General features: G+C 73.0%; 50 protein-coding genes and 1 pseudogene. 19 read left to right on the forward strand and 32 right to left on the reverse strand.

Features of this window, described 5'->3' with window-relative positions; all coding sequences use genetic code 11:
* The coding region (locus tag ACWD6N_RS25675) for an NADH-quinone oxidoreductase subunit C (RefSeq protein WP_450005205.1) at window positions 1-603 on the reverse strand (603 nt) is incomplete at its 3' end.
* A 116-nt stretch (window positions 604-719) separates the two neighbouring features.
* On the opposite strand from ACWD6N_RS25675, the gene ACWD6N_RS25680 reads away from it, so the two are divergent.
* The gene (locus tag ACWD6N_RS25680; protein ID WP_354964828.1) at window positions 720-1,766 is read left to right on the forward strand and encodes a glucose 1-dehydrogenase; all 1,047 of its coding nucleotides are present in this window, start codon (window positions 720-722) and stop codon (window positions 1,764-1,766) included.
* A 16-nt stretch (window positions 1,767-1,782) separates the two neighbouring features.
* On the opposite strand, the gene ACWD6N_RS25685 is transcribed toward ACWD6N_RS25680, so the two are convergent.
* Both ACWD6N_RS25685 and ACWD6N_RS25690 read right to left on the reverse strand, forming a co-directional pair.
* Complete coding sequence (locus ACWD6N_RS25685; RefSeq protein WP_354964829.1) at window positions 1,783-3,099, reverse strand: DUF2252 domain-containing protein; 1,317 nt, start codon at window positions 3,097-3,099, stop codon at window positions 1,783-1,785.
* 87 nt (window positions 3,100-3,186) lie between these two features.
* Entirely contained in the window at window positions 3,187-3,768 is a 582-nt protein-coding gene (locus ACWD6N_RS25690; RefSeq protein ID WP_354964830.1) for an NADH-quinone oxidoreductase subunit B, read from the reverse strand.
* A gap of 231 nt (window positions 3,769-3,999) precedes the next feature.
* Here ACWD6N_RS25690 and ACWD6N_RS25695 point away from each other — a divergent pair, with 231 nt between their 5' ends.
* From ACWD6N_RS25695 to ACWD6N_RS25715, 5 genes are all read left to right on the forward strand, one after another.
* A complete protein-coding gene (locus ACWD6N_RS25695) occupies window positions 4,000-4,560 on the forward strand; it encodes an RNA polymerase sigma factor (RefSeq protein ID WP_354964831.1) in 561 nt (186 codons plus the stop codon).
* Entirely contained in the window at window positions 4,553-5,776 is a 1,224-nt protein-coding gene (locus ACWD6N_RS25700) for a hypothetical protein (RefSeq protein ID WP_387324537.1), read from the forward strand. The genes ACWD6N_RS25695 and ACWD6N_RS25700 overlap by 8 nt, the downstream gene beginning before the upstream one ends.
* Window positions 5,777-5,995: 219 nt before the next feature.
* Window positions 5,996-6,913 (forward strand): hypothetical protein, encoded by a 918-nt coding sequence (locus ACWD6N_RS25705; protein ID WP_354964833.1) that lies wholly within the window; start codon window positions 5,996-5,998, stop codon window positions 6,911-6,913.
* A gap of 110 nt (window positions 6,914-7,023) precedes the next feature.
* The gene (locus ACWD6N_RS25710) at window positions 7,024-7,569 is read left to right on the forward strand and encodes an RNA polymerase sigma factor (protein ID WP_387324534.1); all 546 of its coding nucleotides are present in this window, start codon (window positions 7,024-7,026) and stop codon (window positions 7,567-7,569) included.
* Window positions 7,570-8,415: a hypothetical protein gene (locus ACWD6N_RS25715; RefSeq protein WP_387324531.1), complete on the forward strand. Its 846-nt coding sequence runs from the start codon at window positions 7,570-7,572 to the stop codon at window positions 8,413-8,415.
* Between the two features lie 105 nt (window positions 8,416-8,520).
* Here the strand turns inward: ACWD6N_RS25715 and ACWD6N_RS25720 are convergent, their stop codons facing one another.
* The 3 genes from ACWD6N_RS25720 to ACWD6N_RS25730 are packed head-to-tail and all read right to left on the reverse strand — an operon-like array spanning window position 8,521 to window position 11,828.
* The gene (locus ACWD6N_RS25720) at window positions 8,521-10,044 is read right to left on the reverse strand and encodes a pyridoxal phosphate-dependent decarboxylase family protein (protein WP_387324529.1); all 1,524 of its coding nucleotides are present in this window, start codon (window positions 10,042-10,044) and stop codon (window positions 8,521-8,523) included.
* Window positions 10,045-10,071: 27 nt separating this feature from the next.
* On the reverse strand, window positions 10,072-11,481 hold the full coding sequence (locus ACWD6N_RS25725) for an MFS transporter (RefSeq protein ID WP_387324526.1): 1,410 nt from the start codon (window positions 11,479-11,481) through the stop codon (window positions 10,072-10,074).
* Between the two features lie 32 nt (window positions 11,482-11,513).
* Window positions 11,514-11,828 (reverse strand): MGMT family protein, encoded by a 315-nt coding sequence (locus ACWD6N_RS25730; RefSeq protein ID WP_354964838.1) that lies wholly within the window; start codon window positions 11,826-11,828, stop codon window positions 11,514-11,516.
* A gap of 13 nt (window positions 11,829-11,841) precedes the next feature.
* Here ACWD6N_RS25730 and proB point away from each other — a divergent pair, with 13 nt between their 5' ends.
* Complete coding sequence (gene proB / locus ACWD6N_RS25735) at window positions 11,842-12,999, forward strand: glutamate 5-kinase (RefSeq protein WP_354964839.1); 1,158 nt, start codon at window positions 11,842-11,844, stop codon at window positions 12,997-12,999.
* Between the two features lie 64 nt (window positions 13,000-13,063).
* Window positions 13,064-14,305, forward strand: a complete 1,242-nt coding sequence (locus tag ACWD6N_RS25740; protein WP_354964840.1) for a glutamate-5-semialdehyde dehydrogenase — start codon at window positions 13,064-13,066, stop codon at window positions 14,303-14,305.
* Between the two features lie 11 nt (window positions 14,306-14,316).
* Here ACWD6N_RS25740 and ACWD6N_RS25745 read toward each other — a convergent pair whose 3' ends face one another.
* The 6 genes and pseudogenes from ACWD6N_RS25745 to ACWD6N_RS25770 all read right to left on the reverse strand — a co-directional run.
* Window positions 14,317-15,201, reverse strand: coding sequence for a prenyltransferase/squalene oxidase repeat-containing protein (locus tag ACWD6N_RS25745; protein ID WP_387324647.1), 885 nt, complete (start codon window positions 15,199-15,201; stop codon window positions 14,317-14,319).
* A gap of 139 nt (window positions 15,202-15,340) precedes the next feature.
* Complete coding sequence (gene moeZ / locus ACWD6N_RS25750; RefSeq protein WP_387324521.1) at window positions 15,341-16,522, reverse strand: adenylyltransferase/sulfurtransferase MoeZ; 1,182 nt, start codon at window positions 16,520-16,522, stop codon at window positions 15,341-15,343.
* Between the two features lie 123 nt (window positions 16,523-16,645).
* On the reverse strand, window positions 16,646-17,488 hold the full coding sequence (locus ACWD6N_RS25755; RefSeq protein WP_387324518.1) for a DUF3152 domain-containing protein: 843 nt from the start codon (window positions 17,486-17,488) through the stop codon (window positions 16,646-16,648).
* 101 nt (window positions 17,489-17,589) lie between these two features.
* Entirely contained in the window at window positions 17,590-18,450 is an 861-nt protein-coding gene (locus ACWD6N_RS25760; RefSeq protein WP_354964842.1) for a DUF3152 domain-containing protein, read from the reverse strand.
* Window positions 18,451-18,455: 5 nt separating this feature from the next.
* Entirely contained in the window at window positions 18,456-19,430 is a 975-nt protein-coding gene (locus ACWD6N_RS25765) for an alpha/beta fold hydrolase (protein ID WP_354964843.1), read from the reverse strand.
* A gap of 23 nt (window positions 19,431-19,453) precedes the next feature.
* Window positions 19,454-21,163, reverse strand: a pseudogene (locus ACWD6N_RS25770) (hypothetical protein); the annotation flags it as partial.
* Between the two features lie 1,889 nt (window positions 21,164-23,052).
* Here ACWD6N_RS25770 and ACWD6N_RS25775 point away from each other — a divergent pair.
* Window positions 23,053-23,691 carry a TetR/AcrR family transcriptional regulator gene (locus ACWD6N_RS25775; protein ID WP_354964845.1) on the forward strand — a complete coding sequence of 213 codons (639 nt, stop codon included), beginning with the start codon at window positions 23,053-23,055 and terminating at the stop codon, window positions 23,689-23,691.
* 64 nt (window positions 23,692-23,755) lie between these two features.
* The gene (locus ACWD6N_RS25780; RefSeq protein ID WP_030329796.1) at window positions 23,756-23,983 is read left to right on the forward strand and encodes a DUF3107 domain-containing protein; all 228 of its coding nucleotides are present in this window, start codon (window positions 23,756-23,758) and stop codon (window positions 23,981-23,983) included.
* 122 nt (window positions 23,984-24,105) lie between these two features.
* On the opposite strand, the gene ACWD6N_RS25785 is transcribed toward ACWD6N_RS25780, so the two are convergent.
* Window positions 24,106-24,756, reverse strand: a complete 651-nt coding sequence (locus ACWD6N_RS25785) for a ferritin-like fold-containing protein (protein ID WP_354964846.1) — start codon at window positions 24,754-24,756, stop codon at window positions 24,106-24,108.
* 316 nt (window positions 24,757-25,072) lie between these two features.
* Between ACWD6N_RS25785 and ACWD6N_RS25790 the strand changes: the two genes are divergently transcribed.
* Both ACWD6N_RS25790 and ACWD6N_RS25795 read left to right on the forward strand, forming a co-directional pair.
* On the forward strand, window positions 25,073-26,761 hold the full coding sequence (locus ACWD6N_RS25790; RefSeq protein ID WP_354964847.1) for a DEAD/DEAH box helicase: 1,689 nt from the start codon (window positions 25,073-25,075) through the stop codon (window positions 26,759-26,761).
* Window positions 26,762-26,847: 86 nt separating this feature from the next.
* Window positions 26,848-28,011: a class I SAM-dependent methyltransferase gene (locus ACWD6N_RS25795; RefSeq protein WP_387324513.1), complete on the forward strand. Its 1,164-nt coding sequence runs from the start codon at window positions 26,848-26,850 to the stop codon at window positions 28,009-28,011.
* 21 nt (window positions 28,012-28,032) lie between these two features.
* On the opposite strand, the gene ACWD6N_RS25800 is transcribed toward ACWD6N_RS25795, so the two are convergent.
* Window positions 28,033-28,479 carry a hypothetical protein gene (locus ACWD6N_RS25800; protein ID WP_354964849.1) on the reverse strand — a complete coding sequence of 149 codons (447 nt, stop codon included), beginning with the start codon at window positions 28,477-28,479 and terminating at the stop codon, window positions 28,033-28,035.
* 250 nt (window positions 28,480-28,729) lie between these two features.
* Between ACWD6N_RS25800 and ACWD6N_RS25805 the strand changes: the two genes are divergently transcribed.
* Entirely contained in the window at window positions 28,730-29,146 is a 417-nt protein-coding gene (locus tag ACWD6N_RS25805) for a helix-turn-helix domain-containing protein (protein ID WP_354964850.1), read from the forward strand.
* Window positions 29,147-29,167: 21 nt separating this feature from the next.
* Here the strand turns inward: ACWD6N_RS25805 and ACWD6N_RS25810 are convergent, their stop codons facing one another.
* The 8 genes from ACWD6N_RS25810 to ACWD6N_RS25845 form a co-directional block, all read right to left on the reverse strand.
* The gene (locus tag ACWD6N_RS25810; RefSeq protein WP_354964851.1) at window positions 29,168-30,097 is read right to left on the reverse strand and encodes a hypothetical protein; all 930 of its coding nucleotides are present in this window, start codon (window positions 30,095-30,097) and stop codon (window positions 29,168-29,170) included.
* A 295-nt stretch (window positions 30,098-30,392) separates the two neighbouring features.
* Entirely contained in the window at window positions 30,393-32,525 is a 2,133-nt protein-coding gene (locus ACWD6N_RS25815; protein ID WP_387324509.1) for a DEAD/DEAH box helicase, read from the reverse strand.
* 108 nt (window positions 32,526-32,633) lie between these two features.
* Window positions 32,634-33,380 (reverse strand): SDR family NAD(P)-dependent oxidoreductase, encoded by a 747-nt coding sequence (locus ACWD6N_RS25820; RefSeq protein ID WP_354964853.1) that lies wholly within the window; start codon window positions 33,378-33,380, stop codon window positions 32,634-32,636.
* A 134-nt stretch (window positions 33,381-33,514) separates the two neighbouring features.
* Window positions 33,515-34,639, reverse strand: coding sequence for a branched-chain amino acid ABC transporter permease (locus ACWD6N_RS25825; protein ID WP_354964854.1), 1,125 nt, complete (start codon window positions 34,637-34,639; stop codon window positions 33,515-33,517).
* A complete protein-coding gene (locus tag ACWD6N_RS25830) occupies window positions 34,636-35,526 on the reverse strand; it encodes a branched-chain amino acid ABC transporter permease (RefSeq protein ID WP_354964855.1) in 891 nt (296 codons plus the stop codon). The genes ACWD6N_RS25825 and ACWD6N_RS25830 overlap by 4 nt, the downstream gene beginning before the upstream one ends.
* The gene (locus ACWD6N_RS25835; RefSeq protein WP_354964856.1) at window positions 35,526-36,296 is read right to left on the reverse strand and encodes an ABC transporter ATP-binding protein; all 771 of its coding nucleotides are present in this window, start codon (window positions 36,294-36,296) and stop codon (window positions 35,526-35,528) included. Before ACWD6N_RS25835 ends, ACWD6N_RS25830 begins: the two co-directional genes overlap by 1 nt.
* Window positions 36,293-37,036 carry an ABC transporter ATP-binding protein gene (locus ACWD6N_RS25840; RefSeq protein ID WP_354964857.1) on the reverse strand — a complete coding sequence of 248 codons (744 nt, stop codon included), beginning with the start codon at window positions 37,034-37,036 and terminating at the stop codon, window positions 36,293-36,295. The genes ACWD6N_RS25835 and ACWD6N_RS25840 overlap by 4 nt, the downstream gene beginning before the upstream one ends.
* 3 nt (window positions 37,037-37,039) lie before the next feature.
* Window positions 37,040-38,245, reverse strand: a complete 1,206-nt coding sequence (locus ACWD6N_RS25845; RefSeq protein ID WP_354964858.1) for a substrate-binding domain-containing protein — start codon at window positions 38,243-38,245, stop codon at window positions 37,040-37,042.
* Window positions 38,246-38,725: 480 nt separating this feature from the next.
* On the opposite strand from ACWD6N_RS25845, the gene ACWD6N_RS25850 reads away from it, so the two are divergent.
* Window positions 38,726-40,060 carry a TrkH family potassium uptake protein gene (locus ACWD6N_RS25850; RefSeq protein ID WP_354964859.1) on the forward strand — a complete coding sequence of 445 codons (1,335 nt, stop codon included), beginning with the start codon at window positions 38,726-38,728 and terminating at the stop codon, window positions 40,058-40,060.
* Between the two features lie 156 nt (window positions 40,061-40,216).
* Window positions 40,217-40,885 (forward strand): potassium channel family protein, encoded by a 669-nt coding sequence (locus tag ACWD6N_RS25855; protein WP_354964860.1) that lies wholly within the window; start codon window positions 40,217-40,219, stop codon window positions 40,883-40,885.
* A 47-nt stretch (window positions 40,886-40,932) separates the two neighbouring features.
* Here ACWD6N_RS25855 and ACWD6N_RS25860 read toward each other — a convergent pair whose 3' ends face one another.
* The 7 genes from ACWD6N_RS25860 to ACWD6N_RS25890 all read right to left on the reverse strand — a co-directional run bounded on the left by ACWD6N_RS25860 (window position 40,933) and on the right by ACWD6N_RS25890 (window position 49,664).
* On the reverse strand, window positions 40,933-42,570 hold the full coding sequence (locus ACWD6N_RS25860; RefSeq protein ID WP_387324503.1) for a protein kinase domain-containing protein: 1,638 nt from the start codon (window positions 42,568-42,570) through the stop codon (window positions 40,933-40,935).
* A 71-nt stretch (window positions 42,571-42,641) separates the two neighbouring features.
* Window positions 42,642-44,204: a fused MFS/spermidine synthase gene (locus tag ACWD6N_RS25865; RefSeq protein WP_354964862.1), complete on the reverse strand. Its 1,563-nt coding sequence runs from the start codon at window positions 44,202-44,204 to the stop codon at window positions 42,642-42,644.
* Between the two features lie 36 nt (window positions 44,205-44,240).
* A complete protein-coding gene (locus ACWD6N_RS25870; RefSeq protein WP_354964863.1) occupies window positions 44,241-45,257 on the reverse strand; it encodes a coiled-coil domain-containing protein in 1,017 nt (338 codons plus the stop codon).
* Window positions 45,258-45,450: 193 nt separating this feature from the next.
* Entirely contained in the window at window positions 45,451-46,260 is an 810-nt protein-coding gene (locus ACWD6N_RS25875) for an inositol monophosphatase family protein (RefSeq protein WP_354964864.1), read from the reverse strand.
* Complete coding sequence (locus ACWD6N_RS25880) at window positions 46,253-46,705, reverse strand: response regulator (protein ID WP_354964865.1); 453 nt, start codon at window positions 46,703-46,705, stop codon at window positions 46,253-46,255. Before ACWD6N_RS25880 ends, ACWD6N_RS25875 begins: the two co-directional genes overlap by 8 nt.
* Entirely contained in the window at window positions 46,702-48,450 is a 1,749-nt protein-coding gene (locus ACWD6N_RS25885) for a sensor histidine kinase (RefSeq protein WP_387324499.1), read from the reverse strand. The genes ACWD6N_RS25880 and ACWD6N_RS25885 overlap by 4 nt, the downstream gene beginning before the upstream one ends.
* Entirely contained in the window at window positions 48,447-49,664 is a 1,218-nt protein-coding gene (locus ACWD6N_RS25890) for a PP2C family protein-serine/threonine phosphatase (RefSeq protein ID WP_354964867.1), read from the reverse strand. The genes ACWD6N_RS25885 and ACWD6N_RS25890 overlap by 4 nt, the downstream gene beginning before the upstream one ends.
* Window positions 49,665-49,961: 297 nt before the next feature.
* Between ACWD6N_RS25890 and ACWD6N_RS25895 the strand changes: the two genes are divergently transcribed.
* Window positions 49,962-52,382, forward strand: coding sequence for a M28 family peptidase (locus ACWD6N_RS25895; RefSeq protein WP_387324496.1), 2,421 nt, complete (start codon window positions 49,962-49,964; stop codon window positions 52,380-52,382).
* Window positions 52,383-52,653: 271 nt separating this feature from the next.
* Here the strand turns inward: ACWD6N_RS25895 and ACWD6N_RS25900 are convergent, their stop codons facing one another.
* Window positions 52,654-53,136, reverse strand: coding sequence for an SRPBCC family protein (locus ACWD6N_RS25900; RefSeq protein WP_354964868.1), 483 nt, complete (start codon window positions 53,134-53,136; stop codon window positions 52,654-52,656).
* Window positions 53,133-53,453, reverse strand: a complete 321-nt coding sequence (locus tag ACWD6N_RS25905; RefSeq protein ID WP_354964869.1) for an ArsR/SmtB family transcription factor — start codon at window positions 53,451-53,453, stop codon at window positions 53,133-53,135. Before ACWD6N_RS25905 ends, ACWD6N_RS25900 begins: the two co-directional genes overlap by 4 nt.
* A 500-nt stretch (window positions 53,454-53,953) precedes the next feature.
* Here ACWD6N_RS25905 and ACWD6N_RS25910 point away from each other — a divergent pair, with 500 nt between their 5' ends.
* From ACWD6N_RS25910 to ACWD6N_RS25920, 3 genes are all read left to right on the forward strand, one after another.
* A complete protein-coding gene (locus ACWD6N_RS25910; protein ID WP_354964870.1) occupies window positions 53,954-54,208 on the forward strand; it encodes a hypothetical protein in 255 nt (84 codons plus the stop codon).
* A gap of 234 nt (window positions 54,209-54,442) precedes the next feature.
* The gene (locus ACWD6N_RS25915; protein ID WP_354964871.1) at window positions 54,443-54,823 is read left to right on the forward strand and encodes a hypothetical protein; all 381 of its coding nucleotides are present in this window, start codon (window positions 54,443-54,445) and stop codon (window positions 54,821-54,823) included.
* A 372-nt stretch (window positions 54,824-55,195) separates the two neighbouring features.
* Window positions 55,196-55,642, forward strand: coding sequence for a hypothetical protein (locus ACWD6N_RS25920; protein WP_354964872.1), 447 nt, complete (start codon window positions 55,196-55,198; stop codon window positions 55,640-55,642).
* 111 nt (window positions 55,643-55,753) lie between these two features.
* On the opposite strand, the gene ACWD6N_RS25925 is transcribed toward ACWD6N_RS25920, so the two are convergent.
* Window positions 55,754-55,994: hypothetical protein (locus ACWD6N_RS25925; protein ID WP_450005206.1), on the reverse strand; the 241-nt coding region annotated here is incomplete at its 5' end.

A 55,994-nucleotide genomic window follows, 5' to 3' on the forward strand; every position in this document is an offset into this window, starting at 1 on the left:
CCCCGCCCCGCCCGCCCCGGCCGGGGTGGGCGTGGTGCCCCACTCGCCCGGAGCGGGCACGCCCGGCGGGCGGATCGGTCGGCGGCCACCGCCGGCCTCGGACTCGCCCGGTTCCTTCGCACCCGGCCACGGCTTGGCCACCCGGGAGGCGAGCACGAACTCCTTGCGCAGCGGATGGCCCTCGAACTCCGGCGGCAGCAGCAGCGGTCGCAGCTCCCCGTGGCCGTCGAAGCCGATGCCGAACATCTCGTGCGTCTCCCGCTCGTGCCAGGCGGCACCCGGGTAGACATCGACCACCGACGCCACCGTGGCCGCGCCGCGGGGCAGCCGGGTACGCAGCAACACGCCGCGCCGCAGCCGGGTCGACCAGAGGTGCGCCACCACGTCGAAGCCCTCGGCCAGCTCGTCCACGGCGGAGAGCCAGTCGAAGAAGTCGCAGGCCAGCTCGGTGTCGTCGCGGGCGGCGCGCAGCGCGTCCGGCCAGCTCCCCGGCGGAACATCGACGGTGGCCCGCGCGTACCGCTGCCCGCCGGAGACCGACGGGGTCGCCTCGACCGGCGCGAGCAGCGCGACCAGCCGAGCGCCGACCTCTTCGGGAGTCATGCCGCTGATCCTAGGGCCTGTGTGGAAGTCGCCGTTCGGGCCGAGTGGAGCCGAGGTGCCCGACGATCTGCCGGCTTTGGGGGGCGGCCCGGTGCTGGGCGGGGAAAGATGAGGGCGTGCGCGCTGTCACCGTGAAACCCGGAACCGCCAACTCGCTGAGCCTCATCGAGGATCAGCCCGAGCCGGCGCCCGGGGAGGGCGCCGTCCTGGTCCAGGCGCTGGCGGTGGGGATCTGCGGCACCGACCACGAGATCATCGATGGGCAGTACGGCGAGGCGCCGCCCGGCTCGGACCGCCTGATCATCGGACACGAGTCGTTGGGCCGGGTGCTGGAAGACCCGAGCGGCGCCTTTCAACCCGGTGACCTGGTGGCCGGGATCGTCCGGCACCCCGACCCGGTGCCCTGCCCCAACTGCGCGGCCGGCGAGTGGGACATGTGCCGCAACGGGCAGTTCACCGAGCACGGCATCAAGGCGCTGCCGGGGTTCGCCCGCGACCGCTGGCGGATCGAGCCCCGGTTCGCGGTCCGGCTCGACCCGGCGCTGGCGCGGGTTGGCGTGCTGCTCGAGCCGACCAGCGTGGTGGCCAAGGCGTGGGACCACATCGAGCGGATCGGGCACCGGGCCGAGTGGCAGCCGCAGACGGTCCTGGTGACCGGGGCGGGGCCGATCGGGCTGCTGGCCGCGCTCCTCGCCACCCAGCGCGGGCTCACCGTGCACGTGCTGGACCGGGCGACCTCGGGGCCGAAGCCGGAGCTGGTCGCGGCGCTGGGCGCCACGTACCACACGGTGCCGGTCAACGACCTGCCCTTCGAGCCGGACGTGGTGGTCGAGTGCACCGGCGCCCCGACCGTGGTCCTCGACGTGATGTGCAAGGCGGGCCAGACCGGGATCGTCTGCCTGGCCGGGGTGTCCAGCGGCGGCCGGAGCATCGACTTCGACGCCGGCGCGCTCAACCGGGCGCTGGTCCTGGAGAACAACGTGGTCTTCGGCTCGGTCAACGCCAACCGCCGGCACTGGAGCATGGCCGCTCAGGCGCTCAGCCGCGCCGAGCAGCCCTGGTTGGAGTCGCTGCTCACCCGGCGCGTGCAGGTCGACCGGTACGCCGAGGCGTACACCGCAGAGCCGGACGACATCAAGGTGGTGCTGGAGTTCGGGGTCTGAGCGGCGGGCGGGCCGGTCAGATGCCGGGCAGCCGGCCGTTGCGGAACAGGTCCACGAAGAGCTGGTGGTCCTGCCGGGCGCGCACCCCGTACGCGTGCGCGAACTCCACCAGGTGGGTGACGAAGCCCCGCTCGTCGGTCTCCACGGCGGCCACGATCGCCTCCTCGGTGGAGTAGTCCACCAGGTCGTGGCTGGACTCGTCGTCGGCGACGGAGTGCATCCGCGCCACCGCCCGGCCGAGGTCGGCGAGCACCCCGGTCAGCTCCTCCGGCTCGTTGACGTCGGACCAGTCCAGGTCGGCGGCGTACGGGGAGACCTCGGCGACCAGCTGGCCGGCCCCGTCCAGCTCGGTGAAGCCGAGCCACGGGTCGGCGTGCGCCTGCAACGCCCGCTGCGACTCCGCGGTCCGGTGGCCCTGGTGCTGGAAGTAGCCGCGCACCGACTCGTCGGACACGTACCGGGTCACCGCCGGCACCTGCGCCTGCTTCATGTAGATGACGACGTCGTTCTCCAGTGCCTGGGTGTGGCCCTCCAGCAGCAGGTTGTACGACGGCAGCCCGGCCGAGCCGATGCCCACCCCCTTGCGCAGCACCACGTCCTTGATCCGCGTCGCCACCGGGCGCAGCCGAGCCGAGGCGGCGGGCAGCGTGCCCAAGTACTCCTCGAAGGCGGCGAGCACCTTGGCGCGGGTGTCCCCGTCGACCTCGAAGACCCCGTCGCCGACGGAGAAGCGCCGCTCGTAGTTGTCGACGGTGGTCTGCTCGGCGAGCAGGTCGACCCGGGTGTTCAGCCGGGCCTGCTGGAGCACCCGGCGCAGCACCCCGTCGGCGTTGTCCAGGGTGATCGAGCCGATGGCGTCGTCCCCGCCGGCGGCGATCGCCCGCAGCTCGGTCAGGTACGACCCGGCGAAGCCGGCCACCAGCTCGCCGATCACCGTGTCGGAGAGCGCCTTGCTGTAGCCGAGCAGCGCGACGCTGGCGGCGAACCGTCGCAGGTCCCAGGTGAACGGCCCGACGTACGCCTCGTCGAAGTCGTTGACGTTGAACACCAGCTGCCCGGACGCGTTCATGTAGGTGCCGAAGTTCTCGGCGTGCAGGTCACCGTGGATCCACACCCGGCTGGTCCGCTCGTCCAGGAACCGGTCGTCGGCGCAGTCGCCGCGCTGGTCGGCGTAGAACAGGGCGGCGCTGCCCCGGTAGAAGGCGAAGGGTGAGGCGGCCATCTTGCGGAACTTGCGGCGAAAGGCGGCCGGGTCGATCGCCATGGACGCGCCGAACTCCTCGGTCAGCACGTCGACGATGTGGGCTGACCGCTGGTCCACCGAGTTGCTCATGGTGCGCAGGCTAGCTCGCCCGGACCACCCGGGGCGTCGGACGACCGACTGGTCCGCTCGGCCGACGGGCCGATGCCGGTGCGGACGTCAGCCGGCGGCGGGTGGGCGGACCGGCGGGGCGGTGAGCGAGTCGACGGAGCGCGGGGCGGAGCCGTCGCGGGGCGGCGCGTCGACCGGCGGGGCGAGCAGATCCGGGCGGGACACCCCACCGACGCCGGACTGCTCGGCGGCGATCTTCTCCTGGAGGCGCAGGATGCCGTGCAGCAGCGCCTCCGGCCGGGGCGGGCAGCCGGGCACGTAGACGTCGACCGGGATGAGCTGGTCGACGCCCTTGGTCACCGAGTACGAGTCCCAGTAGGGGCCACCACAGTTGGAGCAGGCGCCGAACGAGATGACGTACTTCGGCTCCGGCATCTGGTCGTAGAGCCGCTTGATCGCCGGGGCCATCTTGTCGGTCACCGTGCCGGAGACCACCATCAGGTCGGCCTGCCGGGGGCCGTGGGCGAACGGGATCACGCCGAGCCGGATGAAGTCGTGCCGACCCATGCTGGTGGCGATGAACTCGATCGCGCAGCAGGCCAGGCCGAAGTTGAAGACCCAGAGCGAGTAGCGGCGGCCCCAGTTCAGCACGAACCGGATCGGCTCGCCGAGCACTGCCGGCAGCTGCACGAGCGTCCCCTTCCTGTCCCCCACCAGACAGTCAACCACAGCGACCGAACGCGACCGGGTGGCCGCTCGGCGCAGGCCATGGCCCTGCCCCGACACGTCGGGGGGTGGATCCGCCCCAATCGATGTGAGCCGTGGCACAGTCGGCTTCCCGGCAGTCGCAACCTTCCCCGGCGGCGCGGTGTGTCACCTCTGTCGGGGTGCCCGATGCCGGTACGCCACGGGGGAGAGCGAGTGAGTGTGACGAGAGACGTTCGGGCGGGTGAGCCCCCGCCGGACCACCTTCAGGACACCGGGCCCGATCAGGCCGAGATGAGCTTCGACGACTTCTACCACGCGCACTACCGGGGCCTCGTGGTCCAGCTCACCGCCTACACCGGGGACCGCGGCCACGCGCAGGACCTGGTTCAGGAGGCCTTCTGCAAGGCGTTCGCGCAGTGGAATCGGTTGGCCGGCTACGACGACCCGCTGGCCTGGGTCCGCAGGGTGGCCTGGAACCTCGGCCACAACCGGTGGCGACGGCTGCGCACCGCGCAGGCCTACCTGCTGCGGCAACGGGAGACGCACGTCGCGGGACCGACGCCGGACCGGGTGGCGCTCGACGTCGCGCTGGCGAAGTTGCCGCCGCGCCAGCGCCGGGCCGTGGTGCTGCACTATCTCGCCGACCTGACGGTGGCCGAGATCGCGGCTCAGGAACGGGTCGCCGAGGGCACCGTCAAGTCCTGGCTGCACCGGAGCCGGACGACGCTCGCCGGGTATCTGCGCGACACCACGGAGGGGGCGGAAAGTGCCTGAGCTGGAGAACGTCGACCTCGCCGGGGAGTTCAACCGGTACCGCAGCGTGCTGCTGGCCGAGATCGAGGTGCCGGGGCCCGCGGAGGTCCGTCGGACGGTTCGCCGCCGGCGGCGGCGTCACCGCGCCACGGCCGCATCGGTGGCGGTCGCGCTGCTGGGCGGCCCTGCAGTCGGGTACGCGGCCCTGAACCGCCCCGGCCCGGCACCCGGGCCGCTGCCGCCCACCCCGAGCGTGACCGCGAGCCCGACGTCGAGCCTGTCACCGAGCCCCGTCGGCACGCCCTCGACGACCAGTGCCAGCCCCACCCGGCCCACGGCTCCGGACGGGCGGCTCAGCCGGGCCCAACTGGTCGCCGCACCGGTGGACCTGCCGGCCTGGCGATCAGGGCCACCCGACTGCCCGGTGAACACGGTCCGGTTGGTCGGCGACCCGCGCATCGCCAAGGAGGGAACGAACGCCATCGAGGCGATCGACTACGCCGACGTCGACGGCGACGGTGCGACCGAGACGGTGGCCATGCTGCTGTGTTCGTTCGGCAGCGGTGGCCCGCAGCAGGTCGTCGCGTTCGATCGGGACGAGGCAGGCAGGATCGTCACGATCGGCCGGGTGGTGGCCACCAGCCGCGAGAAGCCGCAGTGGTTGACCGCGCTGGACGGCCGTTCCGACGGCACCGTCCGAGTGGAGGTGGCCGACCTGCACCCGGGCGGTGGCTGGCCGGGCGAGTGGTCCCAGCGGCAGTGGCGCGGGTACCGCTGGACGGGCGAGCGGTTCTCGCAGGTCGAGGGTCCTACTTCGTTCGGCCCGAACCCGTACTCCACCAACCTGACGGTGACCGCGAAGGACCTCGTCCTGGCCGACGACCCCACCGACGGGTCCCGGGTCGGCGCCGTCGAGGTGCGGATCCGCGCCGTCGGGGACCGGCGCGCCGACGAGGTTCTCCTCGAACTGGACCTGCCGGCCTCCCTCGCGCCGGACGGCCCCGCCTGGTCCGGCTGCGGGCCGAACGTCGGGGAGTACCGTCCCCCGCTGCTGTGCCGACTCGGTCCGATCGAGGCGAACGGCGAGCTGACGGTGCGCCTCGGCGTGCGGCTGCCCCCGGGCACCGAGCTGGCACCGGGCACGGCGACGGTGCGCGGCACGGCAGCCGGCCCCGGTGGGCACTACCTGATCGATCCCGACCTCGGGAACAACGAGGACACGATGGCGTACCGGTGAACGGTCGGCGGGGTGGCGGGCTGACCGCCACCCCACCGGTCACCAGGACGGGCGTTGCAGCAGGCCGACGGACCCGTGCTGGCGGCGATGAACTGTCGCGCTTCTGACAGCTCGGCGGTTGGCTCCCCCGCAACCGTCGCGGGGCTCTTCCGGTGTCTTGCTCGCATCACCGCCACCCGGTTAACGGGGGGCGGCACTACGGGGAACGGAGCAACGAAGATGACCAGAACCATCACCCGCGGGCTCGTGGCCGGCGCCCTGGGCACGGCGGTTGCGCTGACCAGTCTGCCCGGGACGGCCGTCGCCGCCCCACGCGACACGGCGATCTCCGTCGGGCGGCTGGTGCTCGAGCCGACCGACCGGGGGTACGCGGGCAGCCTTCCGGTGACCGTCACCTACCGCGGCAACGAGGCGTCCTACCTCGACCTGACGATCACCGAGCCGGTCCCCGGCACCTTCGCCGGACTCGACCCGGCCGCCCCCTGCTCCTACGGCGTGGCCCAGCCAGCGCGGACGATCTACTGCCAGGTGCCGGGTGGTGTGCTGCAACGGGACGAGCGACGGAGGTTCACCGTCGACTTCCGGGTGCTCACCACCACCCGGCCGTATCCGATGATCACCTCCGGTGGGCAGATCGGCGTCACGACCGGGGACCGGAACCCGAAGAACGACACGGCCACCTTCGCCGCGCTGTTCCGCGCGACGACCGGCTCGCTGCGCGCCCCTCGACCGTACGTGCGGGACACGAGCACGGACGCGGCGGTTGCCGCCGGCCCCGCAGCCCTGACGCGTCAGGAAGACGGGAGCTGGCTCGGCCGGGTGCCGGTGACCGTCCGGGTCGCCGGTGACGCGCCGCACGACGGGTACTGGCTCACCCCGACGCTGCCGAGCGGGGTCGGGATCGTCGGCATCGAACCCGTCGAGGCCTGCTCGGCGAGTTGCCTGGTGGCCGGCGGCGGGTTCATGCCGGGCGAGGAACGAGAGGTCTCGCTGCTGATCCAGGCACCCGCCGAGGTGTCCCCCGGGGACCTCGGCACCGGCTCGGTGCTGCTGGACGCCACCTTCGGCTGGGGCGACGTGCTGACCGACGTCGACCCGGCCGACAACACCGCCAGCTTCGACGTCACCGCCGGCTGACGGACATGTCATCGGCTGGGGCGCGGCCGCAGGTGTTCCTGCGGCCGCGCACGCCCACCTCGCCCGATGCGGCGCCGTCCCCCGCGCGTCTGCACATCGAGGTGAGCGGGATGGCCGCGCACGACGACGGCCCCACCTTCGACGAGGTCTACCGCCGACACTTCCAGCCGCTGGTGGTCCAGCTGTACGCGTTCGTCGCAGACATGAGCGAAGCGCAGGACCTGGTGCAGGAGGCGTTCAGTCGGGCCTGGCCCCGTTGGCACCGGATCTCCCGGTACGACGATCCGGTGGCCTGGGTCCGCCGGGTCGCCTGGAACATCGCGATCAGCCGGTGGCACCGCCTGCGCACCGCCCGGCTGTTCAGCCTTCGGCAGCGGGTGGAGGTGGTGAACGGGCCAGGTCCGGACCGGGTGGTGCTCGCCGCCGCCCTGGCCACCCTGCCGGTCAACCATCGGCGCGCGGTGGTCCTGCACTACCTGGCCGGTCTGACCGTCGGTGAGATCGCCGAGGACTGCGGGGTGGCCCCCGGCACGGTCAAGTCCTGGCTACACCGAGCCCGGGCAACACTGGCCGACTGCCTGGCAGAGCACGAACCCGAGCGCACCGGTCGCGAACCCGCGACGGTCGACGACCCGACCGAGAGGAGGGCGGACTAGATGGAACAGCGCAACGAGCGAGCGGATCGGTTGTCGGCCGCCTTCAACGAGCTGAACACCGTCAGCCTCCGGCAGGTCGCCGAACCGGATCCGGACGTGCCGCGTCGACGGGCGTACCGCCGGCTTCGGAACCGGGCGGTGGCCCCGGGGATCGCCGCTGCGGTGGTCGCCGCCGCAATCGGCGGGGTGAGCCTGGCCCGACCCTTGGCCGCTCCGCCGCCCACCGGTGTCATCGCCAGCCCGACAGCTACCGATCTCCCCTCGGTCCTGCCGAGCAGCCCGTCGGGTCCCACACCCAGCGAATCGCCGACGCTCCCGCCGAGCCGTTCGGCGACGCCGAGTGCGACGCGGTCCCCCACCCCCCATCCCACCGGCTCGACCAGCTCCCGCCCCACCCCCACACCGACCTCGACCCGATACATCGACCTGTCGATCAGCGCCCCCCGCATCCTCACCCTGCGGCCGTCCGACGCCGGCTACACCGGATCACTCACCATCACGATGGGCAACGCCGGCACCCGGGCATACGACGCTGGTGACCTGATCGTGGTGCTGCCCGTCGAGGCGACGATCGACCTGAATGGCACGAACATCGGCGGCTGCTTCAATCAGGGCCAGACCGACGACCTCAAGACGATGTTCTGCACCGGCGACGGGCCGATTCCCTCCGGCGGTACCCGGTCGTACCGGATCGGCGTCACGGTGAACATCGCCCCGGGCGGACCGGCACGGACCCTCACCGGCTGTGCGCTCACCGTGCGGGCCAACGTGAGCGGGAGCTTCCCGGCCGACCGCTCGTCCGACGACAACACGGCCCGTACCGACTTGAAGCTGCCCGCCAGCTGACTGGCCGCGCCGCCGGATGTCCTCCGGCGGCGCAGGCCGGCCGGAGCTTTCGCCGGGCTGCGCCTGATCGACCCTGGGGTGGCGGGCTGACCGCCACCCCACCGGTCACCAGGACGGGCGTTGCAGCAGGCCGACGAACTCCACCAGCAGCCGCTCGCGCAACGCCGCCGGAGCGGCGTCGAGCAGCGTGTTCACCACCGCCATCCGCTCCGGGAGCGGCGCGGCGCTCGATTCGCCGTCCGGGCCCGAGCCGTCGTCCGGTTCGGCGCCCAGCCCCAGTCCGGCGGCCAGACCCGCCACCAGCTCCGGGGTCAACGCGTCCGGGGTGAGGGCGCCGGCCAGGGCTGCCAACTCGGGGGGCAGCGCGACCGGCCCGGCCGCCCGCGCCGCCGCCACCGCCTCGCTCAGGTCCGGCCCGAACTCGGGCACCCGGGGCGCCACCGCGGCGGTCACCGTGAGGTGCACGCTCGCCGGCAGACCGGCGTACGACAGCTGGGGCTGGGTGTGCCAGCCGCGCGCCGTCAACTCGTCGACCAGGACGAACAGGTCGGGCCCGTCCTCGGTGGCGGTGAAGCAGACCACCGTGGACTCCGGCTCGGCCATCAGCCGCAGCCCGTCGACCCCGCGCACGGCGGCGGCCAGCCCGGCCACCGCGTCCCGGGTGCGCTCGGCCAACGCCAGGTATCCGGCGTCGCCGAGGTGCCGCAGGGTCGCGTACGCGGCGGCGATCGGCCCACCCGAGCGGGTGGACGCGATCACCGGATTGATCATGGTGTAGCCGGGCCAGTCCGCGTACGCGAAGTACTGCGGGGCGCGCAGGGCGGCGTCACGGTGCAGCAGCACCGACACGCCCTTCGGCGCGTACGCATACTTGTGCAGGTCCACCGAGATGGAGGTGACCCCCGGCACCGAGAAGTCGAACGGCGGCACCGGCTCGCCGAGGCGGCGCAGGTACGGCAGGGTCCAGCCGCCGAAGCAGGCGTCCACGTGGCAGCGCACCCCGGCGCGGGCCGCCGCCGCGGCGATCTCCTCGACCGGGTCCACCACACCGTGCGCGTACGACGGCGCGGAGCAGGCCACCAGCACCGTCTCCGGGCGGATCGCGGCGGCCATCGCGGCCGGGTCGGGGCGCAGCGTGTCCGGGGAGACCGGCACCACGTCCAGCGCCACCCGCAGGTAGTGCGCCGCCTTGGCGAACGCCGCGTGCGCGCTCGCCGGCACCACGATCCGGGGTGCGGCCTGCTCCGGGTGGGCGTCCCGGGCCGCCTTGACCGCGAGGATCAGCGACTCGGTGCCGCCGCTGGTGACGCTGCCGACGACGTCCGGGGCGGTCGTGCCCGGCCCACCGCCGAGCACCCAGCCGGCTGCGGCGACCAGCGCGTTCTCCATGGCCAGCAGGGACGGAAACGCGGTCGGGTCTAACCCGTTGACGTGCGCGCTCTCGCGGTGCGCGGCGGCCGCCAGCTCGTCCAGGCCGGGCACCGCGGGGTCGTACACGTAGGCGAACAACCGCCCACCGTGCGTAGGCCGGTCACCCGCGCGCAGCGCACGAACCTCGGCGAGAACGTCCTCCGCCGCCATCCCGTCGGCGGAAAGCGCCCCAGCCCCCACCCTGTTCTCGTCGATCATGGACTCGTGGTGCCCTTCTCGTGATGGTCAGCGGTTTTCGTCCCCCACCACAACTCCATGATCGACGCTCTGGTGGTGCGTGGCGGCGGCCAGGACGGCGGGAGTCAGGGTGTAGCGGCGGAGCAGGAGGACCGGCGGGCCCACCAGGAGGGCGGGCAGAACGGTGAAGCCGAGCAGGACGCCGAGGCGGGCGAGGTCGGACTGCGCGGCGGCGGTGCCGGTGTCGGAGGAGACGTAGCCGGAGAGCTGGAGCACCAGACCGTAGATGCCCGGGCCGAGGGCCAGGCCGAAGGTCTCCCCGGCGGTCCAGATCCCGGTGAACACGCCCGCCTGCCGCCGGCCGGTGCGCGCGGTGTCGTACGCGATGCAGTCCGGCAGCATGGCCAGTGCGAACACCTGCTGCCCGGCGTACCCGACGCCGATCACCGCGACCAGCAGGTAGACCGCGACCGCCGGCAGCACCGGCGCGGCGACCAGGGCGAGCGCACCGGCGGCGAGGATCAGCGCGGCGGCGGCCAGGGCGGCCCGTTTGCCCAGCCGGGCGCCGACCCGGGTCCAGACCGGCATCACCAGCAGCGCCGGTCCGACGAAGCAGACGAAGAGCAACGTCGGGCCGCTCTGCTCGTCGCGCAGGATCTGCCCGGCGAAGTAGTTGACCCCGGCCAGGATGGTCGCCACCCCGGCGGACTGCACCACGAAGCAGATCAGCAGCGCCCGGAACGGCCGGTTGGCACCGGCGACGGCGAGCTGGGCGCGGAGTGTGGGCTCGCTGCCGCCCACCGTGCCGGTCGGCGCGGACCGGGTGCCGAGGAACGCGCCGACGGCGCCGAGGGCGATCAGCACCGCCACGAACAACCCCATCCACCGGTGCCCGGGCACACCGTCGCCGCCGGCTGTCACCACCAGCGGGGCGACCGCGCCGGAGACCAGGATGGCCAGCGCCAGCACGGCGATCCGCCAAGTCATCAACCGCGTGCGCTCGGTGTAGTCGTCGGTCAACTCGGCCGGCATCGCCACGTACGGCACCTGGAAGAAGGCGAATGCGGTGGCGGTGGCGAGGAAGGCGAACGCCACGTACGCCGCCGCGGCGGGACCACCGTCGAAGGGCGCGGCGAAGATGGCCGCGAAGAGCACGGCGAGCGCGAGGCCGGCGATGAGCAGGTATGGGCGGCGGGCGCCCCAGCGGGACCGGGTGCGGTCGGAGATCCGCCCGGCGACCGGGTTGACCAGCACGTCCCATGCCTTGGGTAGCAGCACCAGCAGGGCGGCCACCCCGGCGGCCACCCCGAGTGTGTCGGTCAGATACGGCAGCAGCAGGAGCCCGGGGACGGTGCCGAACGCGCCGGTGGCCAGGGAGCCGAGCGCGTATCCGGCGTGCACCAGCCGGGGCAACGGGCCGGCGGCTGGTGAGCCGGCATCACCCGGCGGCGGGTTCATGGGGCCGAATGTTACTCACGTTATGGCGGAGGTCACATCCCCTCCTCCGGCGACCAAGCCGCCACCCGGATGTCCACTCCCGCACCGCGCAGTGGTGCCCCCTCGGCGCGCAGTCGGGCCCGCGCCTCCCGCTCGTGCCCCGGGGGCAGCCGGCCCGCGGAGGTGACCACCCGGTGCCAGGGCACCGAGCCGCCGTGTCGGGCCATGATGCTGCCCACCAGCCGGGCCGAGGTGCGGCCGGAGCGCTCGGCGAGCGCGTCGGCGACCCCGCCGTACGACATCACCCGGCCCTCCGGAATCCGCTCGACCAGGTCGAGGACCGCCTCGACGTACTCGTCAGGTGTCACAGTCCGCCACGATATGGGAACGCAACCGGGCCCCGCCGCACCGACCACGCAGAATGGGCGGGTGCGCGACGCAGTCACGGCGGCCCGACGGGTCGTCGTCAAGATCGGATCCTCCTCGTTGACCACCGCCACCGGCGGGCTGGCCGACGAGCGGGTCGACGCGCTGGTCGACACCCTCGGTCGGCTCGCCACTGAGGGGCGCGAGGTGGTGCTCGTCTCCTCGGGCGCGATCGCCGCCGGCCTGGCCCCACTCGGGCTGACCCGACGCCCGCGTGACCTGGCCACCCAGCAGGCCGCCGCCAGCGTCGGCCAGGGCCTGCTGATCGGCCGGTACGCGGCGGCCTTCGCCCGGCACGGCCTGACCGTCGGGCAGGTGCTGCTCACCGTCGACGACGTGACCCGACGGGCGCACTACCGCAACGCGTACCGCACCCTGCGCAAGCTGCTCGACCTGCACGCGGTGCCGATCGTCAACGAGAACGACACGGTGGCCACCGAGGAGATCCGGTTCGGCGACAACGACCGGCTGGCCGCCCTGGTGGCCGCGCTCGTGCACGCCGACCTGCTGGTGCTGCTCTCCGACGTGGACGCGCTCTGGACCGGTGACCCGACCCGGCCGCACTCCACCCGGATCACCGAGGTCCGCGACGAGAAGGACCTCGCCGGGATCACCATCGGCGGGGCCGGGCGATCCGGGGTCGGCACCGGCGGCATGGTGACCAAGGTCGAGGCGGCCCGGATCGCCACCGGCTTCGGCATCCCGGTGGTGCTCACCGGCGCCGACCTGGCCGCGCCTGCGCTGGCCGGCGAGCCGGTCGGCACGCTGTTCCACCCGCAGCGGCAGCGCCCGGCGGCACGACTGTTCTGGCTGGCCCACGCCACCTCCCCACGGGGACGGCTGCACCTCGACCCGGGCGCGGTGGCCGCCGTCGTCGGGCGGCGCAAGTCGCTGCTGCCCGCCGGCATCACCGCGGTGGACGGGACGTTCACCGCCGGGGACCCGGTCGACCTGGTGGACGCCGGCGGCGCGCCGGTCGCGCGCGGGCTGGTCAACTACGACGCGGTGGAGCTGCCCGGGCTGCTCGGTCGCTCCACCTCCGAACTCGCCGCGGCGCTCGGCCCGGCGTACGAGCGGGAGGTCGTCCACCGCGACGACCTCGTCCTGCTGTAAGCAAGGGCACCTTGTTAACGCCTGGCGTTGTACAAGGGGCCCTTCCTAACGCGAGGAGTGACCGATGAGCGTGAGCGAGCAGGCCCGGCGGGCACGGGCGGCGGCGGAGACGCTGGCCGTGGCGACGCGTACCGCCAAGGACGCCGCGCTGGCCGCGATGGCCGACGCGCTGGTGGCGCGTACCCCGGAGATCCTGGCCGCGAACGCGACGGACCTGGCGGCCGGCCGGGAGGCCGGGCTGAGCGCGGCCGTGCTGGACCGGCTCGCCCTCGACGCGGGCAGGGTGGCCGGCATCGCCGACGCGCTGCACCAGATGGCCGCGCTGCCCGACCCGGTCGGCGAGGTGGTCCGCGGCTCGACCCTGCCCAACGGGCTGGAGCTGCGCCAGATCCGGGTGCCGTTCGGGGTGGTCGGGATCATCTACGAGGCACGCCCCAACGTGACCGTGGACGCGGCCGGGATCTGCCTGAAGTCCGGCAACGCGGCGCTGCTGCGCGGGTCGTCGTCGGCCGCGCACTCCAACGCCGCGCTCGTCGCGGTGCTGCGCGACGCGGTCGCCGGGGCCGGGCTGCCGGCCGACGCGGTGCAGCTGCTCGACGCCAGCTCCCGGGAGTCGGTCAAGGAGCTGATGCGCGCCCGGGGGCTGGTCGACGTGCTGATCCCGCGCGGCGGCGCGTCGCTGATCCGCACCGTGGTCGAAGAGTCCACCGTGCCGGTCATCGAGACGGGGGTGGGCAACTGCCACGTCTACGTGGACGCCGCAGCGGACGTGGCGCAGGCCGTGGCGGTGACGCTGAACGCGAAGACCCAGCGCCTCTCCACCTGCAACACCGCCGAGTCGCTGCTGGTGCACGCGGGCGTCGCCGACGCGTTCCTGCCGCCGATGCTGGCCGCGTTCGCCGAGGCCGGGGTGACCGTGCACGGCTCGCCCGAGGTGGCCGAACATTCCGCCGCCGTGGTCCCGGCCACCGAGGAGGACTACGCCACCGAATACCTCTCAGCGGACATCTCCGTCACGGTCGTCGACTCGCTCGACGCGGCGGTCGCGCACATCCGGCGGTACGGCACCGGGCACACCGAGGCGATTCTCACCGACTCGGCGAGCGCGGCCCGGGAGTTCGTCGCCCGGGTGGACGCGGCGGCGGTGATGGTGAACGCCTCGACCCGGTTCACGGACGGGGGCGAGTTCGGATTCGGCGCGGAGATCGGCATCTCGACGCAGAAGCTGCACGCCCGGGGTCCGATGGGCCTGCCCGAGCTGACCAGCACCAAGTACGTGGTCACCGGGAACGGGCACCTGCGCTAGAGCCGAGGGCCTCAGCTGGTCGCCGGCCGGCAGGCCCGGATGGCGGACAGCGTGGAGTGCACGTCGAACTGGTGCCCGTCGTCGCTCTCCCAGCCACCGTCGCTGCGCTGGGTCTCGGCCAGGCGGCGCAGGGCCCGGACCATGATCCAGTCCTGCGGGTCGATGCCGACCCGGCGCAGCGTGGCCGCCAGCCAGGCCACGTCCCCCGGGGACATCTTGGGCATCCGCTCGGCGAGCACCACCTGGATCCGCGCGGACTCCTGGAACATGTCCTGGCGGTGCAGCACGGCCGCGCTCAGCCAGCCGGCGGCGAGGAAGGACGGCCAACTGCCGTCCGGGTGCAGCCGCACGGCGAGCGAGTGGGCGGCCGCCTGCACCACCCCCGCGTACGCCCCTCCGACCCGGTGATCGAGCGGACCCGCGGCACGGGCGTCCAGGCCGGCCACGGTGAGCCAGAAGCCGGCGTTGGCGGTGAGGAAAAGCCCTGCCTCCGGATCGCCGGGGCGGGCCCACTCCGGAGCCGAGCCGGCCAGTGTCGGGTCCTCGTCCCAGCCACCGTCGGCCTGCTGACGGGAGGCCAGCCAGTCCAGTGCCCGGCGGGCGGCGGGACGACCGAGCGCGCCCAGGTCGTCCAGCTCGGCGAGCCGGAAGCAGGTGGCGTCGATCGACGCGATCTCGCCGCCCCAGGTCGCCGGCCAGCCGCCGTCGGGTGCCTGGCCGATCTCGGCGGTCTCCAGCAGCTCGTCGGGCACCGGCGTGCCGTTGCGCAGCCAGGAGAGTCGGGCACGCTCCACCGCGTCCCCGTGCGCCACGACGAACCCGATCGCGGCATCCAAGTCGACCACGGCGGAGACGCTACCTGCGCAGACGCGATACCGCCTCGGGGAATCGGCCAGCCGGGAATGGCTGCGTCGCTCCGGGCAAAGGGCCGCTTGGAGCCGCCTGCGTCGATTCGCCGGCGCATCCCGGCCGGCGGGCCCGGCACTCCCGTGCGGGAGCCGGGGCGGCGGTGTCGGCCACCCCGGCTCGGGCCGGTCAGTACGCGGGCAGCGCGGGGTCGATCTGCTTGATCCAGGAGAGCACGCCGCCCTGCACGTGCACGGCGTCGCGGAACCCGGCCGCCTTGAGCGCGGCGAGCGCCTCCGCCGAGCGGACGCCGGACTTGCAGTGCAGCACGATCTGCCGGTCCTGCGGCAGCTGGGCCAGCGCCTCACCGGAGATGATGTCGCCCTTGGGGATCAGGGTGGCGCCGGGGATCCGGACGATCTCGTACTCGGCCGGCTCCCGGACGTCGACCAGGAAGATGTCCTTGCCGGCGTCCTGCCACTCCTTGAGCTCCAGCGCGGTGATGGTCGAGTCGACCGTCGCCTCCTGTGCCTCGTCGGAGACCGCGCCGCAGAAGTCCTCGTAGTCCTCCAGCAGGTCGGTGACCGTCGGGTTCTCGCCGCAGAGCGCGCAGTTCGGGTCCTTGCGAACCTTGATCTTGCGGTATTCCATCTCCAGCGCGTCGTAGACCATCAGCCGGCCGACCAGCGGCTCGCCGATGCCGGTGAGCAGCTTGATCGCCTCGTTCACCTGGATCGAGCCGATCGACGCGCAGAGGACACCGAGCACGCCACCCTCGGCGCAGGACGGAACCATGCCGGGCGGCGGCGGCTCCGGGTAGAGGCACCGGTAGCAGGGGCCATGCTCGGCCCAGAACACCGACGCCTGGCCGTCGAAACGGTAGATCGAGCCCCAGACGTACGGCTTGCCGAGCAGCACCGCCGCGTCGTTGACCATGTACCGGGTGGCGAAGTTGTCGGTGCCGTCGACGATCAGGTCGTACTGGGCGAAGATCTCGCGGACGTTGTCCCGGTCCAGCGCGGTGTTGTGGATCTCCACGTTGACCAGCGGGTTGATCTCGCGGATCGACGCGGCGGCGGACTCGGCCTTGGACCGGCCGACGTCGGACACGCCGTGGATGACCTGGCGCTGGAGGTTGGACTCGTCGACGGTGTCGAAGTCGATGATGCCGAGCGTGCCGACCCCGGCCGCGGCGAGGTACAGCAGGGCGGGCGACCCGAGGCCACCGGCGCCGACACAGAGCACCCGGGCGTTCTTCAACCGCTTCTGCCCGGTCACCCCGACGTCCGGAATGATCAGGTGGCGGGAGTAGCGGCGGATCTCGTCAACGGTCAGCTCGGCGGCGGGCTCGACGAGCGGGGGCAACGACACGGTGGACTCCCCGGGATCGGCGGTGTGAACCGCGCCATTGTCGCTCGCCGGCCCGATGCTCGGCCATGAGGGAGGACACGTGGCCCGCGATGCGGGAGCGGGAATAACCGACGACCGGGTCGATCAGGGGACGATGTCCCCCGCGTAACGACGACCGTCGACGTAGGGCCAGGCGTTGGCGACGCAGCCCTCCAGGCCGTACGTCTGCTGCTGCATCACCGGCGCGGGCTCGCCGGGGCCCGGACAGGCCTCGTGCTCCTCGCCGAGCTCGTGGCCGACCTCGTGGTTGATCACGTACGTCCGGTACGTCTCCAGCGGGGCGCCGTAGTCCGGCACCGCCTCCAGCCAGCGCGCCAGGTTGATGATGACCTGACCGGGGAGGCGGCAGGAGGTGTAGCGCTCGGTGGTCAGCCCACCCTCGGCGCACATCCGCTCCGACGTGACCGGGGTGGCCAGGTAGATGGTGAAGTCGGCGGCACCGGCGTCGGCGACCCGCTGCACCCGCAGCTCGTCGGAGGCGATCCAGCTACGGGGGTCGGCAAGCACCTCGTCCACCGTGTCGGCGAAGGCGTCGGCGTCCTGGCCGGTGCCGCGTTCGACCGCGACCCGGTAACGGCGCAGCGGCCCGTCTTCGCCGTGCACCGCGGTCTCAGCGTCGGCGGAGGTGAAGCGGCCCGCGCCGACGGACGGGTAGCTGGTTGGTGCCGGGTGCGCGCCCACCCCACCGCCATGACCCATCCGGCCATGGGTGACGGGTGGCGGCCCGGCCGGCGGCTCGCCGCCCCGGGTCAACGTCACTCCGGCGGCGGCGGCGGCGACGGCGAGCAGGAGCAGGCCGAGCACCAGGCTGCGACGGCGTCGTCGGAGCATCCGGACCAGCGCGGGCCGTGCGTCCGGGGCCCGGTACTCCGACCGGCCGGACGGGCCGGGCGGCCGAGGCGGGCCGTAAGGGGACGACGGCGTCATGAACTCGAGCCTGCCAGATTATTCGGGCATTTCCCCGCCTTTGCCGCGATTAACGCAATACGCCTGATGGTCGCGATGGTTCGGCGTGTCGGACCAGGCGGTCAGAGCGCGGGGCCGGCGTAGCGGCGACCCTCGAGGTACGGCCACGGATTGACCCGGCACCCGTTCAGGAAGAGGGTCTGCTGCATCATCACCGGAGCCGGTCGACCGGCGCCCGGGCAGCGCTCGTGCCGGTGCCCGAGCTGGTGGCCCACCTCGTGGTTGACCACGTACGTCCGATAGACCGCCGGCGGCACGCGGGCCGTGACGAAGTGCGGCACGGACAGCCGCCACCGGTCCAGATTGATGACCACTTTGCCGGGCGCGCGGCACGAGGTATACGGCCGGCCGCCGACCCGGATGTCCACTCCACCGTCGGCGCACATCCGGCCCGCCGTGCGAGCGGTGGCCAGGTAGACGGTGAAGTCACGGGCCGCGCCCCCGGGCACCTGCTGCAACCTCAGCCGGCCGCTGTCGACCCAGCTCCCCGGCCCGGCGAGTGCCGTCTGGACCGCCTGCCCGAACGCGACCGGGTCCTCCCCACTGCCCGACTCGACCGCCACCCGGTAGCGCCGCAGCTCACCCGCGCGGCCCAGCAACGGCCCGGTGCGGTCGTCGTAGCCGAACCGACCGGTGCCGGCGGTCGGCACCGCCCCGGACAGCCGCAGCACCGGGGGTGCACTCGACGGGGCGACCGGCGACCCGGACGGCGACGGGTCGGCCGACGGCGGCAACGGTGCGGCCACCAGCGGTGGCGGCCCGGTGATCTCGTCGGCGGCCAGCCGGTCGGCGCCAGGATGCCCGCCCGGCCCTTCGGCGACCACCGTCACCACCGCGCCGACGGCCAGCACGACCGCGACCAGCTGGGCGAGCAGTGCGAGTTGTCGGTGACGGCGACCAGGGCGGCGGGAGGACGTGCGCATCCGGCTCAGCCTGCCAGATCAGGCCGCGTGGCGGTCTCCTCCGTTTCGGCGAGGAGGCCGACCACCGCCCGAGCGACCAGCCGAGGCACCTCCATCTGCGCCACGTGGCCGACGCCGTCGAGCATCAGCAGCCGGCTGTCCGGGATGGCCCGGGCGGTCTGCGGCGCGACCCGCACGTCGACGAGCCGATCCTGCCGACCGCCCACCACCAGGGTCGGCGCGCGCACCGCCCGGGCAAGCCGCCACAGCGAGCCCGACCCCGGCAGGTACGCCCGCAGGAAGCTGGAGACCAGCCCGCGGAACGTCCGGACGTACGCGGCCGCGTAGTGCTCCGCCTCGTAGCGCACCCGGATCTCCTCCAGCGCCTCGGCGCGGCGCTGCGCGCAGATCCGGCTGAGGTCGGCGACACACGCCTCCAACACCTGCTCGGCCATCACCTCCGGGGCGAGCTGGGTGAGCCGCCGGGCGACCAACCGTTCACCCCCGGGAACGGCCAGCACCGGCAGCAGGCGCCCCTGCAACGAGCGACGGAAGTCCAGGAACGGCAGCGCCGGAGAGATCAGCGTGAGGGTGCGCACCAGGTCGGGCTGGAGCCCGGCCACCTGAACCACGACCGCACCGCCCAGCGAGTTGCCGAACAGGTGCACCGGACCCCGACCGGAGTGCTCGATCCAGCGGACGACCAGATCAGCGAAGGCCGGCACGGTGTAGCGGCGGCCCGGCTCGCTGCGGCCGAAGCCGGGCAGGTCGATGGCCTGGCCGTCCAGACGATCGGCGAGCAGGCCGGCCAGGTCGGTCCAGTTCTGCGATGAGCCGCCCAGGCCGTGCACGTACAACGCCGGCTCCGCGCCGGCGGCGGTGGCCGGGGTGTCCCGTACGTACGTGACCGAGCCGTCGAGGCGGACCGCCCGACCCGGCCACGGCGGCGGGACACGGGCCTCGGGAAGGAAATGGTCCGGCCAGAGAGTGGCGGGCTTCATCGTTCCAGTCTGCCCCGGACCACTCAGGACAGCAGCGCCTCCAGGCGACGGTTCACCGCTGCCAGCGTCGCCCGGACCACCGCCTGTCTCGGATCGCCGGCGACCAGGGCCGAACCGGCGAGCTGCTCGACCCAGCCCTCGCACACCAGCAGCACCACCACGGTGGCCACCTCGCAGTTGCCGAACGGCACCACCGCCGCGTGCTCCACGAAGCAGCGCCCCCGCTCGGCGTTCTCCGCGCCGCGCAGCAACTCGTCCACGGCGGCGGCCGCGGCCACCGCGCAGAGCCGCAGGACGTAGCCGTCCACCGCCGGGCCTGTGGCGTAACCGGCGGCGCTCTCACCGCCGGCCAGCAGCCGGACCTCCACGTTGGCGTCCAGGCCGAAGGTGCTGACCTGCACGTGGTCGATCACCACCCGCGGCCCCGGCGTGCCGCCCGTCTCCAGCGGCCGGGACGGCGCCGACTCCGTGGTGGTCACCTGACCACCGGAGTACGACGTGCCGAGCGTCGCGGGACTGCCGGTGGCCGCACCGGCCGGCGCGGCCGAGACCGACCCCGGCTCCTCCACCGTGGCGCGGCCCCGGTGCGGGGCGATCGCCCGGCGACGGCGCGAGCCGTCCGCTCCCACCTGCTGTTCAGGGCTCGGCGGCGTGGCCTCGACCCGACCGGGCGCAACCGATCCGGTGGCCCGCACCTCGCCGGTACGCGGTTCCGCACCGGCGTCGCGCGGCTCGGCGGGCCGGGGCTCTGGAGAACGCCGCTCGGCGGACCGGGGCTCGGTTTGCCGGGGCGCAGCCTGCCGGGACTCAGCCTGCCGGGGCTCAGCGGAGCGGGGCTCGGCCGCCCGGCGGCGGACCGGCGGAGCCGGCGTGCTGGGCAGGCCAGGCAGGTTCTGCGGGGCGGCGGCCAACCCCATCCGCTCCTGGAGCAGCCGCGCCACCTGCCGGCTCACCTCGGCCGGGTCGGCGCCGTCGGCCAGGTCGAGGCGGAGACTGTGCGCTCCCGCCGGGGTACGGCGCAGCGCCGCGTCCCGCACGCCGGCGACCTCCCGGACGGCGTCCAGGATGGCGTTGACGTCGAACCCCTCGGGGCGCTCCCGCAGGGGCGCGGGCTCGTCGTCACGACGTAGGTGGGTGGCGATACGGGCGAGTTCCGGGGTTTCGGCGGGTGGCTCCACGGCTGGCGGCTCCGGCACGACGGGCACGTCCGGTTCCGCAGGAACGCGCTGCGGCAGCACCGCCGACGTCTGGTCCGGCAGCCGAGCGCCGTCGGCCGGGTCGACCGGCGACGCGGGATCGGGCGCGGATCGGCGAGCCGCGTAGGGAGGAGCGCTCGTCGGGGCGGGCGCGGGTGAGGGCCGGTCGCTGCGCCCGGACCCGCTCGTCGAGGGGGCCGGGACGGCACCGGTCGGGGTCGGCGCGTTGGCAGCGGGTGACGGGCCGGTGGCCGCCGGAGCCGAACGGGGCGGCTCGGGGGTCTCCGGCCGGAACCGGAACGGCGCGGTCGATCGGGTTTCGGGCCGGAGCGGGCCGGACGGCTCCCCCACGTCGCTCGCACGGGGCGTGCTCGCGGACCGACTGGCCGGCCAGGACGGGCGCTCGGCCGGGGCCGCGGGGAGGCGTCCCTCGGACCAGTCGGCCCGCTCGGTCCGCGGCTCGCCCGCCGGAGTGGCCGGCGACCGGCCGGTCCAGGAGGGCCGCTCCGCCACGAGCGCCGGACCGGTCGGTTCCGGGGGTGCGTCGGACAGCGCCGGAGGTGCTCCGGCCGGCGCCGGAGGAGCCTCGGTCGGCAGCGGCGGGTCGGTCGGCGCCGGGCCGGCCCAGGACGGCCGGTCGCCCGTGGGTGCGCTACTGGGCGTCGATTCGCCGGCCCAGGACGGACGCGACGGCGGAGCGCTGGTCGGCGACGGCTCCGGTCCACCGGCCCAGGAGGGCCGGACGGCGGGCGGAGCGCTGGTCGGGGCCGGACCGGCCCAGGACGGACGCGACGGCGGGGCACTGGTGGGCGCCGGGTCCGATCCACCGGCCGGGGAGGGCCGGACGGCGGGCGGAGCGCTGGTCGGGGCCGGACCGGCCCAGGACGGACGCGACGGCGGGCCGCTGGTGGGCGCCGGGTCCGATCCACCGGCCGGGGAGGGCCGGACGGCCCGCGGGGCGCTGGTCGGCTCGACCCGGGGGGCACTTGTCGGCGCGGAACTGGCCCAGGAGGGCCGGTCGGCGGGTGGGCCGCTGGTCGGGGCGGGGCGACCGCCGGCCCAGGAGGGGCGATCCGCCGGCTCGGCCCGGGACGACTCCGGCGGTGTGCCGGTGGGGCTCAGTGCCGGTCGTCCACCGGCCCAGGAGGGACCCTCGCCCGGCACAGCGGCACCAGCCGCCGCAGCCGGCTCGGTCGATGCCCCGGGCTCAGGTTCGTCGCGGGCGACGTCGTACCCGCGCGGCGGATCGGCGCGTACCGGGTCGTACGGGCGGGTCGGCTCGACGCGTGCCGGCTCGTACGGCACGTTCGGGTCGGCGACCCAACCCGGCGCGGGCTCGTCCGGTGTCGAGCGTGCGGCGGGCTCGCCATCCTGTCGGGACCAGGGCGGCGCCCAGCCGCTGCCCCAGCTCGGGCGATTCCAGCTCGGCCCGGACCAGTCCGGCTCGATCGCCGGCGACTCCCCTGCCCGGGGCGTGTCCCCGGGCACGGGGCCTTCGGCGGCGCGGCCCGACTCGGAATCGTCGGCGTGCCCGGCGGCCCGGTCGGGGATGCGCCTCGGCTCACTCGATGCCTGCGGCGCGAGCGGGTCGCGCCAGCCGCGCGGCGCGGCTGGCGGTTCGTCGGCGGACGGCCGCTCGGCGGTGGGTGCGTGGAAACCGGGCGGGACCTCGAAGCCCGAGGCGGCGGTGCCGACGGGTGGCACCTGGACGCCGGGGGGCGCCGAGGTGGGCATACCGGGGTCGGCCCAGCGGGCGCTCTGGCCGGCGGCAGGATCGACGGTGGAGTGTCGGGCCGGGCCGCTGTCAGGCTCGCCAGGCCCCTGTTCCTGCGGCGGTGCCGGGCGCTGGGCGGGCACCACCAGGCGGTCGCTGGCCTGGTCGCGCCGGTCCTCGGCGGTCGACCCGGGCGGCGCGCTCACCGGCGCCGGGCGGCCAGCCGGCGTTTCGGCACCGGGGTGGTGGACGCCGTTGGCTTCGGCACCCGCGTGGCGGACGCCGTTGGCGTGGTGGCCGTTGACCCGGGCCGGTGGGTCGGTGGCACCGGGCAGGGATGCTGGCAGGTCGCCGTGCCGGGTGGAGGACGTACGCCAACCGGACGCGGCATCGGGCTGCCAGCGGGCCGCCTGTTCCCGGGCGTCCTCGCGCTCGGCGGCCCGGGACCATCCGCCCGCCGGGGGCGCCCACCCGCTGCCGGAACGGCCCGGGTCGTCGTGCTGACCCGCTCCGTCACCGTGCTCTCCCGGGGTGGCGGCTCCGGGTTGCCCTGTTTCACTCACCGCGCGCTCCTTGGTCGCCCTCGCTGAGGCTACCGTGTGGTGACAGTGGCGATAAGTTACAGCGGCGGGCCATTTCCACGACGGGGGTCACGGGCCACGCCCGGTCTGGGGGGAAAATGCCGGCTCGTACGGAGAACTCGGAGGATCCCATGACCGCTGTGGGGAACGGTGCACAGACCGCCGGCCGGCCCACCCGCCTGCCCCGTTCAGCGCGCCGTAAGCAGCTGCTCGCGGCGGCGCAGGAGGTGTTCGTCGCGCAGGGTTACCACGCCGCGGCGATGGACGACATCGCCGAGCGGGCGGGGGTCTCCAAGCCGGTGCTCTATCAGCACTTCCCGGGAAAGATGGAGCTCTACCTGGCCCTGCTGGACACGCACTGTGACGCCATCGTCGCAAAGGTGCACGACGCGATGCGCGGTACCAGCGACAACAAGGAGCGGGTCAGCGCGTCGGTGCGGGCATACTTCGACTTCGTCGACCACGAGAGCGAGGCGTTCCGCCTCGTCTTCGAGTCGGACCTGCGCAACGATCCGGCGGTGCGGCAGCGGGTCGAGCGGGTCGAGCAGGGCTGCATCGCGGCGATCACCGACACCATCATCTCGGACACCGGCGTGAGCCGGGCGCACGCCGAGCTGCTGGCCTCCGGGCTGGTCGGCGCGGCGGAGACGGCCGCGCAGTTCTGGCTGGCCGGCGGTCGACAGGTGCCGAAGGCCGAGGCCGAGGCGTTGGTGGCGGCGTTGTCCTGGCGGGGCATCGCGAGCTTCCCGCTGCAAGGTGAGTCAGCCTGACCACCGCCCCCGTGATCGGATAGCCTTCGCAGGGCGGTTCTTTCGCCCCAGTTGAGGAGGCACAGTGGAGGTCAAGATCGGCGTGCAGTACGCGCCGCGCGAGCTGGTTCTGGACAGCGCGCAGTCGCCGGCCGAGATCGAGCAGATCGTGACCGACGCCTTCGCCGGCAACGGCGGCACGCTCTCCCTGACCGACGAGAAGGGCCGGCGGGTCATCGTTCCGGTCGAGAAGGTCGCCTACGTCGAGATCGCCGAGGCGTCGCCCCGGGCGGTCGGTTTCACCGTCCGCTGACCGGTTCGGCCATCGCGGCAGGTCGGCGTTGGCCCACCTGCCGCTGACCGGTTCGGCCATCGCGGCAGGTCGGCGTTGGCCCACCTGCCGCGGGCCGGCACCGCACCCGGCGGCCCGGGTGATCAGTTGTTCAGCCCGACGGCGGCCATCCGCGCGGTGTGCGCTGCGGTGAGCCGCCGGAACAGCCCCGGCACGTCGACCCGGTCGTCCTGCGCGATCAGCGTGGTGAGCGCGGCCCGCTCGGCGGCCACGCGGCCGGCCTGGGAGAGCGCCTCGCCGACCAGCCGCCGGGCCCACATGGAGAGTCGGCCGGCAACCCGGGGGTCGGCGGCGACTGCCACCCGGATCTCCGCGGCGGCGAACTCCGCGTACCGGGAGTCGTGCAGCACGTCCAGCACCAGCGCCCGGTCGGGCTCGTCCAACGCGTCGGCGATCTCGCGGAGGAAGTCGTCGGTGATGGCGTCACCGACGTACGCCTTGGTCACGACCTCCGCCCAGTCCCGTGGCTCGGTCGAGTCGTGGTACGCCTGCAGGGCCGTCAGATAGGGCGCCATCGCGTCCGCCGGCGGCACGCCCAACGCGGTGAGCCGGTCGGCGAGCCGGCGGTAGTTGGCGATCTCGGCGGCGGCCATCTCGCTCAGCGCGGCGCGGCGGTGCAGATCGGGCGCGAGCCGGGCGTCGCCGGCCATCCGCTCGAAGGCGAGCAGCTCACCGAAGGCGACCAGACCCAGCAGGTCGGCGACGGCGGGACCGGGGGTGGTCGGCGCGGACACGAGCGCAGGTTACCGTTCGTCGTCGGGGCGTGGGTGCCCCGCGCGTGGCACGACCCACACCCGAACATTGTGACCCGGGTCACATCTGGTTGCCCCGGCTGGACTCACCCCGGCCGGGAATCGGGACGGGGGTATGCCTGTTCAGGTAGCATAGAGCAGTTGCCGTGGGCGCCGATCTGATCGAAGCTCAGCCTGCGGCGCGCGTGCGGCCCGGTCCGGCTCGGCAGTCCGCCCCCGACCGTGTGGCCCGCGTCATACCGAACGCGCCCTGAGGACATGACGGGGCGCACCCACGAGAGGGCACCCCCACATCCACATGAGCGAATTGACTCAAGATCTGATGGACGGCCAGGAACTGGCCCCCACCGCCCCGGTTCGACCGGAGGCCCCCACCTTCGCCGCACTCGGCGCTCGCGACGAGACCGTCGAGGCGCTGGCCGCGGCCGGCATCACCCGCGCGTTCGCGATCCAGGAGTACGCGATCCCGATCGCGCTGCGCGGCGTCGACCTGATCGGTCAGGCGCCCACCGGCACCGGCAAGACCCTCGGCTTCGGCGTACCGCTGCTGGAGCGGGTCTTCGCGCCGGGCGAGGGCAGCGACGGCGTCCCGCAGGCGCTGGTCGTCGTCCCCACCCGCGAGCTGGGCATCCAGGTCGCCAAGGACCTGGCCGCCGCCGGCCGAACGCGGGGCGTCCGGGTGCTGCCGATCTACGGCGGCGTGGCGTACGAGCCGCAGATCGACGCGCTGCGCAAGGGCGTGGAGATCCTGGTCGGCACCCCCGGCCGGCTGATGGACCTGCAGAAGCAGAAGCACCTGCGTCTGGACCGGGTGCACGCACTCGTCCTCGACGAGGCCGACCGGATGCTCGACCTGGGCTTCCTCGACGACGTCGAGAAGATCCTGGCGATGCTGCCGGAAGACCGGCAGACGATGCTCTTCTCGGCCACCATGCCGGACCCGATCGTCACCCTGTCCCGGCGCTTCCTGCGTCAGCCGATGACGATCCACGCCGGGCACACCGCCGAGACCGGCCCGTCCCCGCAGACCCAGCAGCTGGTCTACCGCACCCACTCGATGAACAAGGTCGAGGTGGTGGCGCGCATCCTCCAGGCGGAGGGGCGCGGGCTGACCATGATCTTCACCCGCACCAAGCGGGCCGCCGACCGAGTCGCCGAGGATCTCGACTTCCGCGGTTTCGCGGTCGCCGCGGTGCACGGTGACCTCGGCCAGGGTGCCCGCGAGCGGGCGCTGCGGGCGTTCCGGGCCGGCAAGATCGACATTCTGGTCGCCACCGACGTGGCGGCCCGCGGGCTCGACGTCACCGGCGTCACCCACGTCATCAACTACGACTGCCCGGAAGACCAGGACACCTACACCCACCGGATCGGCCGGACCGGCCGGGCCGGGGCGACCGGTGTCGCGGTGACCTTCGTCGACTGGGACGACATGCCCCGCTGGCGGATCATCGACAAGACCCTCGGTCTGGAGATGCCGGAGCCGCCGGAGACGTACCACACGTCCCCGCACCTCTACACCGACCTGCACATCTCCACCGAGATCACCGGCACGCTGCCCACCGCCGAGCGGACCCGGGCCGGGCTGTCCGCCGAGATCGAGGAAGACCTGGGCGGCACGCGCTCCCGGCGTGGCGACAGCGGCGGCCGGGGCTCCCGGCGTGGCGAGAGTCGTGGCGACGGCCGGGGCGAGCGCCGCGGTCGCAGCGACGGCCGTCGGGACCGCACCGACGCCGGCACGCCGGCCGCCGACGCACCCGCGGACAACGCCGCCGTCGACGAAGAGGGCACCCGCACCCCCCGCCGCCGGCGTCGCCGCCGGGCCGGCGAGGCGGCCGTGGGCGAGCCGACTGCGGTGATCTCCGCCGACACGACCCCGGCCGAGCCGGTGGCCGCGACCGACGGTGAGCCGTCGAAGCCGCGTCGCCGTCGCCGTCGCCGTGGTGGCGGTTCCGGCGCGGGTACGCCGGCCGAGGCGACCGCGGACTGACGCACAGCCACACCCGACATCCCCCGCACCGCCCCGCGCGGTACGGGGGATGTTCCCTTCCCACCCCACCGTCAGAAGATGGAACGATGCCGGAACCACTGGACGCCGCCCTGTCCCAGGTCAGGGCACTGCTGCTCGATCCCGCGCTGACCCGGGCGGTCGCCGCCGGGCGCCGCCGTGGCCGCCGTCCGACGGTGGTCCGGGCCGAGCTGCGGCCGGTGACCCTCAAGGCCGGGCCGCGCCTCCAGATCGCCACCTCCGACGGTGCCCGCCCGTACACCCGCAACGTCACCCCCGGCCCGGAGACCGCCGCGGCGATCGACGAGCTGCTGGCGGAGCCGTTCGGCAACTGGCACGTGGAGACGACGGACGCGACGCTCCAGCTCCGGGTGACGAAGTCCGGCGAGGCGCAGGTGCACCGGGCCGCCGCGCCGGCCCGGCCGGTCGCGCCACCCGCCGGGAACGACCGGGCCAAGGAGTACCTGCTGGACCCGGGCGATGAGATCTTCGCCGAGATCGGCGGCTCGGCGGCCAAGCGCCGCCAGGTGGACGCGTTCCTGCGGGCCCTGGCGGCGACCCTGCCGGACGACCTGACCGGTCCGCTGCGGGTGGTCGACCTGGGCTGTGGCAACGCGTACCTGACCTTCGCCGCGTACCGCTACCTGTCCGGCCGGGGGCTCGCCGTCGAGCTGATCGGCGTGGACGTCCGGGAGGACCAGCGGCGGCGCAACACCGAGCTGGCACAGCGACTGGGCTGGGCCGACCGGGTCAGCTTCGTGGCCGGCACGATCGCCGACGCTATCGTCGACCCCGCACCGGATCTGGTGCTGGCGCTGCACGCCTGCGACACCGCCACCGACGAGGCGCTGGCCCGCGCGGTGCGCTGGGAGGCCCGCTGGGTGCTCGCCGCGCCCTGCTGCCACCACGACCTGGCGAAACAGCTACGCGCCCAACCCACCCCGGCCCCGTACGAGCTGCTGACCCGACAGGGCATCCTGCGGGAGCGTTTCGCCGACGTGCTCACCGACGCGCTGCGCGCCGGGTTGTTGCGGGTGCACGGGTACCGGGCCGAGGTGGTGGAGTTCGTGGACTCGCAGCACACCCCGCGCAACCTGCTGATCCGGGCCCGCCGTACCGGTACCGGGGCCACCGGTCCGCAACGTGCGGAGTATCGCGAGCTGGTGGACCAGTGGCGGGTCACGCCCCGGCTGGAGACCCTGCTCGCCACCTACGAGCCGCCCGCCGCCTAACGACGACGGGTCGCCCCTCGGCTAGCGACGGCGGTCGCCGTTGCTGCCGCGGTCCCGCCCGCCAGAGCCACGGTCGAAGACCGACACCCGGTCGCTGCCCGCCCGCTGGGCTGCCCACTCGCTGTCGGCCGCGCCGGCTGGGAAGGGCACCACCTTGCCCGCGCTCTCGGCGTTGCCGGCCGCAGCGAAGGCGTTCCAGGAGATGTCGACCAGCAGCTTCTTCATCTCCGCGTGCCGCACGGCGGCGTTGTGCTGCAACGCCATCCGAGCGCCCAGCACCACTGCCACCAGCGTGGTGGTGATCGCGCCAGTGGCGGCGAGCACGTGCGCGCCGGTCGCCGCGTCGGTGCGGAGCACCAGGACCAGCAACCAGATCCAGAGCGCGGCGGCGAAGACGCCGGCCTTGGCGACGAAGAAGAGGCTCACCGCACCGGGCTGGTACGGCTGGGGGCGGCTCAAGTCGGCCATGGTGCTCCTCGACAGGTGGTCCGGTCGGACGCGGCAGGCGAGCACGCCATGCCGGGACGGGCACCGAGCCTAGTGGAAGAACGACGATGATCGCTGGGTACGCGTTCCGGCCTGGCCCATACTCCGGCTCAGCAAAAGTCCCATCCACGGGACAGTTTGTGCGGTCAGTCAATTGTTTCCACCCCTCGGCGTACTACCCTCGGAAAGCGCATGCCCCAGTGCTTCGGCCGGAAGGGGAAGACCCGCAGGGATGGGTTCCGCAGACGTTTCACCACAGATGGCCTTCGCCCGCTTCGTCCGGCGCGCCATCGACGACGCTCGCGACGAACGCGGGTGGACGGTCACCGACCTTGCCTCGCACACGGGCGTGGGCCGTTCCACGGTGTTCCGTTGGCTGGCCGGTGACTGGCAGGACTACCCCGAACTGGCGAAGGTGCGCGGCTTCTGCTCCGCGCTGGATCTGCCGGTCGCGGCGGCGTTCCGGGCGCTCGGGCTGCCCGACGCCGGCCCGGCACCCCGCCGACGCAACGACGACGGCCCGGTCGAGGCGGACGTTCGCGCCATCCTGGACCGGCTGGCCGACCCCACCGTCCCCGCCGAGGAGAAGCACCACATCCGCGACCTGCTCCGCTACCTGGCCCGCCGCCCCATCCGCCGCGCCGGCTAACCCCGGCACCGCCCCGGGGGGTTAGGGGACCGTGAGGGTGAACTCTGCGGTGTGGACCTTGGTGGCTACCTGAAAGTCGAGGTAGAGGCGGTAGCGGCCGGGGCCGGGGGTGGTCAGCCAGAACTTGACCTGGCCGTCCACGAGTTCCGGTTCAGGGTGTACGTGCAGGTAGGCCAGGTCGCCCTCGCGTAGCGCCACCAGGTGCCCGTACGCCCCGAGGTAGCGCTCCAGCGGGGCGGCGCCGCCAGCGGCGTCGATCCGGAACGTGAGCGGCACCGTCGCGGCGGCCTGCGGGCCGCCCTGGTAGCCCACCGTGAACCCGTCGACCGCCGTCGAGGTGGCCGGCGCCGGCAGCGAACGGGGCTGGTAGCCGCCGGGCGCGACCAGGTCCGTGCCGAGGGTCACCGCGGTCTGGCCGCCGTCGTCGGCGACCACGGTGAAGTCGCCGTACGCCCGCCAAACGCCGGGCTGCGCGAGGGTCAACGGCACCGACCAGGTGCCGTCCGGCGCCATGGTCGGGTGCAGGTGCTGGTAGCCGGTCAGGTCCCGGCGGACCACGATGAGGTGCATCGGCTTGTCGTGCACCACGGCGAAGCGGGTGACCGGCCGGCGCTGCGCGTCGCGTACCTGGAACCGGAGCTGCCCGGAACGGCCCGCCGGGAACTCGGTGGCCTCGGGGGCCAGGGTGTACCCGGCGGAGCTGACCGACAGGCCGCCCGGCTCCGCGCCCGCGCCCTGGTCCGCAACGGTGGCGCTGCCGTGGTCGTGCGGTTCCGTGCCCGGCGGGTGGGTGTGGTCGGCGGCCAGCGCCGTACCGCCGGCGCTGGTGGCGCCGCCAGCGTTCATCCGACCCAGGCCGAAGCCGAGCAGCACCGCGAGTACCAGCCCGCCGACCACCAGCGCCAGCCGGAGTGTGCTCCGGTCCGGCGTGGTGGAGATCCGGTCAGGCACCGCTGGCGTCCAGCGCGTGGACACCGTCGCCGACGGCCGCCCGCACGCGGTGCTCGCAGGTCATCCCGGGGATGGCGTACGCGGTGACGGACGGTTGATCGGTCATGCCGCCCACGGTACCGCCGCGGCCGGCCGGTCCCGGGCGACGCCGGGGCGGCGTGGCGACTGTCGCAATCCGCCCTGCCCGGGAACTTTTCCGCCACCACCAGGGCTGGCCGACCGGCCAGGGGCGGCGGACGCCGGAGGGGACCGCCCGTCGGGCTGCGGAACGGCCGGCGAGGGCGGCTCGGCGGGCTCAGCCGGCCACAGCGAGGGCGAGCGGAAGCACGTCCGGCGCACCAGCCTGGCGCAGCACCCGGGTCACCATCGTCATCGTCCATCCCGAGTCGACCAGGTCGTCGACGAGCAGCACCGGTCCGGCCAGCCCGGCCAGCGCGTCGGCCAGCTCGGCCGGCACGGTGAACGCGACATGCAGCGCGCGGACCCGCTGGGCGCTGTTGCCGCGCGGCCCGCCGGCGCCACCCGGACCGGTCGGGGAAACCTCGCCGAGCAGCGGCAGCCGACCCACGGCGGCGATCCGCTCGGCCAGCGAGCCGACCAGCCGGGGCCGCCGTCGGGAGCCGACCGCGGCCACCGCCGCTGGGCGACGGGGCCACGGGTCGTCGCCGTGCGCCCACGCCTTCAGCACCTCCACCACCGCTGCGGCCACATCGTCGGGCACCGGGGCGTCGGGAGCGTCCGGGCCGACCAGGTCGCGCAGCCGACCACCCCAGCCCAGGTCGGAGAGACGCCCCACGGCACGCCCGGGCAGCGCCTGCTCCGCCGGGGGGATCCGGCCTTTCAGCGGTACGCCCACCGCGTCCAGCCCGGTCGGCCACAGCTTCTTCGGGGCGATCTCCACGCCGGGCCGCCCCAGGAACGTCTGCGCGGCGGTGAGCGCGGCCGTCGACACGTCCGAGCCGAAGAGCGGGTCGGCGCACCGGTCGCACCGGCCGCAGTCGGCCGCCCCGGTGTCGTCGAGGCACTCACGTAGATACCGCATCCGGCAGCCGGACGTGGTCGCGTACTCCCGCATGGCCTCTTGCTCGACGGTGCGCGCCTCGGCGACGCGCCGCAACCGGGCCTCGTCGTAGACCCAGGGCTCGCCGGTAGCGAGCCAGCCACCGCGCACCCGGCGGACCGCGCCGTCCACGTCGAGCACCTTGAGCATCAGCTCCAACCGGGCCCGGCGCAGGTCGACCAGCGGCTCGAGTGCCTGGGTGGAAAGCGGGCGGTCGGTGTGCAGGGCGGCCAGCACGGCCCGCACCTGCTGCTCGGGAGGGAACGCGAGCGAGGCGAAGTAGCGCCAGATGGCGGCGTCCTCGGCACCGGGCAGGAGCAGCACCTCGGCGTGTTCGACGGCGCGGCCGGCGCGGCCGACCTGCTGGTAGTAGGCGATCGGCGAGGGCGGCGCGCCGAGGTGGACGACGAAGCCCAGGTCGGGCTTGTCGAAGCCCATGCCGAGCGCGCTGGTGGCGACCAACGCCTTGATCTTGTTGTCCAGCAGGTCCTGCTCGGCGGCCCGCCGGTCGGCGTCGTCGGCCTGCCCGGTGTACGAGGCCACCGGGTAGCCCCGGGTGCGCAGGAACTCGGCGGTCTCCCCAGCCGCCGCGACGGTCAGCGTGTAGACGATGCCGGAGCCGGGCAGCTGGTCCAGGTGGTCCGCGAGCCAGGCCAGGCGGTGCGCCGGGCTGGGCAGGTCGAGCACGCCGAGGCGCAGCGACTCCCGGTCCAGCGTGCCGCGCAGCACCAGGGCGTCACCCAACTGCTCGGCCACGTCCTGGGTGACCCGGGTGTTGGCGGTGGCGGTGGTGGCCAGCACGGGGGTGCGCTCCGGCAGCTCGGCGAGGAAGGTGCGCAGCCGCCGGTAGTCCGGCCGGAAGTCGTGCCCCCAGTCGGAGACGCAGTGCGCCTCGTCGACGACCAGCAGCCCGGTGGTCGCGGCCAGCTTCGGCAGTACGCCGTCGCGGAAGTCCGGGTTGTTGAGCCGCTCCGGGCTGATCAGGAGCACGTCCACCGCGCCGGTCTGGATCTCGGCGGTGATCTCGTCCCACTCGTCGAGGTTCGCCGAGTTGATCGTGCGGGCCCGGATGCCGGCTCGAGCGGCCGCCTCGACCTGGTTACGCATCAGCGCCAACAGGGGCGAGACGATGACGGTCGGGCCGGCCTGGTCGGCCTGCTCGCTGTCTCGGAGCAGCGCGGTGGCCACGAAGTAGACCGCCGACTTGCCCCAGCCGGTGCGCTGCACGCAGAGCACCCGCCGCCGGTCCACGACCAGCGCTTCGATCGCCCGCCACTGGTCCTCGCGCAGCCGGGCGTGCTCACCGGCCAGCCGGCGCAGCACCGCCTCGGCCCGCTCCCGTACCGACGCCCGCTCTGCTGTCTCCACCCGGCATTTCTACCAGCGCCGTCCGTCATCCCCCTGTTGATCAAGAGGTCTGCGTCATCCTCCGGCCGAATCCTGACGCAAACCTCTTGATCAACAGGGTGCGGGTGCTCAGCGGCCGAGGACTGAGCCTCCGTTGACGCCCAGGACCTGGCCCGTCACGTAGCCGGCTGTCGGGCTGGCCAGATAGCGGACCGCCTCGGCGACGTCGTCCGGTAGCCCGGCTCGCCCGACCAGGGTCGCCGCGACCCGCGTCGCGTGGCCCTCCGGCGTCATCCGGTCACCGAAGAACTCGGTGTCGGCGACGTAGCCGGGGCTGACCACGTTGACCGTGATCTGTTCCGGGCCGAGCTCCGCTGCCAGGGCGTACGCCCAGCCGTGCAGCGCCGCCTTCGCCGCCGAGTACGGCCCGGCGCCGCCACGTTGCGCGGCGATCGAACTGACCAGGATCACCCGGCCGCCCGGACGGCGCAGGGCCGGTCGCAGCGCCTCGGTCAGCAGCACGGCGGTGAGCACGTTGGCGTCCAGGTTGGCCCGCCAGTGTGCGGCGGTTCCGGCCAACGTGCCGGTGTCCCCGCCCAGGTAGCCGCCAGCGTTGTTGACCACCACGTCGACCGGTCGACCGCCGACCGCCGCCAGGACCCGGTCGAGCTGCTCTGGGTCGGTCAGGTCCGCGGTCACGGCGGTGACGGCGTCCGGCCGCCCGCAGTCGGCGGCGATCTGCTCGGCGGTGGCCGTCAACACCTCCACCCGCCGCCCGACGATCAGTACGTCGTACCCGTCCCGGGCAAGAACCCTCGCGACGGCCGCCCCGATCCCGGTCCCGCCCCCACTGACAACCGCAACCCGCGAGTCCATCTCCCCGACCTCCCCTGGCGCAGAACCCCGTCGATCATGAAGTTATCGCCATCCGCCGCGGCTTGTCACGGCTATAACTTCATGATCGACGGGGTGAGACGCGGGGTGCGGCCGGGGCGGGGTGCGGGGGTGGGTCAGCGGCGGGAGGGTGGGAGTAGGGAGCGGCGGAGGAGGGTCAGGCGGGGACCGAGGCTGGCGAGGCCGCCGGGGAAGAAGTAGACGGCCAGGATGAAGAGGGTGCCGAGCACGAAGAGGGGCTGGGAGAGCGGCCGGCTGAGCACGGCGGGCAGGCTCTCCACCGCGTCGGAGCTGCCGAACGCGGTGAGCCGGTGGTCCAGGTACATGTAGAGGACGCCGCCGAGCACCGGCCCCCACCGCGTGCCCGGCCCGCCGAGCACCACCATGACCAGCAGCGACAGGGTCAGCTCGGACGAGGTGATGTGCGGCGAGGCGCCGCCGACGATCAGGCAGTAGACCGCTCCCCCGGCCGCTGCTAGCCCGCCGGCCAGGGTGAACGCCACCAGCTTGTAGCGGTACGGGTCGAGCCCGAGCACGCCGATCCGGCGCTCGTCGTCGCGCAACCCGGCCAGCACCCGCCCGGTCGGCGAGCCGGAGACCCGGTGCACCACGAAGACCACCAGGGTCAGGTACGCCAGCGCCAACCAGTAGAGGTTGACGGTGTTGGTCACCCCGACCAGCCCGGCGGGTAGCCCGGAGACGTCCAGCGGCAGGCCCTCCTCACCGCCGGTGAAGCCACCGAAGTCACGGGCCACCAGGATCGCCCCGACCTGGGCGAAGGCCAGCGTCACCATGGCGAACGCGATGCCGACCGTACGCAGCGCCACCGCGCCGAGCAGCGCGGCCAGGATCGTCCCGCCGGTGACGGTCAGCAGCGCCGCCTGCCAGAGCGGCAACCCGGCCTTGGTGACCAGGATGTCGGTGCCGTACACCCCGGCGGCGAAGTAGAGCGCGTGCCCGAAGGAGAGCATCCCGGTTCGGCCGAAGAGCAGGTCGTAACCGGCAGCGAGGCCACCGAAGACCAGGCAGACGGCGAGCACCTGCAGGGTGCCGGGCGAGTTCAGCGGTCCCTCGAAGATCCCCGGCAGGGGCAGCGTCGAGTACGGCACGATCAGCGCGACCACCAGCGCGACCAGTGGCAGGAACGGTCGTACCCGGTGCCACCGCCCGCGACCGGGGGTCAGCTCGGCGGGTACCGCCGCCGGCGGGGCGGGTACCTCGGGGCTCTTGACCTCGGTCATGCCGTTGCCACCTTTCCGGCGATGCCCTGGGGGCGCAGCAGCAGCACCACGGCCAGCAGCCCGACCACGCAGACGTCGCCGAGACCGGAGGGGCCGTAGTAGTTGACGAACTGTTGCAGCAGCCCGACGGCGACCGCCGCGTACGCGGAGCCGACCACCGAGCCCATCCCGCCGATCACCACCACGATGAACGCGAAGATCAGCAGCGAGCTGCCCTGCCCGGGCGAGACGGTGCCGAAGTAGACCCCGCCGAGCGCCCCGGCCAGCGCCGCGGCGGCCCCACCGATCGCGAAGACCAGGGTGAACGCCTTGCGCACGTCGATGCCGAGTGCGGTGACCATCTCCCGGTTCTCCACCCCGGCCCGGATCACCAGGCCGTAGCGGGTCCAGCGGAGGAAGGCGAGCAGCGCGCCCAGCACCAGCACCGCCGCGATGATCAGCAGCAGCCCGCCGTTGGGCACCTGCGCGCCGAGGATCCCGGTGACCTCCCGGGTCCAGTCCGGCCGCGGGAACGGCCGGGCGTCGGCGCCCCAGGTGGCCTGGAGCAGCGCCACCCCGGCCAGCGAGAGGCCGACGGTGACCAGCACCTGCTCGATGGTGCGCGAGTAGAGCGGCCGGATCAGCACCAGCTCGACCAGCACCGCCACCAGCGTGCCGGCGGCCACCCCGAAGACGACCGCGAGCACGAAGCCGAACCCGTCCGACCCGGCGCCCGGCAGGTTGCCCGCCGCCCACCACGTCGCGTACGCGCCGACGCCGAGGAACAGCCCGTGCGCGAAGTTGAGCACGTCGGCCAGGCCGAAGACCAGCGACAACCCGGAGGCGACCAGGAAGTACAGCGCCGCCAGGCCGAGCCCGGTCAGCGTCAACAGGATCACGGTCCCCATCAGTGGCCGTCCTTCCCCGCCGCGGCGCGGCCCGGCTCTGCCGGGTGGTGCGATTCGCCGCTGCCCACGCCCAGCAGGGACCTGGTCAGCGCCGTCTCCAGCAGCAGTTCCTGCGCGTCACCGGTCCAGGCGACCTTGCCGGCGGCGAGCACCACCGCGTCCCTGGCGAGCCGCCGGACCACCGCCAGGTTCTGCTCGACGAGCAGCACCGGCACGGACTCCGCGACCCGTTCCAGCACCTCGGCCACCTCGGTCACCACTTTCGGCGCCAACCCCTTGGTCGGCTCGTCGACCAGCAGCAGCCGGTTGTCGTTGAGCAGCACCCGGCCGATCGCGAGCATCTGCTGCTGCCCGCCGGAGAGCGAGCCGGCCCGTTGCCGTCCGCGCCGGTCCAGCTCCGGAAAGAGCGCGAAGACCTTGTCGTACGCCGGGCTGACGCCGCGCCGCTCGGCCAGCCGCAGGTTCTCCGCGACAGTGAGGCCGGCGAACACGCAGCGGTCCTCCGGCACGTAGCCGAGCCCGCCGCGGACCAGCCGGTGGGTGGGGCGGGCCAGCAGGCTCTGCGCGCCCATCCGGATGGTGCCGCGGACCTCCCCGGCGGGCGGGGTGAGGCCGACGATCGCGCGCAGCGTGGTGGTCTTGCCGACACCGTTGCGACCGAGCAGAACGGTGACGCCGGTGGGTGCGACCGTGAAGGACACGCCCTGGAGGATGTGCAGCCCGGAGATCCGGACCGACAGATCCTCCACGTTCAGGATCGGCTCGGTCATAGCGCCTCTCCGAGATAGGCCTCTTGCACCGTGGGGTTGGCCATCACCGTCTCCGGGGTGTCGCAGGCCAGCAGTGCGCCGTGGTGCATGACGGCGATCCGGTCGGCCAGCTCCAGGATGACGTCCATGTGGTGCTCGACCATCAACACCGCCCGGCCGCTGTCCCCGGTCAACGACTTGATCACCGAGACCAGCTCGGGCACGTCCTCGGCGCTGACCCCGGCCATCGGTTCGTCCAGGAGCATCACCCGCGGTTCACCGGCGAGCAGCAGGGCGATCTCCAGCTTGCGCTTCTCGCCGTGCGCGAGGGTGCCGGCCAGCGCCGTACCCCGGTGGGCGAGGCCGACCCGGTCGAGCGCCGCGTCGGCGGCGGCGGCCACCTCCCGGTCGGCCGCCGCCCGCCGCCACAGTTTCATCGAGCCCCCGCGGTGCGCCTGCACGGCGAGCCGGACGTTCTCCCGCACGCTGAGCGAGCCGAAGACCGACGACGCCTGGAAGGTACGGCCCAACCCGAGGCGGGCCCGCCGGTGCGGCGGGAGCGCCTCGATGTCCTGCCCGTCCAGGGTGATCCGGCCCTCCGTGGCCCGGCGCAGGCCGGTGATCAGGTTGAACAGTGAGGTCTTGCCGGCGCCGTTCGGCCCGATCACGCCCAGGAACTCCCCGGGCGCCAGGTCGAGGTAGACGCTGTCGACGATGGCGACCTCACCGATCCGCCAGGTCAGACCGCGGGTGGCGAGCATGGGTCAGCCCTTCATGGCCACGGCCGGCGGCGCGGACTCGTCACCGGTGAGGCTCTTCTGCGCGGTCGCCGTGAAGGCGGTGCCGCTGCCGGTCAGCTTGGCCTGGAACATCGGCTGGAGCAGCGCGTGGTCCGCGGCCCGGATGGTCATCTTGCCCTTGACCCCGTCGAAGCTCCAGCCCTCCAGGGCGGTGACCATCTTGTCGACGTCGTCCCCACCCTCCTGCACCGCGCGGACCACCATCTGGGCGGCGGCGAAGCCGTCCGGGTGGAACAGGTCGAGCGTGCCGCCGGGGATCTTCGCCTTGGCGGCCTTGGACGCCTCGGTGTCGCTCGCCCCGTCGAAGTAGTGCGACAGGAAGGAGATCTTCGTGCCGGCGGCGCCGAACGTCGGCCAGGAGGCCCGGATGTCCAGGCCGGTGACGACCGTGGTGGAGGAGAGCACGCCCTGCTGGTCGAGGCTCTGCCACATGGCCGGGGCGGTGGCGCCGGCCCAGGCGACGAAGAGCAGATCCGGCTTGGCCGTCTTGATCTGGCTGGCGAACGGGGTGAACTCGGTGGCGCTGGCCGGGGCCCGGACGCTGCTCACGGTCGCGCCCGCGCCGCCGATGACCGCCTTGACCGCCGCCTCGTTGGCGTCGCCGAACGCGCCGTCCTGGGCGAAGACCACGACCTTCCTGCCGGCCGGGTCGCCGATGAACGACTTCGCGGTCACCACGTCCTGGTACGACTGGCGACCAGAGCGGAAGGTGTACTTGTTCGCCCCGGTAACCGCGTCGGTGGCGGCCGGCCCGGAGATGAACAGGACCTTGTTCTGCGCCGCGATCGGCGCGACCTGGAGCGCCACGCCGGAGGCGGTGGAGCCGGCAATGATCTTCGTGCCCTTGCCGATCAGGTTCTTGGCCGCGGAGACCGCCTTGGCCGGGTCGCCCGCGTCGTCGACCTCGGTCAGCTCGATCTTGCGGTCACCGACCTTGCCGGTGCCCTTGGTGGCGAAGTCGAGCCCCGCCTTGAACCCCTCGATGTACTGCTTTCCGTAACTGGCCAGGGCACCCGACTGGGAGTACACCAGGCCGACCTTGACCGGCGCGGCACTGTCGCCGCCGCCGGTGGCGGTGTCCTGCGGGCTGCCACAGGCCGTGGCGGCCAACGCCGCGGCCATCATCGTGGCGGCGGAGAGGAACACCCGCCGCGTCGTCCGGACCGTCATTGCGACTCCACATGAGGACTCGGAGGGAGAGAACTTCTTCGTGACGGCCCACGCTAGAAGTGACGTCACCCACGAGCTATGTGGTGGAAACACACAAGTAACAGGAGAGGGGTAGCCGGACGTTACAACTGGCCGCACTACCACCCGAGGGCCCGGCCTCCCGATGGCCCGAACCCCCACGGACCGCCCGGCCGCTGTGTCGCACTCATCCACCCGAACGACCGCAGGGCCCCTCGTGCGCCGCCGGGCGCGGGCACCGCCGGCGACCGTCGAGCAGGTTGTCGCAGCAGCGGCTCCAAAGCCGCTCCCGCTCAAGGTCGTGCTGGATCGTGGATGTAGTGGTGTCAGACGTTTCGGGAGACCACTACATCCAGGATCAAGCGCGATCTTGGACGGGCGTGCGCCGCCGAGCGGCGGCAGGGGACCCTCCGGAATGGGCGTTCCCGCTCACACCCCGGCGCGAAAACGGAAGATTGTCTGGTGCGCCAGTTTTTCCGCAACCCGGTGCGGCTGGTGCCGTTCGGGTTTCTGGTGCCGATCCTGCTCGGCACCGGGCTGCTGATGGCGCGTTGGGCGACCGTCGAACACCAGCGCCCGCCGCTGGTCACCGCGCTCTTCACCGCCACCTCGGCCGTGTCGGTCACCGGCATGGCGGTCACCGACACCCCCAACTACTGGTCCGGCGGAGGACTGGTGGTGATAACCCTGCTCACCCAGCTCGGCGGCCTCGGCATCCTCACCGGCGCGGCACTGGTCATCCTGGTGGTCGCCCGCCAGCTCGGGCTGCGCAACCGGCTTCTGGTGCAGGCCGAGACGGCGGAGTTCGGCATCGGTGACGTCGCCCGGCTGCTGCGCCGGATCGCGGTCACCGTCTTCGCCTGCGAGGCGGTGATGACCGCGCTGGTCGCCGGCCGGCTCTGGCTGGCCTACGAGTATCCACCCGGGCGAGCCCTCTGGTCGGGCCTCTTCCACGCCATCCAGGCGTTCAACAACGGTGGCTTCGCGCTCTACTCCGAAGGCCTGCTGGCGTTCGACCGCGACCCGTGGGTGTCGCTGCCGCTGGCGTTCGGCGCGATCGTCGGTGGGCTCGGGTTTCCCGCCCTGTTCGAGGCGGCGCGCGAGTGGCGCCGACCGAGGCGCTGGGCGGTGGCCACCAAGCTGACCATCTGGGGCAGTGTCGCGCTGCTCCTGCTCGGCTTCGCCGGTCTGCTCGCCGCCGAGTGGACCAATGTCGGCACCATCGGCACGTACGACGTCCGGGGCAAGGTGCTCGCGTCGTTCACCCAGATCGCGTTGAGCCGCACCGGGGGTTTCAGCGTCCTGGACATCACCGCCCTGCAGGAGGAGAGCTACCCGCTGCTGATCGTGCTCATGTTCATCGGCGGCGGCAGCGCCAGCACGGCCGGCGGGATCAAGGTCTCCACGTTCTTCCTGCTGGCGTTCACCATCTGGGCGGAGCTGCGGGGCGAGCCGGACGTGACGGTCGGGCGCCGCCGGGTGGCCAACGCCAGCCAGCGGCAGGCCGTCACGGTGTCGTTGCTCAGCGTCGCGCTGGTCACGGCCGGCACGATGATCCTGCTGCTGATCACCGAGGGCGTCCGCTTCGTCGGGGCCCTGTTCGAGGTCACCTCCGCGTTCAGCACCACCGGGCTGACCGTCGGGCTGGCCGGCGAGCTGCCGGCCAGCGGCCAACTGACCCTGACCGTCCTGATGTTCATCGGCCGGGTCGGGCCGCTCACCCTCGGGTCGGCGATCGCACTGAACACCCGACGCCGGCTCTACCGCTATCCGCAGGAACAACCCATTGTCGGCTAGGACCGGTGTCAGAGTCGCCGGTCGAGCGGAGGCGGAGATTCTTCCGGATACCGGTGTTTCATCCGGAAGAATCTCCAACGCGGTTGGTTGTCATCTGGGCCTGCCGCAGGCCGGCCAGGGGCTCTACCGCGGGCCCTGGCAGCGAGGAGGGTCGAGGTGTCGGCTAGGCGAGCGGACGGCAGCGGCGTCGTGGTGATCGGGCTGGGTCGGTTCGGCAGCCACCTGGCCGGCTCGCTGACCCAGATGGACCACGAGGTGCTGGCCATCGACCGCAACCCGGACCGGGTACAGCGCTGGTCGGCCCAGCTGGACCGGGTCGTCCAGGCCGACTCGACCGAGGACGGGGCGCTGCGGCAGGTCGGCGTCGCCAGCTTCGGGCGGGCGGTGGTGGCCATCGGCGCCTCGGTGGAGGCGAGCGTGCTCACCGTACTGGCGCTGACCGAGCTGGGCCTGCCGCAGATCTGGGCCCGGGCGACCTCGCAGAAGCACGCCAAGATTCTCTCGTCGGTGGGCGCGCACCACGTGATCTTTCCGGAGGCGGAGACGGGCGACCGGGTGGCACACCTGATCGTCAGCCGGCTGCTCGACTTCATCGAGTTCGACGACGACTTCGCGATCGCCACCGTTCGCGTGCCGGAGTCCCTGGTCGGGCGCACCGTGCTCGACCTGCGCCCGGACGATCGCTACGGGGTCCGGGTCATCGGCGCCAAGCTGCCCGGCGAGCGCTTCAAGTACGCGTCGGACAGCACGGAACTTCCCCAGGGCGGGCTGCTCGTGGTGGAGGGTGGGATCGACCAGGTGCAACGGTTCGCGGGGCTCCGCTGAACCGCCTCACTTCTTCCCGCCGCCGTGCCCCCTCCCCTCACCCTTGGTCACTTTCCCCCTTTTCCCGAACCACCACCCGGCCCCTTGCCCTTGCCGGGCTTCTCCGGCTTCGCCTTCGTCGGGGCACCGCCCGGCCCACCCGAGCCGGAGCCGCCGCGGACCGTCGCCGCCTTGGGCGGGGCCTTCGTCGTGGCGGCGTTGCTCGGCATGGCGGCGGACGGTGTGCTGCCGGCCACCCCGGAGACCCGTACCCCGCAGGTCGCGTCGCCGAGCCGGAACTCCACCGGCAGCGGGTTCGCCCCGCTGTACTTCCCCGCCAGGGTGAGTTTCTCGGCCGCGCCGGGCGCGAGCGTGCCGCGCTGGGCCGCCGGCCGGATCAGCACCGTGCGGCCCTGCTGGCGCACCGGGGCCGGCTGCGCCTTCGTCACCGTCTGCTGACCGGGAAAGGTGAAGCTCAGCGTCCAGTCGCGCAGCGCGCTGCCCCCGGTGTTGGTCAGGGTCAGCTCGGCGGCGAAGTCCTTGCCGGAGTCTGCGCGCAGCGCGTACGCCACCTCGCAGGGCGCCGCCGGCGGCAGACCCATCCGGGCCTCGGTCGGCGGCTGGTCCCCGCCGTTGGCCGGGCTGCGCGAGGTGAGCCCCCACAGGGCCCCGGTGACCGCGAGCAGGCTGGCGGCGGCCACCCCGGCCTCAACCCGCCGACGCCTGGTCGCCCGCCTGCTTCGGTTGCGGGTGCGCGACAGCGGCAACGCGTCGGTCTCCGCCGACCAGGGCAGGATCGTGGTGCCGGCGCTGGCCAGCGCGGCCGGGTCCACTGGCCAGGCGGCCGGCGAGACCGGCACCGCCGCCAGCATTCCGGCCGCGTCGGCGAGGGTCCGGGCCAGTTCGGCGGTGGCGGGTCGTTCCCCGGGCTGCTTGGCCAGACAGCGCCGCACCAGGTCGGTCACCTCGTCGGGCAGCTCCGACACCTGCGGCATCGGGTCGGGGTCGTTGTACATGTGCGCGCGCAGCATCTGCGTGGTCGTGCTGGCCTGCCAGGGCAGCCGGCCGGTGAGCATCCGGTAGAGCAGCAGCCCGACGGCGTAGACGTCGGTGGCCGGGGAGACCTGACCGTTGTCCAGTCGCTCGGGGGCGAGGTACGCGGGCGTGCCGAGCAGCGTCCCGTCCGGCCCCTTCTCGCTCTCCCCCACCAGCGCGGAGATACCGAAGTCGACCACCTTGACCCCGGTCGACGTGAGCATCACGTTGCCCGGCGTGACGTCCCGGTGTACCACACCCCGGGCGTGCGCGGTGGCCAGCGCCGAGCTGACCTCCGCGCCGATGGTCACCGCCTCCCGCCACGGCAGCCGCCCCTCCCGGCCCAGCCTGCCGGCCAGCGAACCGCCGTCGACCAGCTCCATCACCACGTACGGCACGGTCAGGCCGGCCTGCTCGGACTCGCCGTAGTCGTACACGTTGGTGATGTTCGGGTGGCAGAGCCGCGCGGCGGCCTGCGCCTCGATGCGGATGCGGTGCCGGAAGGCCCGGTCGGTGGCCAGCCGGGAGGCGAGCACCTTCACCGCGACCTGCCGGCCGAGCACCTCGTCGTAGCCCCGCCAGACCACCGACATGCCGCCCGCGCCGAGCTGCTCGATCAGCCGGTACCGCTCATCGAGGAGTTGCGCACTGTTCCGGTCCCCACCGCCCATGGTGGCCGTTGTTGCCCAGGTGCGGCCCGGCTACACCTCGGGTATCGGAATCGGTCAGGAATGTCACCCGATCAGGCGGTGGCCAGCAGCTGATCCACCGGGGCGTAGTCGTCGGTCAGCACCAGCGCGTCCCCGATGAAGTCCGTCAGGTCCGCGCCGGAGAGCAGGCTGACCCGCCGGTCGACCTCGTCCAACCGGGCACGGACGGCGGCCAGCGGCAGCGGCGCGTCGGAGGCGACGATGAGGAAGTTCGCGCCCTGCTCCTCGGCGAGCGCCTCCGGCGGGGCGATCAACGCGACGTGCGCGAACTCGGCGGACACCGTGGCCAGCTCGGCGCGGATGAACCGCAGTGGCGGGTAGTCGATGACGTTCTGCACGTACACCCCGCCGGGGCGGGTCACCCGCCGGACCTCGGCGACCATCTCCCGGGTGGCCAGGTGCCAGGGCACCACCAGGTGGCCGAACGCGTCACCGACCACCAGGTCGCGACTGTCCGTCGGCTCGCCGACGACCAGCATCCGGGCGTCGCCCACCACCGCCCGCAGCCCCGGCCCCGGGCGTACGCCCAGCTCCCGCTCGCCCAGCTCGACCAGCCCGCCGTCGATCTCGAACACCACGTTGTCGGTGCCCGGCCGGGTGGCGGTCAGGTAGCGCGGCACGGTGAACCCGCCACCGCCCAGGTGCAGCGCGTCCAGCCGCTGCCCGGCGGGCGCGGCCACGTCCGCGACGGCGCCGATCCACTTGGTGTACGCGTACTCCAGGTGCTTCGGGTCGGCCAGGTCCACGTACGAGTGCTGGGCCGAGTTGAGCAGCAGCGTCCGCCCGCTGGGCCGGTCCGGGTCCGACGTCACCCGGGCGCAGTGGTACGCCGTCTCGATGTCGCACGGGTTCGGCGCGACGGTGGTCAGCCCCGCCCCGACCAGGCCGAGCACCGCCAGCGCGGCCCGGGTCCTGGCCGGACCGGGCAGCTCGGTGCGCGACTGCCGGCGCAGGTACCAGCCGAGGCCGATGCCGGCCAGCCCGAGCGCCACCGCCAGCGCCAGCAGGATCACCGTGCTGGGCAGCGCGGCGACCAGCACGAAGCCGGTGAGCAGGGTGGCGGTGATGCCGCCCAGGGTGCCGATCCCGGAGAGCCGGCCGACCACCTGGCCGGTCCGACGCAGGTCGGCGAGCTGGAGCTTCACGACCAGCGGGGTGACCGCGGCGAGCAGCGCCGCCGGCACGAACACGGCCAGCGCCACCAGCAGCAGGATGGCGCTGGCGGCACCGCCGCGCAGCACCTCACCGGCGTACCGGACCACGGGCAGGGTGACCGCGGTGGCGATGCCGGCCAGCACCAGCGCCGGCGCCAGCAGGCCCCGCGGGTCGCGCCGGTCGGCCAGCCAGCCGCCGGACCACGCCCCGTACGCGATCGCGGCCAGCGCGATGCCGATCACCGAACTGGTCACCTGGAGGGTCACCCCGACGTACGGGCCGACCAGGCGCAGCGCGACCGTCTCCAGCACCAGCACGGCGCCGCTGGAGAAGAAGACCAGGAAGGCGGCCAGGCCGTTGGGCAGCGCCCGGCCGGTGACCGGCACGGACGGGGCCGAGGAAGCCGGCGGGGCCGCTACATCGGACGGTGGGGAGCTCATCGTCGCGATGGTACGCAGCCAAGCTGGTGCCGCGGGTCAGTACATCGAGAGATGAACATGGTTCGTGTGGCTGGCGGCCGGACTGCCGCTGCCGCTGTACGAGCGCCACCCGGTGCCGGGATGCCAGATCTGCCTGTACCAGATCACGTAGAGCACACCCAGACGATCGGCGTTGCGCACGTGCCAGGCGGCCAGGCTGTCCCCGTACGCCTTGTCGCCGCCGGTCGCGTTGCGGTCCTCGAAGCCATTCGTGGCGGCCGCGAAGTCGCAGGCCCGCCCCTTCGGGTGCTCGCCGCCGCCGCCGCTGCGGTGGCAGGAGACGTGCCGCTTGTAGCCGGCCGCCTGGGTCTGCTTGAGCGCGTTGAGAGTGCGCGGGGTGATGCACCCGGACGTGGTCGGGTCATCCACCGAGCAGGACTCTGACGGCCAGGATCCGTCCGAGTTGCGCGGCGCCGGCTTGGCCGAGGCGGAGCTGCCGCCGCTGAAGCCGTTGCTGCTGCCCGAGCTGACCTCGGCGAGCGCCGCCTCGGCTTCCTTCTTCTTCTTCGCCATCACGGCGAGCTGCTTCCGCTGCTCGCGGACCTCCGTGTCGATGGCGACCTTCGCCTGCTGCGCCTGCTGCCGGGCGTCGGTCAGCGTGCGGAGCCGCTTGCCGTCCCGCTGGGCCATCAGATCGAGGTCGGCCGCGCGTTGCAGGAACGCCTGCGGGTCGGCGGAGTTGAGCAGCATCGTCACCGGGGTGAGCCGGCCCGCGCGGTACGACTGCGCGGCCACCTCGCCGACCTGGGCGGTGAGCTCGACCAGCCGGCCCTCGACGCTCTTCAGCTCGCCGGTGAGCGCCGTCTGCCGACGCTTGGAGTTGTCCAGCTTGGCCTTCGCCTCGATGTGACCCTTGGCGGTCAGCTCCAGCGCGTCCCGCAGCTTCTTGCTGCCGCCCTCGCCGGGCTCCGCGTACGCGGGCACCGCGCCACCGGCGAGCACCAGCGCGGCGGCGGCGACGAGAGTGAGCAGCACGCGGCGACCGCGTCGCTGGCTGAGCCTGATCCTGGGCACGAAAGCGTCCTTCCGTCGACCGCCGGCCCCCGGTGAACCACTGCGCGGCGGCGTCCCCGCCGGCGCCGGTCGGCGGCCTGCTGGCGGAGACCGCCGGTCACGATACCGGAAGCCACGCCGGTGACCAGTCCCGTGACGGCTGGGCGGCTCCGGTGTCGACGCAACGTGCCACCACCGTCGCGGAGTGCGCGGATCAGGTGCCGAGCAGGGCGTCGTGCACCTCGGCCCAGACCTGCTCGTTGGCCGCGACGAGCAGGCCGTGACCCTCGTCGGCCGGGTGATAGTCGACCCCGTCGAACCGGCGGGCGACGCCGCCGGCCGCACGGACCAGCAGGGTGCCAGGGCCGTGGTCCCACGGCAGGGTGCGCCAGAAGAGGACGAACTGCTGCTCACCGGTGAGGATGTCCAGGTACTCCCGGCCGGCGCAGTGCTGGCCGGGCAGCAGCTCGCCGAGCCGCCGGCCACCGGCACGGACCCGGTCCCGGGTCTCCGGTGGCAGGAACCGGGTCATCGCGGCGCCACGCAGCTCGCCCATGCGCGGCCCGGCACCGGTGTCGCCCACCGGCCGGCCGTTGAGCAGGGTGCCGTCGTCGGCCCGACCGCTGGCCAGGATCCCGGCCAGCGGGTCCAGGATCCAGCCGGCGGCCGGCCGCCCGTCGGTCAGCAACGCCACCATCAGGGCGAACGGCCGGCGACCGGCGGCGAAGTTGGCGGTGCCGTCGATCGGGTCGACCAACCAGACGTCCCCGCCGTCGCGCAGGTGCCGCAGCAACCCCGGATCGTCGGCGACGCCCTCCTCGCCGACCACCATCGAGCCGGGCCGCAGCCGGCGCAGCCCCGCGGAGATCAGCTCCTCGGCGCGGCGGTCCGCGACGGTGACGATCTCGCCGGGCGCCTTCTCCGACACGTCGGCCTCGTCCAGCTTGCGGAACAGCGGCAGCACGATCTGGTCGGCGGCCTCCCGGAGCAGGTCACCGACGTCGTCGAGCAGGCCGTCAGCCACGCGGCGGCAGCTTGACCACGCTGACGAAGAACTCGTCGATCTGCCGGACCACCGAGATGAAGCGCTCGAAGTCCACCGGCTTGGTCACGTAGGCGTTGGCGTGCAGCTGGTAGCTGCGCAGGATGTCCTCGTCGGCCTGCGAGGTGGTGAGCACCACGACCGGGATCCGACGCAGCTCCTCGTCCTTCTTGATCTCTTCCAGCACCTCCCGGCCGTCGCGGCGGGGCAGGTTGAGGTCGAGCAGGATCAGGTCGGGCGTCACGGCCTCGGCGTACTGGCCCTCCTGCCGCAGGTAGGCGAGCGCCTCGGCGCCGTCGGACACGACGGTCAGCCGGTTGCGGAGCTTGTGCTCCTCGAACGCCTCCTGGGTCATCAACACGTCACCCGGATCGTCCTCCACGAGCAGGACCTCGATCGGGCTCTTGCCGTCCGCCGGCGCGGTCATCCCACCGTCTCCCTCATGTCACCCGTTCTACCGCCTTCCGGGGATCCGTCGGCCCGGTCCGGCCGGTCCGCCCCGGCGGACTGGTCCGCGGAGGTTGCCGGCGCCTCGTTCGAGGGCACGGCGTCGCCGGTCGCGACACCCGCCGCGGGCGCCTGCGGCGGTTCCGGCGACTCCGCGGCGGCTGCCGCCGGCTCGACGTCCTCGGGCAGCGCCGGCAGGGTGAACCGGATCGCCGTGCCCTCCGGTACGTCCGTGTCCACCCAGACCCGGCCGCCGTGATATTCGACGATCTTCTTGACGATGGCCAAGCCGATGCCGGTGCCCGGGTACGCGTCCTTCGAGTGCAGCCGCTGGAAGATCACGAAGATCTTGTCGGCGAACTCCGGCTCGATCCCGATGCCGTTGTCCTGGCAGCTGATCTCCCACTCGGAGCCGACCAGCCGGGTCGAAATGTGCACCTTCGGCGGCACGTCCGGGCGGCGGAACTTGATCGAGTTGCTGACCAGGTTGGCCAGCAGGTTGGTGAGCAGCGGCTCCTCGCCCCGGATCACCGGCAGCTCGGTCCAGGTCAGCTCGGCGTCGGCGTACTGCCGGGCGGCCTCGGTCTGACCGGCCACGTCGCCCATCACCTTGTTCAGGTCGACCTCGACGAAGCCGTTGGTGAGCCGCCCGATCCGGGAGAACGCGAGCAGGTCGTTGATCAGCCGCTGCATCCGCTGCGCGCCGTCCACCGCGAAGGCGATGTACTGGTCGGCCCGCTCGTCGAGCTGACCGGCGTAGCGGCGCTGGAGCAGCTGGCAGAAGCTGGCGACCTTGCGCAGCGGCTCCTGAAGGTCGTGCGAGGCCACGTACGCGAACTGCTCCAGGTCGCGATTGGACCGGGTCAGCTCCTCGGCCTGCTTCTGCAGCTGACTGTTGACCCACTCGATGCGCTCGCGGGCCTCCCGCACCTCGGCCAGGTCGGAGGCGATCTTCTGGCGCATCGCGTCCACACCCGCGCCGAGTTGGACGAACTCCGGCGGGCCGGTGGTGGCGATGCCGTGCTGGTAGTCGCCCTCGGCGACCTCGCGGACCTGGTCGGCGAGCCCGATCAGCGGCCGGATCACCATCCGGTCCAGCGAGAGCAGCAGCACCGCGCCGGCGACTACCACCACCAACGCGGCAATGATCAAGAGCGCGACCAGCAGGTTGCTGCTGCTGCGTACGTCAGACGCGGACTGTTCCCGGGCCGCCAGTATCTCCCGCTGGAGGTCGTCGATCGCCGACCGGACCTCGTCGAACTGCTGCCGGGCCCGTTCGGTGACCAACGCCTGACCGGCGCTGGTGCCGCTCTGCTCGGTGGTGCTGATCACCGGCAACGCCACCGACTGCCGCCACTGCTCGGCCCGCTCCTCGACGATCCGCAGTTCCTGGCCGATCTGCGGGTAGTTGTCGAGCAGGGCCTGCATCGCGGCGACGACCTTCTGCTCCTGGTCGAGCCCCGCGTGGTACGGGCCCAGGTCGTTCGGATCACCGCTGACGGCGTACCCGCGAACCGCCGTCTCCTGGTCGAGCACCGCGTTGAGCAACTCCTGCGCCTGCACCCGCAGCGGGCCGGTCTCGTTCAGGATGGCGTCGATCTGGGTGCGGTTGCGCGCGGCCATCGCCGCCTCCGCCCCGGCCAGGCCGATCAACAGCACGCCCACGACGGTGAGCAGGGTGATGACCCGGCGGCGCAGACTCCAGCCGCCGACCACCGGCGTCACCGGCCACCGCCACGGCTGACCAGCAGCATGGCCACGTCGTCAGCGAGGGGGCCACCGTTGATCTGCTCGGCCCGGCCGACCAGCCACGCCGGCAGTTCGGGCAGGGACACGTCACGGTTGGCCGGCTCGTCGAGCAGCCCGCTCAGGCCCGGCACGTCGAGCCGCTCGTTGCCCTCGCCCACCCGCCCCTCGATCAGGCCGTCGGTGTACATCAGCAGGGACCAGTCATCGGTGTCGAACTCCAGGTCATAGGCGATCGGGCGGCGCGGTCGTACGCCCAGCAGCAGGCCCCCGGGCGCGGGCACCGGGGCGACCCGCCCGTTCGCGAGCAGCAGCGGCGGCGGGTGCCCGGCGAGCCGGACGGTCGCCCGGTTGGCGTCCAGGTCGAGTCGGGTGGTGGCCACCGTCGCGAAGATCTCCTGGAGGCGGCGCTCGCTCATCAGCACCTGCTCCAGCGCCGGCAGCACCTCGTCGTCCGGCACCTTGGCCAGCACCAGGGCCCGCCAGGCCACCCGCAGCTCCACGCCGAGCGCGGCCTCGTCCACGCCGTGCCCGCAGACATCCCCGACGATCAGGTCGAGGCGGTCCGGACGGGTCTGCACCACGTCGAAGAAGTCCCCGCCGATCAGCGCGGCGTGCCGGCCCGGCCGGTAGAAGGTGTGCACAGCCACCTCGTCGGTGGACATCAGTGGCTGGGGCAGCAGGCCGCGTTCGAGCCGAGCCGACTCGGCCTGACGCAGCTCGACCTCGCGCAGCCGGCGGGCGTTCACGTCGGCGCGCTTGCGCTCCACCGCGTAGCGCAGCGCCCGGGTCAGCAGCACCCCGTCCACCTGGCCCTTGACCAGGTAGTCCTGCGCACCCTCGGCGACCGCCACGATGCCCAGGTGCTCGTCTGAGCGGCCGGTCAGCACACAGACCGCGGCGCCACTGGACATCTCCAGCACCTGACGCAGGCCGTCCAGGCCCTGCGCGTCCGGCAGGCCCAGGTCGAGCAGGACACAGTCGACGCCGATCATCCGCTGCCGCGCCTCACTGAGGCTGCTGGCGACCAGCAGGTCGATCATCGAGTTCGTTTCGGCCAGCAGCTCGCCGACCAGGAAGGCGTCGCCCTCGTCGTCCTCCACCAGCAGCACCCGCAACCGCTCACCGGGCGGTAGGTTGGCGTGCCGCGCCAAGCCGCCGTGCGGGTACGGCACAACGGGGGAACCGGCCATGCCGCCTCCCCGGTGCGGCCGGGTCACCGCCGCGAGACGCGGGAGATCGCTGGTGATGTCGGGCTCCTTCCGAGTGCCCTGCTGATCCTGTATTAGACAACGGTCGCACACAACACGACGGCTTCGGCGCGGCCGGGGATGGGCCGCCTCACTGCCCCGCCGAAGGACAAACCGGGCACGGTGGACACTCGAGCGTCCGGCCGTCCCACCCGACGACTACCCGACCGGCCGTCCCACCCGGGGCTGCCGGAGGGCAGGATGGTGCCACCCCAGGCACCACCACCCCGAGGAGTTCCCGTGGGCGCACCCCCCACCCCCGCCACGACGGGCATGCCGGTTCGCCCGGGTCCGGGCGTACCGGCCGCCGACCGCGCGCTGGCCCGGCCCCGCCGGCGGCTCACGGCCGTCGCGGCCGCCCTCGTCGCGCTGGTCGCCGTCGGCGCCGGCAGCCTGCTCGACCTGCGCACCCCGGCCCCGACGCCGGCCGACGCGCCCTCCGACGAGTTCAGCGCCACCCGGGCGTACGAGGACGTCCAGGTCATCGCAGCCCGGTCGCACGTCGCCGGCAGCCCGGCCAACGACCAGGTTCGCGCGCACATCGAGCAGCAGCTACGCGGTCTGGGCCTGGAGACCGGGGTGCAGGACACGGTCGCACCGGAAGCCGGCCAGCTCAGCGGGGCCGCGGGCGGGGCCACCCTGGCCCGGGTCCGCAACGTGGTGGCCCGAATGCCCGGCACCGACCCGACCGGCCGGGTCTTCCTCGTCGCCCACTACGACTCGGTGCAGACGGGCCCGGGCGGCAACGACGACGCCGCCGGCACCTCGGCGATCCTGGAGGTGGCCCGGGCGCTGGCTGCCGGCCCCCGGCCGCGCAACGACATCGTCTTCGTGCTGACCGACGCCGAGGAGGCCTGCCTCTGCGGCGCGTCCGCGTTCGCCGCCAGCCACCCGCTGGCGGCCGACGGTGGGGTGGTGCTCAACCTGGAGGCGCGTGGCTCCACCGGGCCGGTGATCATGTTCGAGACGTCCCGGAACAACGCGAAGCTGGTGGACGTCTTCGGCCGGGCCGCCCCGCACCCGGTCGGCACCTCCTTCGCCGTGGAGATCTACCGCGCGCTGCCCAACGACACCGACTTCACCGCCTTCCTGGACCGGAAGTTCGTCGGGCTGAATTCGGCGTACATCGACGGCGGCGCGATCTACCACACACCGCTGGACACCCCGGCGGCCATGGACCGCGGCAGTCTCCAGCAGCACGGGGACAACGCGCTGGGCCTGGCCCGGGAGTTCGGTCGCACCGACCTGACCGACCTGCGCTCCGGGCACGACGCCACCTACTTCCCGGTCCCCGGCGGGCTGGTCCGCTACCCCGGCTGGCTCACCCTGCCGCTGGCACTGCTCGCGGTGCTCGCGGTGGCCGCGCTGGGCTGGCTGACCCGGCGACGGGGCCGGGCCACCACCGGTCGGCTCGCCGCCGGCTTCGGGCTGGCCCTGGTGCCGATCGTGGCCGCGCCGGTGGCCGCGCAACTGCTCTGGATGGCGATCACCGCGATCCGACCGGGGTACGCCGAACTGCTCGACCCCTACCGGCCGACCTGGTACCGGCTGGCCGTGCTGGCCCTCGCCGCCGCCATCCTGTTCACCTGGTACGCGCTGACCCGCCGCCGGATCGGACCGGCCGCGCTCGCCGTCGGCGGGCTGGCCTGGCTGGCCCTGCTCGGGGTGCTGCTCGCCGTGGCGGTGCCCGGCGGGGCGTACCTCACCACCCTGCCGGCGCTCGCCGGCGCCCTCGGCGGCCTGCTCGCGCTGCGCACCCGGCAGACCGGGCCGTGGCCGGTGGTGGCGGTGACCGCCGCCGCGGCGGTCGGCGTGGTCATCCTGCTGCCCACCGTGGTGCTGCTCTTTCCCGCGCTGGGAATGGCGATGGGTGGGGTGGCCGCGCTGGTCGCGGTGCTGCTCGGCCTGACCGCGCTTCCGGTGGTCGACCTGCTGCACCCGCAGGCCGGCGGCCAGCGCGGGCTGGTCGCGCTGCGGGCCCGGCGGCTCGCGATCCTGCCGGCCGGAGCCGCCGCCCTGGCGGCCGTGGTGCTCGCCGGGGTCGGGCTGGCCGTCGACCGGTTCGACGCCGCCCACCCCGCGCCCACCCACCTGATGTACGCAATGGACGCCGGCACCGGCCAGGCCCGCTGGCTGAGCCATGAGACCGACCCGCAGCCGTGGACGGATGGCTACGTGGACGGGGTGACCGACGTCGGCGACGACTTCCCCGGCCTCGGCGACGGTGAGCTACGGACCGGCCCGGCGCAGCCGGCGAACCTGCCGGCGCCGAAGCTGGAGGTGCTCGCCGACTCCGGCTCGGGTGGGGAACGCACGCTCCGGCTGCGGCTCACCCCGCAGCGGGAGGTCCGGCTCGCCACCCTGCACGTCGACACGTCGACCGCCACCGTGCTGCGGGCCGAGGTGGCCGGCCGGTCGGTGCCGGTGGAGCCCCGGGACGGCCGATGGGGCTTCGGGCTGGTCTTCCACGCCCCACCGGCGGAAGGGATCGAGGTCACGCTGACCCTGCGACCGATCGCCGGGCAGGTTGCGGTGCGGGCGATGGACGCCAGTGACGGGCTGGACGCGCTGCCCGGCTTCCGCCCCCGGCCACCGGCCGTCGGCATCGTCGGCTCGCACAGCTCCGAGATGCTGGCGGTCGCCCGCACCTATCCCATCTGACGGGCGGTCCGGTGGTCCGCTGGAGCATTCTCCGCCGGACCATCGGCCCCGCGGTCAATCATCGATCGCCTGGTAGACAGCGGTCCCCCGACGGCCCGGAAACGGCATGATCTTGGTGGATTCGATTTTCTCGGTGTGAACTGCCGGCAAGGCGGGCCGCTTGAGGTCCGGTGCGCGGTCGGCGGGCCGAGCCACGTCCCTACCGGCTCGGCCCGCTTCCGTCGGCTGCTGCACTTCCCTGCTGTACTCCTACGGCGGCTTGGTCGGGCCGTTAGCTGTCGCCACCAAAGAGGGAGAGATACCGGCCGAGGTAAAGGGGCCACCCGGTGTCGCTGTCGACCCCATCTCGGACCGACTCCCAGCCAGGGCCGTGCCGGTCAAGGTGCCGGTGTTCCAGCTCGATCCGGGTCTGAGCTGGCGTCTCGACGACGAATATGACTTCGACCTCGCTGGTGAGGTCCGGATCGGTTTCGACCTGCCAGGTCGGTCCGATGTCCCAGCTGAAGACGACCCGGGTCGGCGGCTCGTACGCGAGAATGCGCGCCCACCGGCATTCGCTTCCGTCGGCACCCCGGTCGTAGATGTGCCCGCCAACCCGGGGCTCGAACACGGTCTCGGCGATCGGGACCTGGAGCAGATTGTGTTCGCGCGGCTTGAAGTCGCCGAACCGCTCGGTGAATACGGTGAAGGCCTGCTCGATCGGCGCGTTGACGACGATCTGTCGGCGGACCACCGCCGTAGCTGCTTGCGTCATGAACTCTCCTCGGTCTCTTCAACGACGTCCTGATACCCGTCCAGCGCCCGTCGCCAGAATGTGTCGAGCTGGTCCCGTAGAGCGACCAACCCAACCGGACTGAGCCGGTAGACGCGGCGGGTGCCCACCGCCTGGTCAACGACCAGGCCCGCGCTCTTGAGCACCTTGAGGTGCTGCGACACGGCTGGCCGACTGATCGGCAGCTCATCTGCCAACTCCCCCACGGCGCGTGGTCGCTCGGCTAGGCGCTGAACGATGGCGAGCCTGCTGGGATCACCCAGCGCCTCCCAGCCCGGGTGCATTCCGTAAGTGGCCACGAACGAAAGCTACGACTTACCGTTGCCGTCGTCAAGGCAAACCACGAAACGGCTCGCCGCTCAGGCCGGTCGCTCCCGTCCGGCCATCTCGTCAACTGCCGGCCAGCGAAGATCGCACCCGGCGGGCCATCGATATGGCACTCGGCGGGGACCAGGCCGGCCCCGCCGCCTCTACTTCCAGCGGTATTGATCGCGGGCCGAGGCGTAGTCGATCAAACCGGACGAGACGTCCTGTGACCTGGGCCGGGACGCGTCATCGAGGGTCATCGGTGGGCACTGCTGGTTCACCTCAGACGGCCTGGAGACGGCCTGATCTTGAGGGCTCACGCGTAGTTGTCCCGGAAGGTGAGCCGAACGCGGGTGTGCAACGATGATCGGCATGTCGACTCCACGAAAGGGCAATGCCGCGTAGGCGCCCCGCACAACTGCGTGCCGACTCCATCTACCGGCGACCGCTTGACGAGTCAACCTCCGTCATCCCCGGGCTCTCGGCCCGCGGCTTGAAAGCCATCGCCTACCTCGAACGCACCCGCCTCTGGAACCAGGCCGTGTCTGATGCACTGCGGACCTGGTCATGGTTCATGCGCCACCCCTGGCATCGCTTGTGGGACCCGAATGCCGGCTGCGGAGTGATGGAGTGCTGTCCGAACCCGCCCGAGTTGCGCTGGATCCTGGACGTCGCCGTTGCCGTCCTGCCGCCGCAGGACGCCCGAACCCTCCGCAAGCAGATCGCGGCCCTCGATGAGCTGTGGTGACCCGCCGCAACGGCATCTAGTCGGCTCGGGCGTCTCCGACCCGTCGTTCATGACCCCCGTCGGGGGGAGCCTGGTTGGCATTGTCGTTCAGTGTCGGCTGGTGTCGTTCCCTGTGGTCCTGCTCTCGGCGTCTCGCCGGCTGTGATCTTTGGTGTCGGCCGGAATCGCACCGTTCGCTGACTCCCTGCTGACTCGTGCGCCGTGGGGATGACTGCTGAGCTGTACGGTCGCGGAGTGGAACGCGGACAGCTGATCTCCCTGCTCGGCGGCCAGACAGCATCCTTCGCGGCCTGCCGGCAGGCACTAGAGCGTGGGGCATCCTTCACATTGTGGGACGGGCTTCTGCCTGCGCGTCACTTCGCAGGGATCTACAAGAGGCGCGAGCGACACACCCGGGAAGCTGGCATCCCCACCGTGGGTTTCGCTGAGGCCGTCATGACCCTCGGCGCCCTAGAGGACGAGCTGTTGCAGATCGCAGGCGTCAGGCAGACCGATCCTCCGTACTACTTCCAACTGTTCCTGACTGCTGACCCGTTCGCGGTGGTGGCGTGCATCGGGGTCGATCAACAGCACCATGCCGGGGGTCCGGCTAGACAGCCCGGTCGAGGCCGCTAACCGCGCACGCCGTTGCACACTTCGTCCCGAACGCCGTTGCGGCGCACCTTCTCCTGCCATTGGCTGTCGTCCCGTGCCCCTCGGCTTGGCCACCACCCCGCCTGCTGTCGTTAGGCGTCGATGGCAGGCGGGCCGTTCGCTGCCTCCTTGCTGCTTCGTGAGCATCGAGCAACCGCGGCAGCTGGGCTCCGAAGCTAGCGCCGGGTGGCGTCGGTTGGCTGCGGCAGAGCACGACGCACGGAGAGCCCACCGCTACCGACTCGCGCGGCGCAGGCGCTTCTCGACCACAACGGGCGGCAACGGGCCACCGTGCCGGCGCCAGCTAGCTCGCGGCCTCCGGTAGATGTTGACGCGCACAGCGAGACTGACGACGTGGATGCGTGGGTGACGCTAGTCGCGGCCGTTGCAGGTGCTGGGATTGCGATCTTTGGGCAACACATAACTAAGCGAGGTGAGAGCAACGCTCGGCTGGCCGAACTCCTCCTCGAGCAGTGCTCTCAGGTCCTGGCACTGTCCGAGGATTTTCGGAACCGGTTGTGGGAGGAACGAGAGCTAGGACTTCCCGGACGCGTGGACGGCTGGGACCTCGGCCAGTTCCGGCTAGCCGCAGCACGCCTGCGCATCCTGTGCGGTGATCAGCATGTACTTCGGGCTCTAGACGAGCTGAACTCGTCTGGCAAGGCTCTCGGCGCGTATTGGAGGCGAAAAAATATCGACGCCGGCGAGCTCGACGCCCTCTACGAACGAGCGAAGCTGGCCGCCGAGGCCTTCGCCACCGCCAGCGCAAACCTCTTCCGTCAGCGCATCCGCGAAGGATAAAAGAGGGCACGGCCTGAGCGGTGACCGTGCCCGCGCCACCTCTGCCTTGACGGTCGGCTCCTGACTGTGGCCATTGGGGTTCGGCTCGTTGCTGTCATCTCGACCCACGCATTACGAGTCCGCCGCGGCCTGCTTGTCGGCGTGGCCCCGGTCCTTGTCGAGCTTCTTCTGACGTCCGCCAGTGCCCGCCACGACTTGCAGGCTTGGCTGCTCGGTTGGCTGCTTCGAGCCCACGCGTTCTGGCTGTCCGACATATGTTGGGTGCATGAAGGGCGTCAATGCCGATGGACCAACCAGACCGGAGGTCGGTGCCATCACTAGCGGATCGCAATCTCGCAACAACGAGATGGAC

Source organism: Micromonospora sp. NPDC005163 (assembly GCF_053599835.1).

Bases quoted from the DNA above. Each gene is read 5' to 3' on its own strand.
- ACWD6N_RS25685 (WP_354964829.1), bottom strand. From the start codon at position 3,099: ATGAGCAACTCGGTGGACCAGCGGTCAGCCCACATCGTCGACGTGCTG.
- ACWD6N_RS25800 (WP_354964849.1), bottom strand. From the start codon at position 28,479: ATGGCCGACTTGAGCCGCCCCCAGCCGTACCAGCCCGGTGCGGTGAGC.
- proB (WP_354964839.1), top strand. From the start codon at position 11,842: ATGGGAACGCAACCGGGCCCCGCCGCACCGACCACGCAGAATGGGCGG.
- ACWD6N_RS25765 (WP_354964843.1), bottom strand. From the start codon at position 19,430: ATGAAGCCCGCCACTCTCTGGCCGGACCATTTCCTTCCCGAGGCCCGT.
- ACWD6N_RS25775 (WP_354964845.1), top strand. From the start codon at position 23,053: ATGACCGCTGTGGGGAACGGTGCACAGACCGCCGGCCGGCCCACCCGC.
- ACWD6N_RS25795 (WP_387324513.1), top strand. From the start codon at position 26,848: ATGCCGGAACCACTGGACGCCGCCCTGTCCCAGGTCAGGGCACTGCTG.
- ACWD6N_RS25790 (WP_354964847.1), top strand. From the start codon at position 25,073: ATGAGCGAATTGACTCAAGATCTGATGGACGGCCAGGAACTGGCCCCC.
- ACWD6N_RS25900 (WP_354964868.1), bottom strand. From the start codon at position 53,136: ATGACGCAAGCAGCTACGGCGGTGGTCCGCCGACAGATCGTCGTCAAC.
- ACWD6N_RS25835 (WP_354964856.1), bottom strand. From the start codon at position 36,296: ATGACCGAGCCGATCCTGAACGTGGAGGATCTGTCGGTCCGGATCTCC.
- ACWD6N_RS25840 (WP_354964857.1), bottom strand. From the start codon at position 37,036: ATGCTCGCCACCCGCGGTCTGACCTGGCGGATCGGTGAGGTCGCCATC.
- ACWD6N_RS25740 (WP_354964840.1), top strand. From the start codon at position 13,064: ATGAGCGTGAGCGAGCAGGCCCGGCGGGCACGGGCGGCGGCGGAGACG.
- ACWD6N_RS25820 (WP_354964853.1), bottom strand. From the start codon at position 33,380: ATGGACTCGCGGGTTGCGGTTGTCAGTGGGGGCGGGACCGGGATCGGG.
- ACWD6N_RS25710 (WP_387324534.1), top strand. From the start codon at position 7,024: ATGGCCGCGCACGACGACGGCCCCACCTTCGACGAGGTCTACCGCCGA.
- ACWD6N_RS25825 (WP_354964854.1), bottom strand. From the start codon at position 34,639: ATGACCGAGGTCAAGAGCCCCGAGGTACCCGCCCCGCCGGCGGCGGTA.
- ACWD6N_RS25805 (WP_354964850.1), top strand. From the start codon at position 28,730: ATGGGTTCCGCAGACGTTTCACCACAGATGGCCTTCGCCCGCTTCGTC.
- ACWD6N_RS25830 (WP_354964855.1), bottom strand. From the start codon at position 35,526: ATGGGGACCGTGATCCTGTTGACGCTGACCGGGCTCGGCCTGGCGGCG.
- ACWD6N_RS25725 (WP_387324526.1), bottom strand. From the start codon at position 11,481: ATGAACCCGCCGCCGGGTGATGCCGGCTCACCAGCCGCCGGCCCGTTG.
- ACWD6N_RS25860 (WP_387324503.1), bottom strand. From the start codon at position 42,570: ATGGGCGGTGGGGACCGGAACAGTGCGCAACTCCTCGATGAGCGGTAC.
- ACWD6N_RS25880 (WP_354964865.1), bottom strand. From the start codon at position 46,705: ATGACCGCGCCGGCGGACGGCAAGAGCCCGATCGAGGTCCTGCTCGTG.
- ACWD6N_RS25890 (WP_354964867.1), bottom strand. From the start codon at position 49,664: ATGGCCGGTTCCCCCGTTGTGCCGTACCCGCACGGCGGCTTGGCGCGG.
- ACWD6N_RS25720 (WP_387324529.1), bottom strand. From the start codon at position 10,044: ATGATCGACGAGAACAGGGTGGGGGCTGGGGCGCTTTCCGCCGACGGG.
- ACWD6N_RS25755 (WP_387324518.1), bottom strand. From the start codon at position 17,488: ATGACGCCGTCGTCCCCTTACGGCCCGCCTCGGCCGCCCGGCCCGTCC.
- ACWD6N_RS25715 (WP_387324531.1), top strand. From the start codon at position 7,570: ATGGAACAGCGCAACGAGCGAGCGGATCGGTTGTCGGCCGCCTTCAAC.
- ACWD6N_RS25865 (WP_354964862.1), bottom strand. From the start codon at position 44,204: ATGAGCTCCCCACCGTCCGATGTAGCGGCCCCGCCGGCTTCCTCGGCC.
- ACWD6N_RS25845 (WP_354964858.1), bottom strand. From the start codon at position 38,245: ATGACGGTCCGGACGACGCGGCGGGTGTTCCTCTCCGCCGCCACGATG.
- ACWD6N_RS25705 (WP_354964833.1), top strand. From the start codon at position 5,996: ATGACCAGAACCATCACCCGCGGGCTCGTGGCCGGCGCCCTGGGCACG.
- ACWD6N_RS25760 (WP_354964842.1), bottom strand. From the start codon at position 18,450: ATGCGCACGTCCTCCCGCCGCCCTGGTCGCCGTCACCGACAACTCGCA.